The organism is Sinorhizobium fredii NGR234 (assembly GCF_000018545.1).
GTDB classification, from domain to species: domain Bacteria; phylum Pseudomonadota; class Alphaproteobacteria; order Rhizobiales; family Rhizobiaceae; genus Sinorhizobium; species Sinorhizobium fredii_A.
Genome location: NC_012587.1, coordinates 1,236,712 through 1,289,865 on the forward strand (window position 1 = coordinate 1,236,712; position 53,154 = coordinate 1,289,865).

The 53,154-nt window shown below is 61.6% G+C and carries 66 protein-coding genes, 1 tRNA gene and 1 pseudogene (2 of these 68 cut by a window edge); 45 read left to right on the forward strand and 23 right to left on the reverse strand.

Annotated elements, in window-relative coordinates:
* Positions 1–340 carry the 3' portion of a DNA-directed RNA polymerase subunit beta' gene (gene rpoC, locus NGR_RS17170; RefSeq protein ID WP_012707749.1) on the forward strand. Its footprint begins 3,866 nt before the window's first position, so 340 of the gene's 4,206 nt are visible here — the last part of the coding sequence; its start codon lies beyond the left edge, outside the window; the stop codon is at positions 338–340.
* 88 nt (positions 341–428) lie between these two features.
* Here rpoC and NGR_RS17175 read toward each other — a convergent pair whose 3' ends face one another.
* Positions 429–725: a transcriptional regulator gene (locus NGR_RS17175; RefSeq protein WP_012707750.1), complete on the reverse strand. Its 297-nt coding sequence runs from the start codon at positions 723–725 to the stop codon at positions 429–431.
* A gap of 590 nt (positions 726–1,315) precedes the next feature.
* On the opposite strand from NGR_RS17175, the gene rpsL reads away from it, so the two are divergent.
* From rpsL to rplQ, 31 genes are all read left to right on the forward strand, one after another.
* The gene (gene rpsL, locus NGR_RS17180; RefSeq protein ID WP_010969193.1) at positions 1,316–1,687 is read left to right on the forward strand and encodes a 30S ribosomal protein S12; all 372 of its coding nucleotides are present in this window, start codon (positions 1,316–1,318) and stop codon (positions 1,685–1,687) included.
* A gap of 58 nt (positions 1,688–1,745) precedes the next feature.
* Complete coding sequence (rpsG, locus tag NGR_RS17185) at positions 1,746–2,216, forward strand: 30S ribosomal protein S7 (RefSeq protein WP_012707751.1); 471 nt, start codon at positions 1,746–1,748, stop codon at positions 2,214–2,216.
* 29 nt (positions 2,217–2,245) lie between these two features.
* Positions 2,246–4,345 (forward strand): elongation factor G, encoded by a 2,100-nt coding sequence (gene fusA, locus NGR_RS17190; protein ID WP_012707752.1) that lies wholly within the window; start codon positions 2,246–2,248, stop codon positions 4,343–4,345.
* Positions 4,346–4,416: 71 nt separating this feature from the next.
* Positions 4,417–5,592: an elongation factor Tu gene (gene tuf, locus NGR_RS17195; RefSeq protein WP_012707753.1), complete on the forward strand. Its 1,176-nt coding sequence runs from the start codon at positions 4,417–4,419 to the stop codon at positions 5,590–5,592.
* Positions 5,593–5,739: 147 nt separating this feature from the next.
* Entirely contained in the window at positions 5,740–6,048 is a 309-nt protein-coding gene (rpsJ, locus tag NGR_RS17200) for a 30S ribosomal protein S10 (protein WP_003507767.1), read from the forward strand.
* Positions 6,049–6,171: 123 nt separating this feature from the next.
* Positions 6,172–6,858, forward strand: a complete 687-nt coding sequence (gene rplC / locus NGR_RS17205; RefSeq protein ID WP_164924277.1) for a 50S ribosomal protein L3 — start codon at positions 6,172–6,174, stop codon at positions 6,856–6,858.
* A 12-nt stretch (positions 6,859–6,870) separates the two neighbouring features.
* Positions 6,871–7,491: a 50S ribosomal protein L4 gene (gene rplD / locus NGR_RS17210; protein ID WP_012707755.1), complete on the forward strand. Its 621-nt coding sequence runs from the start codon at positions 6,871–6,873 to the stop codon at positions 7,489–7,491.
* Entirely contained in the window at positions 7,488–7,781 is a 294-nt protein-coding gene (locus tag NGR_RS17215) for a 50S ribosomal protein L23 (protein ID WP_012707756.1), read from the forward strand. Before rplD ends, NGR_RS17215 begins: the two co-directional genes overlap by 4 nt.
* Positions 7,782–7,824: 43 nt before the next feature.
* Positions 7,825–8,661 carry a 50S ribosomal protein L2 gene (rplB, locus tag NGR_RS17220; RefSeq protein WP_012707757.1) on the forward strand — a complete coding sequence of 279 codons (837 nt, stop codon included), beginning with the start codon at positions 7,825–7,827 and terminating at the stop codon, positions 8,659–8,661.
* 15 nt (positions 8,662–8,676) lie between these two features.
* Entirely contained in the window at positions 8,677–8,955 is a 279-nt protein-coding gene (rpsS, locus tag NGR_RS17225; RefSeq protein ID WP_002964358.1) for a 30S ribosomal protein S19, read from the forward strand.
* A gap of 2 nt (positions 8,956–8,957) precedes the next feature.
* A complete protein-coding gene (gene rplV, locus NGR_RS17230; RefSeq protein ID WP_012707758.1) occupies positions 8,958–9,347 on the forward strand; it encodes a 50S ribosomal protein L22 in 390 nt (129 codons plus the stop codon).
* Positions 9,347–10,060, forward strand: coding sequence for a 30S ribosomal protein S3 (rpsC, locus tag NGR_RS17235; RefSeq protein ID WP_012707759.1), 714 nt, complete (start codon positions 9,347–9,349; stop codon positions 10,058–10,060). The genes rplV and rpsC overlap by 1 nt, the downstream gene beginning before the upstream one ends.
* Positions 10,061–10,098: 38 nt before the next feature.
* Positions 10,099–10,512: a 50S ribosomal protein L16 gene (rplP, locus tag NGR_RS17240; protein ID WP_003536531.1), complete on the forward strand. Its 414-nt coding sequence runs from the start codon at positions 10,099–10,101 to the stop codon at positions 10,510–10,512.
* A gap of 12 nt (positions 10,513–10,524) precedes the next feature.
* The gene (gene rpmC, locus NGR_RS17245; protein WP_011975176.1) at positions 10,525–10,725 is read left to right on the forward strand and encodes a 50S ribosomal protein L29; all 201 of its coding nucleotides are present in this window, start codon (positions 10,525–10,527) and stop codon (positions 10,723–10,725) included.
* Between the two features lie 12 nt (positions 10,726–10,737).
* Positions 10,738–10,974 (forward strand): 30S ribosomal protein S17, encoded by a 237-nt coding sequence (gene rpsQ, locus NGR_RS17250; protein WP_012707760.1) that lies wholly within the window; start codon positions 10,738–10,740, stop codon positions 10,972–10,974.
* Positions 10,975–11,152: 178 nt separating this feature from the next.
* Positions 11,153–11,521 carry a 50S ribosomal protein L14 gene (rplN, locus tag NGR_RS17255; protein WP_012707761.1) on the forward strand — a complete coding sequence of 123 codons (369 nt, stop codon included), beginning with the start codon at positions 11,153–11,155 and terminating at the stop codon, positions 11,519–11,521.
* Positions 11,522–11,535: 14 nt separating this feature from the next.
* The gene (gene rplX / locus NGR_RS17260; RefSeq protein WP_012707762.1) at positions 11,536–11,847 is read left to right on the forward strand and encodes a 50S ribosomal protein L24; all 312 of its coding nucleotides are present in this window, start codon (positions 11,536–11,538) and stop codon (positions 11,845–11,847) included.
* Positions 11,840–12,397 (forward strand): 50S ribosomal protein L5, encoded by a 558-nt coding sequence (gene rplE, locus NGR_RS17265; protein ID WP_012707763.1) that lies wholly within the window; start codon positions 11,840–11,842, stop codon positions 12,395–12,397. Before rplX ends, rplE begins: the two co-directional genes overlap by 8 nt.
* Before the next feature lie 34 nt (positions 12,398–12,431).
* Positions 12,432–12,737: a 30S ribosomal protein S14 gene (gene rpsN, locus NGR_RS17270; RefSeq protein ID WP_012707764.1), complete on the forward strand. Its 306-nt coding sequence runs from the start codon at positions 12,432–12,434 to the stop codon at positions 12,735–12,737.
* 12 nt (positions 12,738–12,749) lie between these two features.
* The gene (rpsH, locus tag NGR_RS17275; RefSeq protein WP_012707765.1) at positions 12,750–13,148 is read left to right on the forward strand and encodes a 30S ribosomal protein S8; all 399 of its coding nucleotides are present in this window, start codon (positions 12,750–12,752) and stop codon (positions 13,146–13,148) included.
* A 40-nt stretch (positions 13,149–13,188) separates the two neighbouring features.
* A complete protein-coding gene (gene rplF, locus NGR_RS17280) occupies positions 13,189–13,722 on the forward strand; it encodes a 50S ribosomal protein L6 (protein ID WP_012707766.1) in 534 nt (177 codons plus the stop codon).
* Positions 13,723–13,734: 12 nt separating this feature from the next.
* Positions 13,735–14,097, forward strand: coding sequence for a 50S ribosomal protein L18 (gene rplR, locus NGR_RS17285; RefSeq protein WP_012707767.1), 363 nt, complete (start codon positions 13,735–13,737; stop codon positions 14,095–14,097).
* 127 nt (positions 14,098–14,224) lie between these two features.
* Positions 14,225–14,794, forward strand: a complete 570-nt coding sequence (gene rpsE, locus NGR_RS17290) for a 30S ribosomal protein S5 (RefSeq protein ID WP_012707768.1) — start codon at positions 14,225–14,227, stop codon at positions 14,792–14,794.
* Between the two features lie 12 nt (positions 14,795–14,806).
* Positions 14,807–15,010: a 50S ribosomal protein L30 gene (gene rpmD, locus NGR_RS17295; protein ID WP_003536508.1), complete on the forward strand. Its 204-nt coding sequence runs from the start codon at positions 14,807–14,809 to the stop codon at positions 15,008–15,010.
* A gap of 13 nt (positions 15,011–15,023) precedes the next feature.
* Complete coding sequence (gene rplO, locus NGR_RS17300) at positions 15,024–15,497, forward strand: 50S ribosomal protein L15 (RefSeq protein ID WP_012707769.1); 474 nt, start codon at positions 15,024–15,026, stop codon at positions 15,495–15,497.
* 237 nt (positions 15,498–15,734) lie between these two features.
* Positions 15,735–17,075, forward strand: coding sequence for a preprotein translocase subunit SecY (gene secY / locus NGR_RS17305; protein ID WP_012707770.1), 1,341 nt, complete (start codon positions 15,735–15,737; stop codon positions 17,073–17,075).
* Positions 17,072–17,650, forward strand: a complete 579-nt coding sequence (locus NGR_RS17310) for an adenylate kinase (RefSeq protein WP_012707771.1) — start codon at positions 17,072–17,074, stop codon at positions 17,648–17,650. Before secY ends, NGR_RS17310 begins: the two co-directional genes overlap by 4 nt.
* A gap of 232 nt (positions 17,651–17,882) precedes the next feature.
* Entirely contained in the window at positions 17,883–18,251 is a 369-nt protein-coding gene (gene rpsM / locus NGR_RS17315; protein ID WP_012707772.1) for a 30S ribosomal protein S13, read from the forward strand.
* Positions 18,252–18,479: 228 nt separating this feature from the next.
* A complete protein-coding gene (gene rpsK, locus NGR_RS17320; RefSeq protein ID WP_003536496.1) occupies positions 18,480–18,869 on the forward strand; it encodes a 30S ribosomal protein S11 in 390 nt (129 codons plus the stop codon).
* A 103-nt stretch (positions 18,870–18,972) separates the two neighbouring features.
* Positions 18,973–19,983 carry a DNA-directed RNA polymerase subunit alpha gene (locus NGR_RS17325; RefSeq protein ID WP_012707773.1) on the forward strand — a complete coding sequence of 337 codons (1,011 nt, stop codon included), beginning with the start codon at positions 18,973–18,975 and terminating at the stop codon, positions 19,981–19,983.
* 45 nt (positions 19,984–20,028) lie between these two features.
* On the forward strand, positions 20,029–20,454 hold the full coding sequence (gene rplQ, locus NGR_RS17330) for a 50S ribosomal protein L17 (protein WP_012707774.1): 426 nt from the start codon (positions 20,029–20,031) through the stop codon (positions 20,452–20,454).
* A 42-nt stretch (positions 20,455–20,496) separates the two neighbouring features.
* On the opposite strand, the gene msrQ is transcribed toward rplQ, so the two are convergent.
* Both msrQ and msrP read right to left on the reverse strand, forming a co-directional pair.
* On the reverse strand, positions 20,497–21,159 hold the full coding sequence (gene msrQ / locus NGR_RS17335) for a protein-methionine-sulfoxide reductase heme-binding subunit MsrQ (RefSeq protein WP_012707775.1): 663 nt from the start codon (positions 21,157–21,159) through the stop codon (positions 20,497–20,499).
* A gap of 2 nt (positions 21,160–21,161) precedes the next feature.
* Positions 21,162–22,100 carry a protein-methionine-sulfoxide reductase catalytic subunit MsrP gene (gene msrP, locus NGR_RS17340; RefSeq protein ID WP_012707776.1) on the reverse strand — a complete coding sequence of 313 codons (939 nt, stop codon included), beginning with the start codon at positions 22,098–22,100 and terminating at the stop codon, positions 21,162–21,164.
* A gap of 375 nt (positions 22,101–22,475) precedes the next feature.
* Between msrP and NGR_RS17345 the strand changes: the two genes are divergently transcribed.
* The 3 genes from NGR_RS17345 to sugE all read left to right on the forward strand — a co-directional run bounded on the left by NGR_RS17345 (position 22,476) and on the right by sugE (position 25,640).
* Positions 22,476–23,864: a DegQ family serine endoprotease gene (locus tag NGR_RS17345; protein WP_012707777.1), complete on the forward strand. Its 1,389-nt coding sequence runs from the start codon at positions 22,476–22,478 to the stop codon at positions 23,862–23,864.
* Entirely contained in the window at positions 23,861–25,171 is a 1,311-nt protein-coding gene (locus NGR_RS17350; RefSeq protein ID WP_012707778.1) for a replication-associated recombination protein A, read from the forward strand. The genes NGR_RS17345 and NGR_RS17350 overlap by 4 nt, the downstream gene beginning before the upstream one ends.
* 154 nt (positions 25,172–25,325) lie before the next feature.
* Positions 25,326–25,640, forward strand: a complete 315-nt coding sequence (sugE, locus tag NGR_RS17355; RefSeq protein WP_012707779.1) for a quaternary ammonium compound efflux SMR transporter SugE — start codon at positions 25,326–25,328, stop codon at positions 25,638–25,640.
* A gap of 36 nt (positions 25,641–25,676) precedes the next feature.
* Here the strand turns inward: sugE and NGR_RS17360 are convergent, their stop codons facing one another.
* The 3 genes from NGR_RS17360 to NGR_RS17370 are packed head-to-tail and all read right to left on the reverse strand — an operon-like array spanning position 25,677 to position 28,109.
* On the reverse strand, positions 25,677–26,459 hold the full coding sequence (locus NGR_RS17360) for an ATP12 family chaperone protein (RefSeq protein ID WP_012707780.1): 783 nt from the start codon (positions 26,457–26,459) through the stop codon (positions 25,677–25,679).
* A complete protein-coding gene (locus tag NGR_RS17365; RefSeq protein WP_012707781.1) occupies positions 26,452–27,117 on the reverse strand; it encodes an HAD-IA family hydrolase in 666 nt (221 codons plus the stop codon). The genes NGR_RS17360 and NGR_RS17365 overlap by 8 nt, the downstream gene beginning before the upstream one ends.
* Positions 27,117–28,109, reverse strand: a complete 993-nt coding sequence (locus NGR_RS17370; protein ID WP_012707782.1) for an RluA family pseudouridine synthase — start codon at positions 28,107–28,109, stop codon at positions 27,117–27,119. The genes NGR_RS17365 and NGR_RS17370 overlap by 1 nt, the downstream gene beginning before the upstream one ends.
* 452 nt (positions 28,110–28,561) lie before the next feature.
* On the opposite strand from NGR_RS17370, the gene NGR_RS17380 reads away from it, so the two are divergent.
* Complete coding sequence (locus NGR_RS17380) at positions 28,562–28,873, forward strand: DUF1883 domain-containing protein (protein WP_012707783.1); 312 nt, start codon at positions 28,562–28,564, stop codon at positions 28,871–28,873.
* A gap of 13 nt (positions 28,874–28,886) precedes the next feature.
* Here the strand turns inward: NGR_RS17380 and fghA are convergent, their stop codons facing one another.
* From fghA to NGR_RS17405, 5 genes are all read right to left on the reverse strand, one after another.
* Positions 28,887–29,720 (reverse strand): S-formylglutathione hydrolase, encoded by an 834-nt coding sequence (gene fghA / locus NGR_RS17385; RefSeq protein ID WP_012707784.1) that lies wholly within the window; start codon positions 29,718–29,720, stop codon positions 28,887–28,889.
* Positions 29,717–30,397: a DUF1345 domain-containing protein gene (locus NGR_RS17390; protein ID WP_012707785.1), complete on the reverse strand. Its 681-nt coding sequence runs from the start codon at positions 30,395–30,397 to the stop codon at positions 29,717–29,719. The genes fghA and NGR_RS17390 overlap by 4 nt, the downstream gene beginning before the upstream one ends.
* A 28-nt stretch (positions 30,398–30,425) precedes the next feature.
* Positions 30,426–30,866, reverse strand: a complete 441-nt coding sequence (locus NGR_RS17395) for a YaiI/YqxD family protein (protein ID WP_164924278.1) — start codon at positions 30,864–30,866, stop codon at positions 30,426–30,428.
* A gap of 66 nt (positions 30,867–30,932) precedes the next feature.
* Positions 30,933–32,060, reverse strand: a complete 1,128-nt coding sequence (locus NGR_RS17400; protein ID WP_012707787.1) for an S-(hydroxymethyl)glutathione dehydrogenase/class III alcohol dehydrogenase — start codon at positions 32,058–32,060, stop codon at positions 30,933–30,935.
* Positions 32,061–32,154: 94 nt separating this feature from the next.
* Positions 32,155–32,550 carry a helix-turn-helix domain-containing protein gene (locus tag NGR_RS17405; protein ID WP_012707788.1) on the reverse strand — a complete coding sequence of 132 codons (396 nt, stop codon included), beginning with the start codon at positions 32,548–32,550 and terminating at the stop codon, positions 32,155–32,157.
* A gap of 301 nt (positions 32,551–32,851) precedes the next feature.
* On the opposite strand from NGR_RS17405, the pseudogene NGR_RS17410 reads away from it, so the two are divergent.
* Positions 32,852–33,738, forward strand: a pseudogene (locus NGR_RS17410) (DMT family transporter).
* 11 nt (positions 33,739–33,749) lie between these two features.
* Here the strand turns inward: NGR_RS17410 and lipB are convergent.
* Positions 33,750–34,475 (reverse strand): lipoyl(octanoyl) transferase LipB, encoded by a 726-nt coding sequence (gene lipB / locus NGR_RS17415; RefSeq protein ID WP_012707791.1) that lies wholly within the window; start codon positions 34,473–34,475, stop codon positions 33,750–33,752.
* Between the two features lie 196 nt (positions 34,476–34,671).
* Here lipB and NGR_RS17420 point away from each other — a divergent pair.
* From NGR_RS17420 to NGR_RS17435, 4 genes are all read left to right on the forward strand, one after another.
* Positions 34,672–34,756, forward strand: a tRNA-Leu gene (locus tag NGR_RS17420).
* 533 nt (positions 34,757–35,289) lie between these two features.
* On the forward strand, positions 35,290–37,239 hold the full coding sequence (locus NGR_RS17425; protein WP_012707792.1) for a PrkA family serine protein kinase: 1,950 nt from the start codon (positions 35,290–35,292) through the stop codon (positions 37,237–37,239).
* A 25-nt stretch (positions 37,240–37,264) separates the two neighbouring features.
* On the forward strand, positions 37,265–38,581 hold the full coding sequence (locus tag NGR_RS17430; protein ID WP_012707793.1) for a YeaH/YhbH family protein: 1,317 nt from the start codon (positions 37,265–37,267) through the stop codon (positions 38,579–38,581).
* A gap of 12 nt (positions 38,582–38,593) precedes the next feature.
* Entirely contained in the window at positions 38,594–40,144 is a 1,551-nt protein-coding gene (locus NGR_RS17435; protein ID WP_012707794.1) for a SpoVR family protein, read from the forward strand.
* 96 nt (positions 40,145–40,240) lie between these two features.
* On the opposite strand, the gene NGR_RS17440 is transcribed toward NGR_RS17435, so the two are convergent.
* The 3 genes from NGR_RS17440 to NGR_RS17450 form a co-directional block, all read right to left on the reverse strand.
* Positions 40,241–40,609 carry a hypothetical protein gene (locus NGR_RS17440; RefSeq protein WP_012707795.1) on the reverse strand — a complete coding sequence of 123 codons (369 nt, stop codon included), beginning with the start codon at positions 40,607–40,609 and terminating at the stop codon, positions 40,241–40,243.
* Positions 40,610–40,769: 160 nt separating this feature from the next.
* Positions 40,770–41,027 (reverse strand): hypothetical protein, encoded by a 258-nt coding sequence (locus NGR_RS17445; protein WP_164924279.1) that lies wholly within the window; start codon positions 41,025–41,027, stop codon positions 40,770–40,772.
* A gap of 129 nt (positions 41,028–41,156) precedes the next feature.
* Positions 41,157–41,648, reverse strand: a complete 492-nt coding sequence (locus NGR_RS17450; protein ID WP_012707796.1) for a peptide deformylase — start codon at positions 41,646–41,648, stop codon at positions 41,157–41,159.
* Positions 41,649–41,863: 215 nt separating this feature from the next.
* Between NGR_RS17450 and mgtE the strand changes: the two genes are divergently transcribed.
* On the forward strand, positions 41,864–43,285 hold the full coding sequence (gene mgtE, locus NGR_RS17455) for a magnesium transporter (RefSeq protein ID WP_012707797.1): 1,422 nt from the start codon (positions 41,864–41,866) through the stop codon (positions 43,283–43,285).
* Between the two features lie 53 nt (positions 43,286–43,338).
* On the forward strand, positions 43,339–43,734 hold the full coding sequence (locus NGR_RS17460) for a MerR family transcriptional regulator (RefSeq protein ID WP_014328101.1): 396 nt from the start codon (positions 43,339–43,341) through the stop codon (positions 43,732–43,734).
* A 66-nt stretch (positions 43,735–43,800) separates the two neighbouring features.
* Here NGR_RS17460 and NGR_RS17465 read toward each other — a convergent pair whose 3' ends face one another.
* The 3 genes from NGR_RS17465 to NGR_RS17475 all read right to left on the reverse strand — a co-directional run bounded on the left by NGR_RS17465 (position 43,801) and on the right by NGR_RS17475 (position 46,074).
* Entirely contained in the window at positions 43,801–44,274 is a 474-nt protein-coding gene (locus NGR_RS17465; protein ID WP_012707799.1) for a methyltransferase family protein, read from the reverse strand.
* Positions 44,275–44,277: 3 nt separating this feature from the next.
* Positions 44,278–45,294, reverse strand: a complete 1,017-nt coding sequence (locus NGR_RS17470) for a heparan-alpha-glucosaminide N-acetyltransferase (RefSeq protein ID WP_012707800.1) — start codon at positions 45,292–45,294, stop codon at positions 44,278–44,280.
* 90 nt (positions 45,295–45,384) lie between these two features.
* Positions 45,385–46,074, reverse strand: coding sequence for a DUF599 domain-containing protein (locus NGR_RS17475; RefSeq protein ID WP_012707801.1), 690 nt, complete (start codon positions 46,072–46,074; stop codon positions 45,385–45,387).
* A 273-nt stretch (positions 46,075–46,347) separates the two neighbouring features.
* On the opposite strand from NGR_RS17475, the gene NGR_RS17480 reads away from it, so the two are divergent.
* Entirely contained in the window at positions 46,348–47,748 is a 1,401-nt protein-coding gene (locus tag NGR_RS17480; RefSeq protein WP_012707802.1) for an L-serine ammonia-lyase, read from the forward strand.
* Between the two features lie 76 nt (positions 47,749–47,824).
* On the forward strand, positions 47,825–48,262 hold the full coding sequence (locus NGR_RS17485) for a DUF1489 family protein (RefSeq protein WP_012707803.1): 438 nt from the start codon (positions 47,825–47,827) through the stop codon (positions 48,260–48,262).
* Positions 48,263–48,299: 37 nt separating this feature from the next.
* On the opposite strand, the gene NGR_RS17490 is transcribed toward NGR_RS17485, so the two are convergent.
* The 5 genes from NGR_RS17490 to NGR_RS17510 form a co-directional block, all read right to left on the reverse strand.
* Positions 48,300–48,569, reverse strand: coding sequence for a hypothetical protein (locus NGR_RS17490; RefSeq protein ID WP_164924280.1), 270 nt, complete (start codon positions 48,567–48,569; stop codon positions 48,300–48,302).
* A gap of 77 nt (positions 48,570–48,646) precedes the next feature.
* Positions 48,647–50,164, reverse strand: a complete 1,518-nt coding sequence (locus NGR_RS17495; RefSeq protein WP_164924609.1) for a serine hydrolase — start codon at positions 50,162–50,164, stop codon at positions 48,647–48,649.
* Positions 50,165–50,343: 179 nt separating this feature from the next.
* Complete coding sequence (locus NGR_RS17500; protein ID WP_012707806.1) at positions 50,344–51,072, reverse strand: membrane protein; 729 nt, start codon at positions 51,070–51,072, stop codon at positions 50,344–50,346.
* Between the two features lie 263 nt (positions 51,073–51,335).
* Positions 51,336–51,944, reverse strand: coding sequence for a transglutaminase-like cysteine peptidase (locus NGR_RS17505; protein WP_012707807.1), 609 nt, complete (start codon positions 51,942–51,944; stop codon positions 51,336–51,338).
* 646 nt (positions 51,945–52,590) lie between these two features.
* Positions 52,591–53,154 carry the 3' portion of a PilZ domain-containing protein gene (locus NGR_RS17510; protein ID WP_012707808.1) on the reverse strand. It continues 48 nt past the right edge of the window, so only the last 564 of its 612 coding nucleotides appear in the window; its start codon lies off the right edge, out of view; the stop codon is at positions 52,591–52,593.

The following is a 53,154-nucleotide window of genomic DNA, read 5'->3' on the forward strand; positions in this document are numbered from 1 at the left end:
AGGCAAGAAGCCGGCCTTCGGCGATCCTGTGCTGCTCGGCATTACCAAGGCATCGCTGCAGACGCCGTCCTTCATCTCGGCCGCATCGTTCCAGGAGACCACGAAGGTGCTGACGGAAGCCGCGGTCGCCGGCAAGACGGACGGCCTGCAGGGTCTGAAGGAAAACGTCATCGTCGGACGCCTCATCCCGGCCGGTACCGGCGGCACGATGACGCAGATCCGCCGCATCGCCACGGCGCGCGACGAGTTGATCCTCGAAGAGCGCCGCAAGGGCACGGGTGCCGATGCCGCAACGCCGATGCTCGCCGACATGGCGAACGAGAACGCCGCGGCCGAGTGATCGGAAAGGAGAGGGTGGTCTCCACCCTCTTGAAAATCAAAAGCCGCCCGGAGCGATCCGGGCGGCTTTCTCAATTTTCATCCAACGGTCAGCCGAAGCGGATGATCGAGACCTCGCCCTCCAGCGCGCCCTGGTAGGCCGACGCGTGCGGCTCCTCGTCCGGGATATCGGTCAGCGTCCCGATCTGATCGAGATCCGCTTGGAAGAAGCCTTCTTCCGCCAGCGCATTGAGCGCCTCCCGCACGGCGGTGTCGTCATCCGGCGCGCGGAGCATCACGTGGATCTCCACACCCTCGTCGTCGCTGTCGTTCTCGTAGGCTTTGCCAATGATGACGAAGACCAGCGGCTCTTCGGGTGAATTGTCGTTGTCGGGCATGATGGGCATCGGAAGGTCCTCGTTCGGATTGCCGGACACCTTAACCCGGTTTCGGCTTGCCGCGAAGGCGGTAGGAGCCTGCTATCCCGGGAAAGGAGAAAATCTCCGGGCGGCGGCGGGTCCGTCGAATCGTGCCGCCTCACGATTCTCAGAACCCAGAATGGCGTTGCTGATTCCTTAACAGGAGAAGGCAATGCAGCGGCTGGTACGACAGGTTTCTTCGGGAGGAGCGGCTACGCCGCCGCAAAGCCTTGTTTTTCAGGCATATCAGGGCTGCAAGACCGAGATTATTTGTTAATTGCCCTTGACGGATCGACCTGAAATCAGTACACCCCGCCGCATCAGAGCCCATGTGAGGCTGGCTGGTTCGGAACGTCGCGTTCTGGAGTTCGCCTCAAACAAGGTTCAAAACGCACGCTGAAGACACAATGCTGCACGCAAGACGCGCGAGATAGTGCGTCCTCTGCTTTTGTTGGGGCCATCTGCGAAAAGGCGGATCGGCCCTCGTTTTGCGCATTTCATAGGCGTGCGGTACCGCCGGCGACGGCAACGATCCGCCCGAAAGGGTAACGAGACAAGATTTTGCAAGGGATGGTTACATGCCTACCGTAAACCAGCTGATCCGCAAGCCGCGTCAGGCACAGGTAAAGCGCAACAAGGTTCCTGCTCTGCAGGAAAACCCGCAGAAGCGCGGCGTTTGCACCCGCGTCTACACGACGACCCCGAGGAAGCCGAACTCGGCTCTGCGTAAGGTTGCAAAGATCCGCCTGACGAACGGCTTCGAAGTGATCGGCTACATTCCCGGTGAAGGCCACAACCTTCAGGAGCACTCCGTGGTGATGATCCGCGGCGGCCGCGTCAAGGACCTTCCGGGTGTTCGTTACCACATCATCCGCGGCGTTCTCGATACGCAGGGTGTGAAGAACCGCAAGCAGCGTCGTTCGAAGTACGGCGCGAAGCGTCCGAAATAACATCGCAACCGGCGCCATTTCGCTGGTCACCAGATTAAGAAGTTGAGAGACGAAAAGAATGTCCCGACGTCATAGAGCAGAAAAGCGTGAGATCAACCCGGATCCGAAGTTCGGTGATCTGGTCGTCACGAAGTTTATGAACGCCATCATGCTGGACGGTAAGAAGTCCGTTGCAGAAAGCATCGTCTATGGTGCCTTCGAAGCGGTTCAGTCGAAGCTGAAGCAGGAGCCGGTCGCCGTGTTCCATTCCGCTCTCGACAACATTGCTCCGCATGTCGAAGTGCGTTCGCGCCGCGTCGGTGGTGCCACCTACCAGGTTCCGGTCGATGTTCGTCCGGAGCGGCGCCAGGCTCTCGCCATCCGCTGGCTGATTGCGGCGGCTCGCAAGCGTAACGAAACGACCATGGTCGATCGCCTCTGCGGCGAACTCATGGACGCAGCAAACAACCGTGGCAGCGCCGTCAAGAAGCGCGAAGACACGCACAAGATGGCCGATGCCAACCGTGCGTTCTCGCACTATCGCTGGTAACGGCAACACGTCTCGAAAGGCAGTCACCCATGGCTCGCGAATATAAAATCGAAGATTACCGAAATTTCGGTATCATGGCGCATATCGACGCCGGCAAGACGACGACGACCGAGCGCATCCTTTACTACACCGGCAAGTCCCACAAGATCGGCGAAGTCCACGACGGCGCCGCGACGATGGACTGGATGGAGCAGGAGCAGGAGCGCGGCATCACGATCACGTCTGCAGCCACCACGACCTTCTGGAAGGGCCGTGACGGCAAGATGCGCCGCTTCAACATCATCGACACCCCCGGCCACGTGGACTTCACCATCGAAGTCGAGCGTTCGCTGCGCGTTCTCGACGGCGCGATTGCGCTTCTCGATGCGAATGCCGGCGTCGAGCCGCAGACGGAAACCGTCTGGCGCCAGGCCGAGAAGTACAATGTTCCGCGGATGATCTTCTGCAACAAGATGGACAAGACCGGCGCGGACTTCTACCGCTCGGTCGAGATGATCAAGACGCGTCTCGGCGCGACCGCCGTCGTCATGCAGCTGCCGATCGGCGCTGAAAGCGAATTCAAGGGCGTTGTCGACCTGATCGAGATGAATGCCCTCGTCTGGCGCGACGAATCGCTCGGCGCCCAGTGGGATGTCGTCGAAATCCCGGCGGACATGAAGGACAAGGCTGAAGAATACCGCGAAAAGCTGATCGAGACGGTTGTCGAGATCGACGAAGCGGCAATGGAAGCCTATCTCGAAGGCACCTATCCGGACAACGACAAGATCCGTGAACTGGTTCGTCGCGGCACGATCGACGTCAAGTTCCATCCGATGTTCTGCGGCACGGCCTTCAAGAACAAGGGCGTTCAGCCGCTGCTCGACGCCGTTGTCGACTACCTGCCGTCGCCGATCGATATCCCGGCGATCAAGGGCATCGACGTCAAGACCGAGGGTGAAATCACCCGTAAGGCCGACGACAACGAGCCGCTGTCGATGCTGGCGTTCAAGATCATGAACGACCCCTTCGTCGGTTCGCTGACCTTCGCCCGCATCTATTCCGGCAAGCTCGAAAAGGGCACGTCGGTGATGAATACGGTCAAGGAAAAGCGCGAGCGCGTCGGCCGCATGCTGCAGATGCACTCCAATTCGCGTGAAGACATCGAGGAAGCCTTCGCCGGCGACATCGTTGCTCTCGCGGGCCTCAAGGAAACCACCACGGGCGATACGCTCTGCGATCCGCTGAAGCCGGTTATCCTCGAGCGGATGGAATTCCCGGAGCCGGTCATCCAGATCGCCATCGAACCGAAGACCAAGGGCGACCAGGAAAAGATGGGCCTCGCGCTCAACCGCCTGGCTGCAGAAGATCCGTCCTTCCGCGTCAAGACCGACGAAGAGTCCGGCCAGACGATCATCGCCGGCATGGGCGAACTTCACCTCGACATCATCGTCGACCGCATGCGTCGCGAGTTCAAGGTCGAAGCATCCGTCGGCGCTCCGCAGGTTGCTTACCGTGAGACGATCACGCGTCAGCACGAAGAGGACTACACGCACAAGAAGCAGTCCGGTGGTACCGGTCAGTTCGCGCGCGTCAAGATCGTCTTCGAACCGAACCCGGAAGGCGAGGACTTCGCATTCGAATCCAAGATCGTCGGCGGTGCGGTTCCGAAGGAATACATTCCGGGCGTTCAGAAGGGCATCGAAAGCGTCCTGTCGTCGGGTCCGCTCGCGGGCTTCCCGATGCTGGGGGTCAAGGCGACGCTCATCGACGGTGCGTTCCACGATGTCGACTCGTCGGTCCTGGCGTTCGAAATCGCTTCGCGTGCCTGCTTCCGTGAAGCCGCGAAGAAGGCCGGTGCTCAGCTCCTCGAGCCGATCATGAAGGTCGAGGTCGTGACGCCGGAAGATTACGTCGGTGACGTGATCGGCGATCTGAACTCTCGCCGTGGCCAGATCCAGGGCCAGGAATCGCGCGGCGTTGCCGTGGTGATCAATGCCCACGTGCCGCTCGCGAACATGTTCAAGTACGTCGACAACCTGCGCTCCATGTCGCAGGGCCGCGCTCAGTACACGATGCTGTTCGATCACTACGCGCCGGTTCCGTCGAACGTCGCGCAGGAAATCCAGGCGAAGTATTCCGGTCAGAAGTGACCGGAATACCCCCGCGCTGAAACAGAATGAAAAGATTTCCCCTCTAAGGGACAGGAAACGGAGAGCCGAAAATGGCAAAGAGCAAATTCGAGCGCAACAAGCCGCACGTCAACATCGGCACGATTGGCCACGTTGACCATGGCAAGACGTCGCTGACGGCAGCGATCACCAAGTACTTCGGCGAATTCAAGGCGTATGACCAGATCGACGCTGCGCCGGAAGAAAAGGCCCGTGGCATCACCATTTCGACGGCGCACGTCGAATACGAGACGCCGGCCCGCCACTATGCGCACGTCGACTGCCCCGGCCACGCCGACTACGTCAAGAACATGATCACCGGTGCGGCGCAGATGGACGGCGCGATCCTGGTGGTTTCGGCCGCCGACGGCCCGATGCCGCAGACCCGCGAGCACATCCTGCTGGCCCGCCAGGTCGGCGTTCCGGCGATCGTCGTGTTCCTGAACAAGGTCGACCAGGTTGACGACGCCGAGCTTCTCGAGCTCGTCGAGCTGGAAGTGCGCGAACTCTTGTCGTCCTATGAATTCCCGGGCGACGACATTCCGATCATCAAGGGCTCGGCGCTGGCCGCTCTCGAAGATTCCGACAAGAAGATCGGCGAAGACGCGATCCGCGAGCTGATGGCTGCGGTTGACGCCTACATCCCGACGCCGGAGCGTCCGATCGACCTGCCGTTCCTGATGCCGATCGAAGACGTGTTCTCGATCTCCGGCCGCGGCACGGTCGTCACCGGCCGCGTCGAGCGCGGCATCGTCAAGGTCGGCGAGGAAATCGAGATCGTCGGCATCCGTCCGACGACCAAGACGACCTGCACCGGCGTTGAAATGTTCCGCAAGCTGCTCGACCAGGGCCAAGCCGGCGACAACATCGGCGCGCTGCTGCGCGGTGTCGACCGCAACGGCGTCGAGCGTGGCCAGGTTCTGTGCAAGCCGGGTTCGGTCAAGCCGCACCGCAAGTTCAAGGCCGAAGCCTACATCCTGACGAAGGAAGAGGGTGGCCGTCACACGCCGTTCTTCACCAACTACCGTCCGCAGTTCTACTTCCGCACGACGGACGTGACCGGCATCGTGACGCTGCCGGAAGGCACCGAAATGGTGATGCCGGGCGACAACGTGACGGTCGACGTCGAGCTGATCGTGCCGATCGCCATGGAAGAGAAGCTGCGCTTCGCGATCCGTGAAGGCGGCCGCACCGTCGGCGCCGGCATCGTCGCCTCGATCGTCGAGTAACAACAAAACGGCTTGAGCCGTTTCGGCAGGGACATGGTTGCCCATGTCCCTGCGATTTTTGAAAGAAGCGGCTAGGCAAACGAATTCAGAAGTTTTGAGCGTGTGCCATCGAAGAGCACACCGGAAACACGAGCAAGGACAAGTCGAATGAACGGCCAGAATATCCGCATCCGCCTCAAGGCGTTTGATCACCGGATCCTCGATGCCTCCACGCGCGAAATCGTGTCGACGGCCAAGCGCACCGGTGCGAGTGTGCGCGGGCCCGTGCCGCTTCCGACCCGGATTGAAAAATTCACGGTCAACCGGTCGCCCCACGTCGACAAGAAGAGCCGCGAACAGTTCGAGATGCGCACCCACAAGCGCCTTCTCGATATTGTTGATCCGACCCCGCAGACGGTTGATGCGCTGATGAAGCTCGATCTGGCCGCCGGCGTCGACGTCGAGATCAAGCTGTAAGAATCCCGGCGCAAGCCGAAATAACAAGGAAGGTACGTGGAGTTTCTCCAACGGCTTCCAGGAACAGGAAACCGGAAGGTGCGGATGCACCGGACGGGAACCCTTAACAAGAGGCGTGAACCGATGCGTTCAGGTGTGATTGCACAGAAAGTGGGAATGACCCGCGTCTACAACGACGCCGGTGAGCATATCCCGGTAACAGTTTTGCGGCTGGAGAACTGCCAGGTAGTGGCCCAGCGCACGGAAGAAAAGAACGGCTATACCGCAGTTCAGCTGGGTGCTGGCCGTTCCAAGGTGAAGAACACGACGAAGGCTCTGCGCGGCCATTTCGCCGCTGCGAGCGTCGAGCCGAAGGCGAAGGTCGTCGAGTTCCGCGTCACCGCTGACAACCTGATCGACATCGGCGCCGAACTGACGGCCAGCCATTTCGTCGCCGGCCAGCTGGTTGACGTCACCGGCACGACGATCGGTAAGGGTTTTGCCGGCGCCATCAAGCGCCATAACTTCGGCGGTCTGCGCGCCACGCACGGTGTGTCGGTATCGCACCGCTCGCATGGTTCGACCGGTTCCAACCAGGATCCGGGCCGCGTCTGGAAGGGCAAGCGCATGGCTGGTCACATGGGCCAGACCCGCGTCACCACGCAGAACCTCGAAGTCGTATCGACCGACGAAGACCGTGGTCTGATCCTGGTCAAGGGCGCCGTTCCCGGCTCCAAGGGCGCATGGATCGTTGTCCGCGACGCAATCAAGTCGGGCACTCCGGAAGGCGCACCGCGCCCGGCCGCTGTGCGCGCCGCAGAACAGAAGTAAGGGAGCCGAATAATGGATCTCACCGTCAAAACCCTCGAGGGCAAGGACGCGGGAAAGGTTTCCCTTTCTGACGCCATTTTCGGCCTCGAACCCCGTGAAGACATCATCGCCCGTGTCGTCCGCTGGCAGCTTGCCAAGCGCCAGCAGGGCACGCACAAGGCCAAGGGCCGCGCTGAAGTCGCCCGCACCGGCGCCAAGATGTACAAGCAGAAGGGTACGGGCCGCGCCCGCCACCACTCCGCTCGTGCTCCGCAGTTCCGCGGCGGCGGCAAGGCCCATGGCCCGGTCGTCCGCAGCCATGCGCACGATCTGCCGAAGAAGGTCCGTGCGCTCGGCTTGCGCCACGCGCTGTCGGCCAAGCTGAAGGCTGAAGAGATCATCGTCCTCGACGATCTCGTCGCCAATGAAGCAAAGACGAAGGCGCTCGCCGGTGCGTTCGCCTCGCTCGGCCTCACCAACGCTCTGATCATCGGCGGCGCCGAGATCGAGAACAACTTCAAGCTCGCAGCCCAGAACATCCCGAACGTGGACGTTCTGCCGGTCCAGGGCATCAACGTTTACGACATTCTGCGCCGTGGCAAGCTCGTGCTTTCCAAGGCTGCCGTGGAAGCTCTGGAGGAGCGGTTCAAATGACGGATCTTCGCCACTACGACGTGATCGTGTCTCCCTCGATCACCGAAAAGTCGACGCTGGTTTCCGAACAGAACCAGGTCGTCTTCAACGTCGCCAAGGGCGCTTCGAAGCCTGAGATCAAGGCTGCAGTCGAAGCCCTGTTCGGCGTCAAGGTAACGGCCGTGAACACGCTCGTCCGCAAGGGTAAGCTGAAGCGCTTCCGCGGCTTCGCCGGAAAGCAGAAGGACGTCAAGAAGGCGATCATCACGCTCGCCGAAGGTCAGTCCATCGACGTCTCGACCGGTCTCTAACGGATAGGCCCATTAGGGTAAAAACCCAAAAGGGAACAAGAAAATGGCATTGAAAAGTTTCAATCCGACGACGCCGAGCCAGCGCCAGCTGGTCATCGTGGACCGGGCCGGCCTCTACAAGGGCAAGCCGGTCAAGACGCTGACCGAGGGCCTGTCCTCCAAGGGCGGTCGCAACAACCTGGGCCGCATCACCGTTCGCTTCCAGGGCGGCGGTCACAAGCGGACCTACCGTCTGGTCGACTTCAAGCGTCGCAAGTTCGACGTCGAAGGCACGGTCGAGCGTCTGGAATATGACCCGAACCGCACCGCCTTCATCGCGCTCGTCAACTACGCCGACGGCGAACAGGCCTATATCCTGGCGCCGCAGCGTCTTGCCGCCGGCGACAAGGTCATCGCTTCGGACAAGGCTGTCGACGTCAAGCCCGGCAACACCATGCCGCTGCAGTTCATCCCGGTCGGCTCCATCATCCACAACGTGGAAATGAAGCCGGGCAAGGGCGGCCAGATCGCCCGCTCCGCCGGGACCTACGCGCAGCTCGTCGGTCGCGACCAGGGCATGGCGATCCTTCGCCTGAACTCGGGCGAACAGCGCCTCGTGCACGGCTCTTGCCTTGCATCGATCGGTGCTGTATCGAACCCCGATCACGGCAACATCAATGACGGTAAGGCTGGCCGTTCGCGTTGGCGCGGCAAGCGTCCGCACGTACGCGGCGTCGTCATGAACCCGGTTGACCATCCGCACGGCGGTGGTGAAGGCCGCACGTCCGGTGGCCGCCACCCGGTAACCCCGTGGGGCAAGCCGACGAAGGGCAAGCGCACGCGCTCCAACAAGTCGACCGACAAGTTCATCATGCGCTCGCGTCATCAGCGCAAGAAGTAAGAGAGGAAGTCTCAAGTGGCTCGTTCAGTTTGGAAAGGTCCGTTTGTTGACGGCTATCTTCTCAAGAAGGCTGAGAAGGTCCGCGAAGGCGGTCGCAACGAAGTGATCAAGATGTGGAGCCGGCGCTCCACGATCCTTCCGCAGTTCGTTGGTCTGACCTTCGGCGTCTACAACGGCAACAAGCATGTTCCCGTCTCCGTGTCCGAGGAAATGGTCGGTCACAAGTTCGGTGAATTCGCTCCGACCCGGACCTACTATGGTCATGGCGCGGACAAGAAGGCGAAGAGGAAATAACAATGGGCAAGGCAAAAGCCGAACGCCGGCTGAAGGATAATGAGGCGCAGGCCATTGCGCGCACGATCCGCGTCAGCCCCCAGAAGCTCAACCTCGTTGCTGCGCTGATCCGCGGCAAGAAGGTCGACCGCGCTCTGGCCGAACTCGAGTTCTCCCGCAAGCGCATTGCAGGCACCGTCAAGAAGACGCTTGAATCTGCAATCGCAAATGCCGAGAACAACCACGACCTCGACGTTGATTCGCTCATCGTCGCGGAAGCTTACGTTGGCAAGTCGATCGTCATGAAGCGCTTCCACGCCCGTGGTCGCGGCCGTGCATCGCGCGTCGAAAAGCCGTTCTCGCACTTGACGATCGTTGTTCGTGAAGTGGAAGCCAAAGGGGAGGCCGCATAATGGGCCAGAAGATTAATCCGATCGGTTTCCGTCTCGGCATCAACCGGACCTGGGACAGCCGTTGGTTCGCGGACAACGCCGAATACGGCCAGCTGCTGCACGAAGACCTGAAGATCCGTGCCTACCTGATGGAAGAGCTGAAGGCCGCCGGCATTGCCAAGGTCGTGATCGAGCGTCCGCACAAGAAGTGCCGCGTGACGATCCACTCGGCTCGTCCGGGTCTGATCATCGGCAAGAAGGGCGCCGACATCGAAAAGCTGCGCAAGAAGCTTTCCGAAATGACCAACTCGGAAACGCACCTCAACATCGTTGAAGTGCGCAAGCCGGAAGTCGACGCAACGCTCGTTGCCCAGTCGATCGCCCAGCAGCTCGAGCGCCGTGTGGCTTTCCGCCGTGCGATGAAGCGCGCTGTTCAGTCGGCGATGCGTCTTGGCGCCGAAGGCATCAAGATCACCTGCGCCGGCCGCCTCGGTGGCGCGGAAATCGCCCGTACCGAATGGTATCGCGAAGGCCGCGTTCCGCTGCACACGCTGCGTGCGGACATCGACTACGGCACGGCCGAAGCCGAAACCGCTTTCGGCATCTGCGGCGTCAAGGTCTGGATCTTCAAGGGTGAAATCCTCGAGCACGATCCGATGGCTTCCGAGCGCCGCGCGACCGAGAGTGACAACCAGGGCGGTGGCGGTCGCGACCGTCGTCGTGAAAACGCGTAACATTCGCGCGTGGCAGCCAATATCGGAGAAGTAAAAAAATGTTGCAGCCAAAGCGTACGAAGTATCGCAAGCAATTCAAGGGCCGCATCAAGGGCGTTGCCAAGGGCGGTTCTGATCTCGCCTTCGGCGAATTCGGCCTGAAGGCTCAGGAACCGAACCGCGTCAATGCCCGCGAGATCGAAGCGGCCCGCCGCGCGATCACCCGCCACATGAAGCGCGCCGGTCGCGTCTGGATCCGCGTGTTCCCGGACGTCCCGGTCACCGCCAAGCCGACCGAAGTCCGCATGGGTAAGGGTAAGGGTTCGGTGGAATACTGGGCATGCAAGGTCAAGCCCGGCCGTATGATGTTCGAGATCGATGGTGTCAACGAAGAACTTGCTCGTGAGGCACTTCGTCTTGGCGCTGCCAAGCTCTCTGTCAAGACGCGCTTCGTGCAGCGTATCGCAGAGTAAGGAGTGAAGCTCATGAAAGCCGCAGATGTTCGCGCTCTGAGCGCCGACCAACTCAAGGAAGAGCTCGCCAAGCTGAAGAAGGAGCAGTTCAACCTGCGCTTCCAGAAGGCTACCGGCCAGCTCGAAAAGTCTTCGCGTATCGACGAAGTCCGCAAGGACATCGCACGCATCAAAACCATTGCCCGCCAGAAGGCGGCAGAAGCCAAGGCCTAAGGACCAGAATAAATGCCGAAACGCATTCTGCAGGGCACCGTCGTCAGCGACAAGAACGACAAGACCGTCGTCGTCAAGGTCGAGCGCCGCTTTGCGCACCCGATCCTCCAGAAGACCGTCCGTCGTTCCAAGAAGTACAAGGCTCACGACGAGAACAACCAGTATAAGGTCGGTGATGTCGTTTCCATCGAGGAATGTGCACCGATCTCCAAGGACAAGCGCTGGACGGTAATCGCCGCCCAGGCTTGATTTGTGCAGGTTTTGCCCGCCGGACCCTTGCGTCTTGGGCAAATATCTGTATGAAGCACGCAATTAAAGCTGGGGAACGCTCGAGTCCGGGCGTTCTTTTGCTTTGAGATGAGCACAATAAGCCGGGCGAGGGGGTTTCGACCCAACCGGCCTGGTAACAACAAGAAGGCGACCTGACATGATTCAGATGCAAACAAACCTCGACGTGGCGGATAATTCCGGCGCACGTCGTGTCATGTGCATCAAGGTGCTGGGCGGCTCCAAGCGCAAGTATGCGTCGATCGGCGACATCATCGTCGTTTCGATCAAGGAAGCCATTCCGCGCGGCCGCGTGAAGAAGGGTGATGTCATGAAGGCCGTTGTCGTTCGCACCGCGAAGGACATCCGCCGTCCGGATGGCAGTGTCATCCGTTTCGACACCAACGCAGCCGTTCTTATCGACAACAAGAAAGAGCCGATCGGCACCCGTATCTTCGGACCGGTTCCGCGCGAACTTCGCGCCAAGAACCACATGAAGATTATCTCGCTGGCTCCGGAAGTACTCTAAGGGAGCGTTGAGAGATGCAGAAGATTCGCAAGGGCGACAAGGTCGTCGTACTCACCGGTAAGGACAAGGGCCGCACCGGCGAAGTCATCCAGGTCATGCCGAAGGAAGACCGGGCTGTGGTGCGCGGCGTCAACGTGGTGAAGCGCCACCAGCGCCAGACCCAGAACCAGGAAGCCGGCATTATCAGCAAGGAAGCCCCGATCCACCTTTCGAACATCGCGATCGCCGATCCGAAGGACGGCAAGCCGACCCGCGTTGGCTTCAAGATCGACGGTGAAAAGAAGGTCCGCGTGGCCAAGCGTTCGGGAGAAGTGATCGATGGCTAAGACCGCTTATGAGCCGCGGCTCAAGAAGGAATATGTAGAGCGCATCCGCAAGGCGATGCAGGAGAAGTTCTCCTACGCCAACGAAATGCAGATCCCGCGCCTCGACAAGATCGTCATCAACATGGGTGTTGGCGAAGCGACCGGCGATTCCAAGAAGCCGTCCGTTGCTGCTGCCGACCTCGCAGCGATTGCCGGCCAGAAGCCGGTGATCACCCGCGCTCGCAACTCCATCGCCGGCTTCAAGCTGCGCGAAGGCATGCCGATTGGTGCCAAGGTTACCCTGCGCGGCGTTCGGATGTATGAGTTCCTGGATCGCCTCGTGAACATCGCTCTGCCGCGTGTTCGCGACTTCCGCGGCCTCAACCCGAAGTCCTTCGATGGACGTGGCAACTTCGCCATGGGCATCAAGGAGCACATTGTGTTCCCTGAGATCAACTACGACAAGGTTGATCAGATGTGGGGCATGGACATCATCGTTTGCACGACGGCAACTAACGACGACGAAGCGCGCGCTCTGCTTGCAGAGTTCAACTTCCCGTTCCGTCAGTAATCCGTAACGACAAGCGTAAAGAAGGATAACTGTTATGGCGAAAACGAGCGCAGTTGAAAAGAACAAGCGCCGCCGCAAACTGGTTGCCGGACAAGCCGCTAAGCGTGCTGCCCTCAAGGCAATCATCATGAACCAGTCTTTGTCGATCGAAGAGCGGTTCAAGGCCACCCTCAAGCTGGCAGAACTGCCGCGCGATGGATCGAAGACCCGCATCCGCAACCGTTGCGAAGTCACCGGCCGTCCGCGCGCCTACTATCGCAAGCTTCGCATGTCGCGTATCGCGCTTCGCGAACTCGGCAATCTCGGCAAGGTGCCGGGCATCGTCAAGTCGAGCTGGTAAGGAGACGGGTACATGGCAATGACTGATCCTTTGGGCGATATGCTCACCCGTATCCGCAACGGTGCTGCTCGCCGCAAGTCCAGCGTTTCGACGCCGGCCTCGAAGCTGCGCGCACGCGTTCTGGATGTCCTTCAGGCCGAAGGCTATATCCGTGGATACTCCGAAGTCGAATTCGGCAACGGCAAGGCCGAGCTGAACATCGAACTGAAATACTACGAAGGCGCTTCCGTGATCCGTGAGATCGCGCGCGTCTCAAAGCCGGGCCGCCGGGTCTATGTCTCGGTCAAGTCCATTCCGCAGGTCGCGAACGGCCTCGGCATCACCATCCTTTCGACCCCGAAGGGCGTGATGGCCGATCACCAGGCACGCGAACAGAATGTTGGTGGCGAGCTTCTTTGCTCGGTCTTCTAAGACCGGGCAGGATCTCCATGGCGAACAGACAGGTATAAAAATGTCTCGTATCGGTAAGAAACCCGTTCAGGTTCCGGCAGGCGTCACGGCTAGCGTTGATGGCCAGAAGGTAACGGCGAAGGGTCCGAAGGGCGAACTGTTCTTCGTCGCAAACGACGAAGTTTCGGTGAAGCTCGAAAACAATGCGGTTGTTGTTCAGCCGCTCAATGAAAGCAAGGATGCTCGTGCCAAGTGGGGCATGTCCCGCACGATGGTCGAGAACATCTTCAAGGGCGTCAAGGACGGCTACGAGCGCAAGCTCGAGATCAACGGCGTCGGCTACCGTGCTTCTATGCAGGGCAAGAACCTGCAGCTGGCGCTCGGTTTCAGCCATGACGTCGTCTATCAGACGCCGGAAGGCATCACGATCGCTGTGCCGAAGCCGACGGAAATCGTCGTTTCGGGCATCAACAAGCAGCAGGTCGGCCAGGTTGCCGCGGAAATCCGCGAATACCGCGGCCCCGAGCCCTACAAGGGCAAGGGCGTCAAGTATGCCGGCGAGCGGATTGTCCGCAAAGAAGGCAAGAAGAAGTAAGGATCACGCGAAATGGCTAGCAGGAAAGATACTCTTGTGCGTCGCGCCAGCCGCGTGCGCCGTCAAATCAAGGCGGTCGCCAATGGCCGCCCGCGCCTGTCGGTTCATCGCTCGTCGAAGAACATCTATGCGCAGATCATCGATGACGTTGCCGGCAAGACGATTGCCGCTGCCTCGACCCTCGAGGCAGATCTCAAGTCTGCGCTGAAGACCGGCGCCGACACTGCCGCAGCTACTGCCGTCGGCAAGCTCCTCGCCGAGCGCGCTTCCAAGGCAGGCGTCAAGGACGTCGTCTTCGATCGCGGCGCCTTCATCTACCACGGCCGCGTCAAGGCGCTGGCCGAGGCAGCTCGCGAAGGCGGCCTGAACTTCTAATGTTCACCGCCCGGGCAGAGATGTCCGGGCGGATTCTGCCTCGCATTACCCCCGGTCGCTTCGGCTTGTTCGAGGCGACTTTCGTCAATCTGCCGATTGCACCCGGAAAAGAAAAAGGAAGAGGACAATGGCACAAGAAAGAAGAGGTTCTCGCGAAGATCGCCAGAACCGTGAAGAGCGCGACAGCGAATTTGTCGATAAGCTCGTCGCAATCAACCGCGTCGCCAAGGTGGTGAAGGGCGGTCGTCGTTTCGGTTTCGCCGCTCTCGTCGTCGTCGGCGACCAGAAGGGCCGCGTTGGCTTCGGCCATGGTAAGGCACGCGAAGTGCCGGAAGCCATCCGCAAGGCAACGGAAGCTGCCAAGCGCGACCTGATCTTCGTGCCGCTTCGCGGCGGTCGCACGCTGCATCACGACGTCAATGGCCGTCACGGCGCCGGCAAGGTGCTGCTGCGTTCGGCCAAGGCCGGTACCGGTATCATCGCCGGTGGTCCGATGCGCGCCGTCTTTGAGACGCTCGGCGTTCACGACGTCGTTGCCAAGTCGACCGGTTCGTCGAACCCCTACAACATGGTTCGCGCCACCTTCGACGCGCTCAAGAACCAGATGCACCCGAAGGACATCGCGGCACAGCGCGGCATGAAATACGCCACGCTCCAGGCTCGTCGCGTTGCCGCCGGCGCTGCTTCCGAAGAATAAGGGAGCTGACAGATGGCTAAGAAAGAAGTTGCCAAGAAGACGGTTACCGTCGAGCAGATTGGTAGCCCCATCCGCCGTCCGGCCGTACAGCGTCAGACGCTTGTCGGTCTGGGCCTCAACAAGATGCACCGGGTTCGCACGCTGGAAGACACTCCGGCCGTTCGCGGCATGATCCGGGCCGTCCAGCACCTCGTTCGCGTCGTCGACGAGAAGTGAGGGGGATCCTGATATGAAACTGAATGAAATCAAGGACAACGAAGGCGCGACCAAGAGCCGCAAGCGTCTTGGCCGCGGTATCGGCTCCGGCTCCGGCAAAACCGCCGGTCGCGGCGTGAAGGGTCAGAAGGCCCGTTCGGGCGTTGCGATCAACGGCTTCGAAGGCGGCCAGATGCCCATCTACCGTCGTCTGCCGAAGCGCGGCTTCAACAACATCTTCGCGTCGGAGTTTGTTGTCGTGTCGCTCGGCCGTATCCAGACGGCAATCGATGCCAAGAAGCTCGACGCTTCGAAGACCGTCGATGCGGCTGCCCTGAAGGCCGCCGGCGTCATCCGTCGCGAGAAGGACGGCGTCCGCGTTCTCGCCGACGGCGAGCTGAAGGCGAAGATTTCGCTCGAAGTCGCCGGCGCTTCCAAGCCGGCCGTCGAGAAGATCGAAAAGGCTGGCGGCTCGATAAAGCTGCTCGCCGCCGCCGCTGCGGAATAATATGACTGATGAACTGCCCGGGGTGCTTCACGCCGGGCGGTTTTGCTCCCATATGTGAGCCTCACGTCCGAGGGTGGCGAATCACTTGCCGCGACTGGACACAACGGAAACCACGGTGAGGCATCCGATTGCAGCGACAATCGCCTCGCGCCCGGTTTTCAACGACGAAGACTTACTCTTGCCGGAACTGACCGGGTTTCTCCCGCTGTTTCCGAGACTTGGTACGCGGAGAATTGCATGGCTTCTGCAGCGGAACAGCTCGCCTCGAACCTGAATTTTTCGACTTTCGCGAAAGCGGAGGATCTGAAGAAAAGGCTCTGGTTCACCCTTGGTGCGCTTCTGGTTTACCGTCTTGGCACCTACATCCCGCTGCCCGGCCTCAACCCGGCCGCGTTCGCCCAGGCCTTCCAGGGCCAGGCCGGCGGCATCCTCGGCCTGTTCAACATGTTTTCGGGCGGTGCAGTGGAGCGCATGGCGATCTTCGCGCTCGGCATCATGCCCTATATTTCCGCTTCGATTATCGTGCAGCTGATGACCTCGGTCGTCCCGGCGCTCGAGCAGTTGAAGAAGGAAGGCGAGCAGGGCCGCAAGGTCATCAACCAGTATACGCGCTACGGCACGGTGCTGCTCGGCGCGCTTCAGGCCTATGGCATCGCAGTGGGTCTCGAAAGCGGCAACGGCCTCGTCAACGATCCGGGCTGGTTCTTCCGGATTTCGACGGTCATTTCGCTGCTCGGCGGCACGATGTTCCTGATGTGGCTCGGTGAGCAGATCACGTCGCGCGGCATCGGCAACGGTATTTCGCTGATCATCTTCGCCGGTATCGTCGCGCATCTCCCGACCGCGCTTGCTGGAACCCTGGAGCTCGGCCGTACCGGCGCCCTGTCGACGCCGCTCATCCTAGCGATCATCATCATGGTGGTCGCGGTCATCGCGCTGATCGTCTTCGTCGAGCGCGCCCAGCGCCGCCTGCTGATCCAGTATCCGAAGCGCCAGGTCGGCAACCGCATGTTCCAGGGCGATACGTCGCACCTGCCGCTGAAGCTCAATACCTCGGGCGTGATCCCGGCGATCTTCGCGTCGTCGCTGCTGTTGCTGCCCGCGACGCTTGCCGGTTTCGCCAATGCGGCGACGCTGCCCGGCTGGGCGACGACGATCGTCGGGGCGCTCGCGCATGGCCAGCCGCTCTACATGCTCTTCTATGGGGCGATGATCGCCTTCTTCGCCTTCTTCTACACGGCAATCGTCTTCAACCCGAAGGATACGGCCGACAATCTGAAGAAGCACGGCGGCTTCATTCCGGGGATTCGCCCGGGCGAGCGCACCGCCGAATACATCGACTACGTGCTGACCCGCATCACCGTCATCGGTGCCATCTACCTGATTTTCGTCTGCATCCTGCCGGAAATTCTCATCTCTCAGACAGGCGTGCCGTTCTACCTTGGTGGTACGTCGCTTTTGATTGTTGTCAGCGTCACCCTTGATACGGTAGCACAGATCCAGGGTCACCTCATTGCCCAGCAATATGAGGGACTGATCAAGAAGTCGAAGCTGCGCGGAGGAAAGAGGGGACGATGAGACTTATTTTTTTGGGACCGCCGGGCGCTGGCAAGGGCACGCAGGCCAAGCTTCTGACGGAGAGATACGGCATTCCGCAGCTTTCCACAGGGGACATGCTCCGGGCCGCCGTTGCCCAGGCGACCGAGGTCGGCAAGCGCGCCAAGGCGGTGATGGACGCCGGTCAGCTGGTCTCCGACGAAATCGTCAATGAAATCGTCTCCGACCGCATCGACGCGCAGGACTGCGCGAAGGGCTTCATTCTCGACGGCTATCCGCGCACGGTTCCGCAGGCCATTGCGCTTGACCGGATGCTCGACAGCAAGGGCCTGAAGCTGGATGCGGTCGTCGAACTGAAGGTCGATGAGGCCGCTCTTGTCCGGCGCATGGAGAATCGCGTAGCGGAAACCGTCGCTGCCGGCGGTACGGTGCGCTCCGACGACAATCCCGAGGCCTTCAAGCGCCGCTTGACGGAATACCGGGAAAAGACTGCTCCGCTGTCGGAGCATTATGCCCAGACCGGTCAGTTGAAGACCGTGGACGGGATGGCGGACGTGGAAGCGGTCACCGCCGAGATCGACAAGATTCTGGCATAGGCTGTCGTCTTTGCCAAAATGGAAGCGCCGGGGAGTTGACTTTTCCAGGTGATTCCTCCAAAGACAGCGTCAACTCGCGACATGAGAAGCGATCGGCGCGGTCTTCGAAACAATGAAGTCCGGGTACGGTCGTTTTTGACGTGTCTCGAACCTCAATCAACGGGCGGCTCTTCGAGGCCGCGTAACGAAGCACCTATTGCCGGATGGCAACTGGAACGCAAGGAGAATAGACGTGGCACGTATCGCTGGCGTCAACATCCCGACGGCAAAGCGCGTCGTCATCGCGCTGACCTACATTCACGGGATCGGCACGAAATTTGCTCATGAAATCGTCGAGAAGGTCGGCATTCCGACTGACCGTCGCGTGCACCAGCTGACGGACGCCGAAGTCCTTCAGATTCGTGAGACGATCGACCGCGACTACCAGGTCGAGGGCGATCTGCGCCGCGAAACGTCGATGAACATCAAGCGCCTGATGGACCTCGGCTGCTACCGTGGCCTGCGTCATCGTCGCGGCCTGCCGGTGCGCGGTCAGCGTACCCACACCAATGCCCGCACCCGCAAGGGTCCGGCAAAGGCGATCGCCGGCAAGAAGAAGTAATTTCCCGAAAAGGGAAAACGGGAGGCTGGCGTCCGCGCCGGTCTCCTTTTGCAGTTTGGGAAGGGTGAATGCCCTCCCGTGCGGAACCGCATGCGGTTCGGCGAAACGAATGCGGAGCCGGCGTGCCGGTTTCGCGAAATTTGAAGATGCAGGGTAGGGGACGACCAATCCTTTTCCCGGTGGAGCCGCTGGAATTACGGCGGTGCAGAGATCTAAGAAAGGGATCCTATGGCCAAGGAAGCCACCCGCGTTCGCCGCCGCGAGCGCAAGAACATCACGTCTGGCGTCGCGCACGTCAATTCGTCGTTCAACAACACGATGATCACCATCACCGACGCGCAGGGCAATGCGATTGCCTGGTCGTCCGCCGGTGCGAAGGGCTTCAAGGGTTCGCGCAAGTCGACCCCGTTCGCCGCTCAGATCGCCGCCGAAGACTGCGCCAAGAAGGCTCAGGAACACGGCATGAAGTCGCTGGAAGTGGAAGTTTGCGGACCGGGTTCGGGCCGTGAATCCGCACTTCGCGCGCTGCAGGCTGCGGGCTTCATGATCACGTCGATCCGCGACGTGACGCCGATCCCGCACAACGGCTGCCGCCCGCGCAAGAAGCGCCGCGTCTGATCATTTGTATTCAAGATTCCGGTGAGAGCGCGGGTGCGTTCTCCCGGACTTCGGGGCTCGGTTGCCACGATTGGATGGTGGCAACGAACGGAAGGCAGAAAACATGATCCAGAAAAATTGGCAGGAATTGATCAAGCCGAACAAGGTGGATTTCACCTCCTCCGGCCGCACCAAGGCAACGCTGGTGGCGGAACCGCTTGAGCGCGGCTTTGGTCTGACCCTCGGCAACGCGCTTCGTCGCGTGCTGCTGTCGTCGCTGCGCGGTGCTGCCGTAACCGCGGTGCAGATCGACGGCGTATTGCACGAGTTCTCCTCGATCCCGGGTGTGCGGGAAGATGTGACGGACATCGTGCTCAACATCAAGGAAATCGCCATCAAGATGGATGGCGACGATTCCAAGCGCATGGTCGTGCGCAAGCAGGGCCCGGGCGTCGTGACGGCCGGTGACATCCAGACGGTTGGCGATATCGAGATCCTCAACCCGAACCACGTGATCTGCACGCTCGACGAGGGCGCCGAGATTCGCATGGAGTTCACCGTCAACAACGGCAAGGGCTATGTGCCGGCCGAGCGCAACCGTTCGGAAGATGCGCCGATCGGCCTCATCCCGGTCGACAGCCTCTATTCGCCGGTCAAGAAGGTGTCCTACAAGGTCGAAAACACCCGCGAAGGTCAGGTTCTCGACTACGACAAGCTGACGATGTCGATCGAAACCGACGGCTCCGTCACGGGTGAAGACGCGATCGCGTTTGCCGCCCGCATCCTTCAGGACCAGCTGTCGGTATTCGTCAATTTCGACGAGCCGCAGAAGGAAGCCGAGGAAGAGGCAGTCACCGAGCTCGCCTTCAACCCGGCGCTTCTCAAGAAGGTCGACGAGCTGGAACTCTCCGTCCGTTCGGCCAACTGCCTGAAGAACGACAACATCGTCTATATCGGCGACCTCATTCAGAAGACCGAAGCGGAAATGCTCCGGACGCCGAATTTTGGTCGCAAGTCGCTCAACGAGATCAAGGAAGTTCTCGCTTCCATGGGCCTGCACCTCGGCATGGAAGTGCCGTCCTGGCCGCCGGAGAACATCGAAGATCTCGCCAAGCGTTACGAAGACCAATACTAACCCATTAGACTGCGGGCGGATGCCTGCAAGTAAAGGAGAATAGCCATGCGCCACGGTAAAGCCGGCCGCAAGCTGAATAGAACCGCCAGCCACCGCAAGGCGATGTTTGCCAACATGGCAGCGTCGCTGATCGAGCACGAGCAGATCGTCACGACCCTGCCGAAGGCCAAGGAAATCCGTCCGATCGTCGAGAAGCTCGTCACGCTCGGCAAGCGTGGCGACCTGCATGCCCGCCGCCAGGCGATCTCGCAGATCCGCGACGTTGCCGTCGTCTCGAAGCTGTTCGACGCGATCGCATCGCGCTACGCCACCCGCAACGGCGGCTACCTGCGCATCATGAAGGCGGGCTTCCGCCAGGGCGACAACGCCCCGCTCGCCGTCATCGAATTCGTTGACCGCGACGTCGATGCCAAGGGTGCAAAGGATCGCGCTCGCGTTGCCGCTGAAGCGGAAGCAGCCGAAGCCGCCTGATCAGGGCAGCCTCGCAACTGGGTTGAAGCGGCCGGGTGAGTTTCACCCGGCCGCTTTTTGCGTTGCAGGATGGGATCGCGCCAAAGCTGTCCTTTGCCGCTTCCAGCGCAGGAAGGGCGTCCGCACCGCGCGCCATGCGAGCAGCAGTGCGACGAGGACGATGTAGAGCATCTGCTCGGGCCCCACGACCTTGACGGCCATCGCGAAGTGCAAAGCCCCGGCGGCGGCGATCACATAGGCGAGGCGGTGCAGCTTGTTCCACCGCTGGCCAAGCTTGCGGATCGACCAATTGTTCGAGGTAAGCGCCAGCGGAATCAGCATGACGAGGGCTGCCATGCCGATCGTGATGAAAGGCCGGCGGGCGATGTCGGCGAGAATTGCCTGGACGCGCAGCATCTGGTCGAGCAGCATGTAGGAAAAGAAGTGCATCAGCACGTAATAGAAGGCGAGCAGGCCGAGGGCGCGACGGTATCGCAGCCAGTTCAGGCCAAAGAGATCGCGAAGCGGCGTTATCGTCAGCGTCGCCACCAGGAAGCGCAGCGCCCAGAGGCCAAGCAGGTGCTCGAATTCCTTGACCGCATTGCCCGGCAATCGGCCGGTTGCGCCGAGATAGAACGCCCATGCCGCAGGGATGAAGCCGAGGGCGTAGAGCGCCCACACCGAGGGACCGTGATAGCGTTTCGGTAAAGCGGGTACGAGGGCCATGGTCAGAAGTTTACCCTGAGGTCCATGCCGGCATATAGCCCCGCGACCTCGTCGGCGTAGCCGTTGAAGGGAAGCGTGTCGCGGCGGTTGGAGCCGAAGAAGCCGCCTTCGCCGATGCGGTTTTCGGTTGCCTGGCTCCAGCGCGGGTGATCGACCGCCGGGTTCACATTGGCATAGAAGCCGTATTCATCCGGTGCGGCGAGGTTCCAGGTGCAGGGCGGGGCGGTTTCGGTGAGCGAGATGCGCACGATCGATTTGATTCCCTTGAAGCCGTATTTCCAGGGGACGACCAACCGTAGCGGTGCGCCGTTCTGGTTCGGCAAGGTCTTGCCGTAGAGGCCGACGGCGAGGATCGTCAGGGGATGGCGCGCTTCGTCGAGCCGCAAGCCTTCCTGATACGGCCAGGGCAGCGGCTGGAAGTAGCCGGCTTGGCCAGGCATTTCCTCAGGGCGGACGACGGTTTCGAAGGCGACATATTTGGCGCTGCCGAGCGGCTCGACCTTGTCGAGAAGGCTCGCCAGCGGAAAGCCGACCCAGGGGATCACCATCGACCAGGCTTCGACGCAGCGCATCCGGTAGATCCGCTCTTCGAGCGGTAAGGCGAGCAGTTCGTCGAGGCCGAACTGCCGCGGCTTGCCGACGAGGCCGTCCACCTTCACGGTCCAGGGCGTCGGCTTGAAGCTTGCCGAATTGGTGGCCGGATCGGCCTTTCCGGTGCCGAACTCGTAGAAATTATTGTAGCTCGTGACGTCCTTTTCGGGCGTCAGGGTCTCGTCGACCTTGTACGGGCTGGCGGAAGTTTTGAGCGCGGCCGCATGAGCCATACCGGTCCCACCGAGAACGAGGCCGCCCGCGGCGGCGAGAAAACTGCGGCGATCGAGGAAGAAACGCTCCGGGGTGATTTCGGATGCGGCGATCCGCGGTGGGCGGTAGACGGGCATGGTGCTTCCTCAAGAAAGGTTGAAAGCGGATTGAGCCAAGATGACCAGAGATTCGATCACTGCGAAAGATGGAGGAGACCACGTTTTCGTGCGCGGCGCGTGAGCGGGGCCGTATTGGCGTACAGCCGCCGCTGATCCTCGACGAATGCCGCAAAAGCCTGAAAAGGCGCAGGAATCTCCGGCGCATTTGATCTCCGAGCGACAGCCTTGCGTTTGCCTTTTTTCTTGCGAAATCCTATCTGAACCTACAGCGCCGCGCGTCTTATCAGACGCGCAAAGGTCGCTGTAGTACTTTGAATTGCTGCATGTTTTTATCCTTAAATCGGCTAGGATTTAAGGAAACATGCAGGCCGGCAACGAAAGGGAGAATGCTTCATGAATTTTGGCCGCCGAGCCTTGCCGGCTCTTGTTCTTGCGATTGCCATGTCCGCCCCGGCCACAGCGCAAGAGAACAAGACCGTCCCGCAATCCCACACGGAAATGCAGCTGTCTTTCGCGCCGCTGGTCAAGCAGACGGCGAATGCCGTGGTGAATGTCTATGCCGAGCGGGTCGTCGAGCGGCGATCGGTCGATCCCTTCTTCGAGGAGTTCTTTGGCCAGCGCATGCCGAACCGCACGGAGAAGCAGTCGTCGCTCGGATCCGGGGTGATCGTTCGCAGTGACGGCATCGTGGTGACCAACAATCACGTCATCGAGGGGGCAGACGACATCAAGGTGGCACTTGCCGACGGGCGGGAGTATCCCTGCAAGATCATCCTCAAGGACGATCGCCTCGACCTCGCGGTCATGAAGATCGAGGCGGATGGGCCGTTCGGCATCATCCCGATCGGCGACTCGGATGCCGTCGAAGTCGGCGATCTCGTCCTGGCGATGGGCAACCCGTTCGGGGTCGGGCAGACGGTGACCAGCGGCATCGTTTCGGCGCTCGCCCGCAACCAGGTTTCTTCCGGCGATTTCGGCTTCTTCATCCAGACCGACGCGGCGATCAACCCCGGCAATTCCGGCGGCGGCTTGATCAACGTGAAGGGTGAACTGATCGGCATCAACACCGCGATCTTCTCGCGGGGCGGTGGCTCGAACGGCGTCGGCTTCGCAATCCCGGCAAACCTTGTGAAGGTCTTCGTGGCCTCAGCGGAGGGCGGTGGCGGCTCCTTCATCCGTCCCTTCGTCGGCGCGACCTTCGAGCCGGTCACGTCAGATGTCGCCGAAGCGCTGGGCCTCGATCGGGCCCGCGGCGCCCTCGTGTCGGCCGTTCAGCCGGATGGACCGGCGGCGAATGCCGGCATGAAGCCGGGGCAGGTGGTGACGGCCGTCAACGGCATTTCGGTGGAGCACCCGGATGCTCTCGGCTACCGGCTGACGACCGTCGGGATCGGCCATGAAGCACGGGTCACGGTTACCGAACATGGTGAGGCGCACGACATCACCCTGAAGCTCGAGCAGGCACCGGAAACCGCGCCGCGCGACGAACGGCTGATCGAGGGGAGGAACCCCTTTGCCGGCGCCGTCGTCGCCAATCTTTCGCCGCGGCTTGCCGATGAACTGCGCATGCCGACGTCGCTCACGGGAGTCGTCGTCACCGAGGTCAATCGCGGCTCGCCCGCAGCGCGCATTGGCCTTGAGCCGAAAGATATCGTACGCTCCGTCAATGGAACGCCGATCGACAATTCGAAGACGCTGGAAAGCATCGTTGCCGAAGACGCCTCGTTCTGGCGGGTCGAGATCGAGCGCGACGGCCAGCTAATCCGACAATTCTTCCGATGAGCGATCTCTTCTCCCCCGTTGAACCGCCTGAGATGGCCTCGGCAAGGCCGCTTGCCGACCGGCTGCGGCCGCGCACGCTCGCCGAGGTGACCGGGCAGGAACATTTGACCGGCGCGGACGGCGCCCTGACGCGGATGATCGCCTCGGGCTCGCTCGGCTCGATGATCTTTTGGGGGCCGCCGGGCACCGGCAAGACCACCGTCGCCCGCCTGCTTTCCGGGGAGGCGGGCCTGGCCTTCGAGCAGATCTCGGCGATCTTCTCCGGCGTCGCCGACCTCAAGAAGGTTTTCGAATCCGCCCGTGCCCGGCGCATGTCGGGACGTCAGACATTGCTCTTCGTCGATGAGATTCATCGCTTCAACCGCGCCCAGCAGGACAGTTTCCTGCCCGTCATGGAAAACGGGACCGTGATCCTCGTCGGTGCCACCACCGAGAATCCTTCTTTCGAGCTCAACGCCGCGCTGCTCTCGCGGGCGCGGGTGCTGACCTTCAAGGCGCATGACGAGGCGAGCCTCGAAGAACTCCTGACGCGTGCCGAGCAGGCCGAGGGCAAGCCGCTGCCGCTCGACGCGGACGCCCGCGGCAGCCTGATCCGCATGGCCGATGGCGATGGCCGGGCGGTGCTGACGCTAGCCGAAGAGGTCTGGCGGGCGGCGCGCCAGGACGAGATTTTCGACACCGAGGCGCTGCGGGACATCGTCCAGCGCCGTGCGCCGGTTTACGACAAGGGCCAGGACGGTCACTACAATCTGATCTCGGCGCTGCACAAGTCGGTTCGCGGATCCGACCCGGACGCGGCGCTCTACTATCTCTGCCGGATGTTCGATGCAGGCGAGGATCCATTGTATATCGGCAGGCGGCTGGTGCGGATGGCGATCGAGGATATCGGCCTTGCCGATCCGCAGGCGCTGGTGATCTGCAACGCCGCCAAGGATGCCTATGACTATCTCGGTTCGCCGGAAGGCGAACTGGCGCTGGCGCAGGCCTGCGTCTATGTCGCCACGGCGCCGAAATCGAACGCGCTCTATACGGCCTACAAGGGGGCTATGCGCGCCGCCAAGGAAAACGGCTCGCTGCTGCCGCCGAAGCATATCCTCAATGCGCCGACCAAGCTCATGAAGGGGGAGGGCTACGGCGAGGGCTACCGCTACGATCATGACGAACCGGATGCTTTTTCCGGCCAGGATTACTTCCCCGAGAAGATGGGTCGGAAGACCTTCTACGATCCTCCGGAGCGCGGCTTCGAGCGGGACATCCGCAAGCGGCTCGAGTGGTGGGCGAAACTGCGCCGCGAGCGGAATTCCTGACGAGCGGTGCCGGCGATGCAAGGCTGGTTTGCCGGCGGGGCGTCTTGCTGCCTGCGCCGCCTTGTGGCAGTGAAAGCATGATGCAGACGGCTGCACGGATCTACAGATCCGAACACCCGCGGGGACGGCCTCGCTCCAGTTGAAGGAGCCTGACATGGCCTGGTTCACTCTGCTTCTCGCCGGACTTCTCGAAATCGGCTGGGCAATCGGCCTCAAATATACCGACGGATTTACGCGGCTGACGCCGACCGTGCTCACGGTCGGATCGATGATCCTGAGCGTGGTCCTGCTTGGAATCGCAGTGCGTTCGCTGCCGCTCGGCACGGCCTATGCCGTCTGGACCGGCATCGGCACGATCGGCACCGTCATCCTCGGCATTGTTCTCTTCGCCGAGCCCGCGACAGCCGTTCGGCTCGGCTGCATCGGCCTGATCGTCGCCGGCATTGCCGGTCTCAAGCTCGCCGCCTGACGCATAGTAAGGCGCCTGCCGCTACGGCAGGCGCTCTTATCTCAGTGCGTCGAGCACGGCGGTGGCCGCCTGCATTTCCTGCCAGCGCTTCTCGCGCCGTTGGAAGGCCTCCTCGTCGGTGCCCCAATGGTCGATCTGCCAGTCCTCGTCGACATGGGCGGCCGACCATGCGTCTTCCGCCGAGAGCCGGCCCATGCCGAAGGCCAACGCGAGCAGGGCCGATCCAGTCAGTGTGGTGATCGTGTGCAGGCAGGCGAGGCCGAGCGGCGTTGCAAAGGCGCGCAGGCCTTCGGCATAGGCGGAAATCGCCTCGCGCGGCTGTTCCTGGTGAATGACACCCTCGACAAGGATGAATCGGGCGCCAAGCGATTGGGCCGCCCAATCGATAACCGGATTCCAGATGGCGTTCTGCCGTTCCACCAGCCCGGCCGGGCTGTCGGCGCGATAGCAGAGTAGGTCGCTGCCGGTGAAACGCAGGATGTCGTCGAAGACGGCGCGCTGGTCGAGCGCCACGCCGTCAAGGGCGGTGTTGACGAGGCGGGTCAGCGGCATGGCCGATGGATCGATGATCTCGGCCTGTGCATCCCACTCGGCGGCCAGCAGCTCTGCAAGCTTGCGTGTGGGGACGGCGAGCGGCCGTTTTGCGGGCGTGCGGACGGACCGGCCGTCGAGAAGGACGGCGTGGCCGCCGCCTTCTGCCGGGGCGACGCCGACAGTCTTGTAGAAACGTTTCGCCAACGGCTTCTGCATCTGGATCTGCGCTCGGCGCACCGGATCTTCGTGGCTGAGGTTGCTCAAGTCGTCGCGAATATCAGGCATGGTTCGCTTCCATCCATTCGATGATGTCTGCCGGCACCCGGGCAATGTGATCGGCGCCGGCCTCGACCAGTTCCGGAACGCTGGCATAACCCCAGGCGACCCCGAGGGCACCGGCGCCAGCCGCCTTTGCCATCTGCATATCGTAAATCGCGTCGCCGATCACAATGGTGTCCTTCGGGTCGACGCCTGCCTCGACGCAGCACTCCATCACCATGGCCGGATGCGGCTTCGAGGGACAGTCGTCCGCAGTCCGCGAGACGAAGAACAGCTTGTCGAAACCGTGGGTCGCGGCGATGTGCCGGAGGCCCTGCCTCGACTTTCCGGTCACCGCGCCGATCAACACTTCGTCGCGGGCGGCCAAGACTTGCATCATCTCGGCAATGCCCGGAAACAGCGCTTCCTGGAAGACCCGTTCACCGCGAACCGTGCTGAAGATCGACTTGTAATGTGTCGTCATCGCCGTGGCGCGGTCGTCGACGTGAAGCTGGCCCAGCAACCGGGCAATCGCGATGTCGAGCGTCAGCCCGATGATCGACCTCGTCGCCCCCGCCTCGGGCCGGCGAAGCTCGAAAGCATCGAAGGTGCGGCTCATCACCTCATGGATGAGGCCGGCGCTGTCGACCAGCGTTCCGTCGCAATCGAAGAGCACCAGCTTCATCAATCGTCCTCGCCGGCGGCGCTCTCGTCCAGGCCGAGCAGGTTCCAGCTCTGCACCATATGCGGGGGAAGGGGCGCCGTGACCTTCAGCCGGCCACCGTTCGGATGCGGAATATCGATACAGCGGGCATGCAGGTGCAGCCGGTTCTGGATGCCGCCGGGAAAGGTCCAGTTGACGTCCGCCTCGAAATATTTCGGGTCGCCGATGATCGGATGGCCGATATGGGCGGCGTGGACGCGCAGTTGATGGGTGCGGCCGGTATAGGGTTCCATTTCCAGCCAGGCGAGGTTCTGGCCGGCCTGCTCGACGATCCGGTAATAGGAGATGGCGTGGTCGGCGCCGTCGTCGCCGTGCTTGGCGATCCGCATCCGGTCGCCGTCCGGCGTCTGCTCCTTGACCAGCCAGGTAGAGATACGGTCCTCGCGTTTGCGCGGCACGCCCTTGACCAGCGACCAGTAAATCTTCCTCGTATCGCGTTCGCGAAAGGCGGCCGTCAATTGCTGAGCCGCGCCGCGCGTCCGCGCGATGACCAGCACGCCGGACGTATCGCGGTCCAGCCGATGCACGAGGCGCGGCTTCTCGCCCTTCTGGCTCGTCCAGGCCTCGAGCATCTTGTCGATGTGCCGGCTGACGCCGGAGCCGCCCTGCACGGCGAGGCCGGCAGGCTTGTTGAGCACGATGACCTTGGCGTCTTCATGCAGCACCATGCGCGACAGGAGATCTCCATCGGAGGAATGGCGGAGATCCCGCCCGCCGATCGGGCCGGTTTTCGTGTCTTTCGCGTCGACGCCAAGCGGCGGTACGCGGATCGTCTGGCCGGGCTGCACGCGCGTGTCGGATTTCGCCCGCGCGCCGTCGACGCGGATCTGGCCGGAACGCAACAGCTTCTGCAGCGGGCCGAATCCCAAGCCTGGATAATGCACCTTGAACCAGCGGTCGAGGCGCATGCCCGCCTCGTCGCCATCCACCTGCCTGTGTTCTATGCCTGCCATCTGCCGCGATCCGCTTCGAGTTCTTCAATGGGTGGCTTTAGAGCCTTTCCTGGTTAAATTGAACCATTCTGTTGGCTCAAGCGGAGTGGAATGTTTGCTCGGCTGGCGCGCGGCGTAGCCAACGCATACGGCCAAGCCAGCCGAGCAAACAGGCCGCCCGCTTCAGCCAACCCGAAGGGCCGGGCATCTTTCCGCCAGGTTCAGAGGTGATCGCCTCGGCCGTACCTTCGGGTACGACCTTCGACAATCGCCTCTGCCCTGGCGAAAACCTGCTCCGGCAGAATGGTTCAATTTATCCAGGAAAGGCTCTAAACCATTGCGGCCATCAGGACCAGTCCGGCGAAGACTGCGGGGCTCAAAAGAACGACGAAGTGGGAAAGGCCAACACTTTTCGTTAAGCGCCCACCGCTACTGTCGTAGCGATGTCTTATATATGGCCCGGTCGGACGGCGATGGCGAAGCAAGCCCTGAACTACACGCATTACGATCTGAAGGCCCAAAGGGCCGGCACACGGATCGAGATCACGCTATCGGCCGTTGCCAATGTTCGCCTGATGACCGATGTCAACTTCACGCGCTACACGGAAACGCTGAAGCACCAGTTCTTCGGCGGCGTGGCGCGGAAGTCGCCACTGCGGATGACGATCCCCGAGACGGCGCACTGGCATCTGGTAATCGACACCGAAGGCCATCACGGCCTCGCGGATTCGAGCGTGCGTGTGATCGAGTCTGCCGGCCAGCCACGGTTCCAGCCGGCCTCCTGACGGGAAGGCAGGCTCAGCCGAGCCTCTCGGCGTGCCACTTCAGGTGATCGTCCATGAAGGTCGAGATGAAATAGTAGGAATGGTCGTAGCGCTCGTGCATGCGAAGCGTCAGGCCGATGCCGGTGTCCTTCACCGCCTCTTCGAAGAGCCACGGCCGCAATCCGTTCTCAAGGAAGCCGTCCGCCTTGCCCTGGTCGATCAGGAATTCCGGAAAGCGGGCGCCGTCCTCGACGAGCGCACAGGCGTCGTATTTTCGCCAGGCGGCCTTGTCGACGCCGAGATATTTCTCGAAGGCGCCGACCGACCAGTCGGCGGACGAGGGGGCGACGATCGGCGCAAAGGCCGAGCAACTCCTGAAGCGCTCAGGGTTCTTGAGCGCGACGGTCATGGCGCCATGGCCGCCCATCGAATGGCCGAAGATGCCCTGCCGGTCCATGTCGACGCGGAAATGCTCGCGGACAAGCGCAGGCAGTTCCTCGGTGATGTAGCTGTACATCCGATAGTGTTCCGCCCAGGGTTCCTGCGTCGCATCGAGGTAGAAGCCGGCGCCCTTGCCCATCTGCCAGTTGGCCAGCTCGTCCGCCACATCCGCCCCGCGCGGACTGGTGTCAGGGCAGACGACGATCAGGCCGAGCTCGGCGGCCATGCGGCGATATTCGCCCTTTTCCATGACGTTCGCGTGGGTGCAGGTGAGGCCGGAGAGATACCAGACCACCGGGCGAGGCTCGCGGGTCGCCTGCGGCGGCACATAGACGGCGAAAGTCATTTCGCCCTTGCAGGCCTTGGAGTCATGCGCGAAGACGCCCTGCATGCCGCCAAAGGCGGTGTTCTGCGAGATGACTTTCATTGAATGCTCCCTGGAAGTGACGGAGTGCCGCCGGCAAGCTGGACCGCGGCATTGACCGCGGCTGCGACGAGCACCGTGTTGAAGAAGAACGAGACGACCGCATGCATCAAGTTGACGCGCCGCATCGCCGTTGTGGTGATGGCAACGTCGGAGGTCTGCGCGGTCATGCCGATGACGAAGGCGAAATAGAGAAAATCATAGCCGCCGGGTGCTTCCGTCTCAGGAAAGGCCAGCCCACGCGAGGCGGGATCGCTGCCGTCGGCGCGGCGGTTCGCGAGCCAGTAGAGATGCGCATAGTGCAGCGCCGCCATCGTATGGACGGTTGCCCATCCGAGCGTGACCGAGGCGAAGGCGAGGGTCAATTCGACCGCACTGCCGTCGCCGGCGCGATTGAGCGCTGCGAACAGCGCCACCAGCGATACGGCGGCCGCCAAAAGCGTCACCAGAAAGATGATCGGCTCCGGTTCACCCGTATCGCGCGCATTTGCCTCGAGATAATGTCCGGTGAGTTTCGGCAGCCGGAAGGCCGTGATTGTCAGGTATATGCAAAAGAAGACGATGGCGGCGATCTCTATCGCCTCCTCGCGAAACAATACATGCCCGACCGGCGCACTGAGAAGGGCACCGGCAAGCGCCAGGTAGAATGGCCAATGCCTCAGCCGGGTCTTCGATGTCATTCGCCGCTCACGCCGTTGTTCCCGCGCTTCACCTTTTGACCTGACGGCAGAGCCGGTCAAGCGTTTCGAGGAAAGCGGAGCGGTCTCGTCCGGTAAAGGAGGCGTTGTAGCCCTTGCTTTCGCCCGTCTCCCGCAACTGCGCGCCGAGATCCCGCATCGCCGAAGCGAGCCCGATATTCGCCTTGTCGAAGACCCGGCCGGTCGGCCCGGTGACGAGTGCACCCGTGGCGACGCAGCGCCCGGCAAGCGGGACGTCGGCGGTGACGACGATATCGCCTTCGCGGGCATGCTCGGCGATCCAATTGTCCGCGGCGTCGAAGCCCGCCGAGACGATGACATTGTGGACCATCGGGTCACGCGACGGCCGCAGCCCCGAATTGGCGACGAAGGTGACTTCGAAGCCGTGGCGTTCGGCCACCTTGAGGATTTCCGCCTTCACCGGGCAGGCATCGGCATCGACATAGATCATCGGCAATTCCCGGCAGAACGGAAAGCGCCGGAACTGATCCGGCACCCCGATACTTTCGTTGTGATTTCAGTAGACGACGACCGAGCGGATGCTTTCGCCTGAATGCATCAGCTCGAAGCCCCTGTTGATGTCGTCGAGGGCCATGGTGTGGGTGATCATCGGATCGATCTCGATCTTGCCCTCCATGTACCAGTCGACGATCTTCGGCACGTCGGTGCGGCCGCGCGCGCCGCCGAAGGCGGTGCCCATCCAGGTGCGGCCGGTGACCAGCTGGAACGGCCGCGTCGCGATCTCCTGGCCGGCGCCGGCCACGCCGATCACCACCGACTTGCCCCAGCCGCGATGCGAGGCCTCGAGCGCCTGGCGCATCACCTTGGTATTGCCGGTGCAGTCGAAGGTGTAGTCGGCGCCGCCGATCTGGTCGGCGCCGCGCTTCGTCATGTTGACGAGATAGGCGACGATGTCCTCGCCGACCTCTGTCGGGTTGACGAAGTGGGTCATGCCGAACTTCTCGCCCCAGGCCTTCTTGTCGTTGTTCAGGTCGACGCCGATGATCATGTCGGCGCCGGCAAGCCGAAGCCCCTGGATGACGTTGAGGCCGATGCCGCCGAGACCGAAGACGATCGCCGTGGCGCCCATCTCCACCTTGGCCGTGTTGATCACCGCGCCGATGCCGGTGGTCACCCCGCAGCCGATGTAGCAGATCTTGTCGAAGGGCGCGTCCGGGTTGACCTTGGCGACGGCGATCTCCGGCAGCACGGTGAAATTGGCGAAGGTCGAGCAGCCCATATAGTGGTGGATCTTGTCCTTGCCGATCGAGAAGCGGCTCGTGCCGTCCGGCATCAGGCCTTGCCCCTGGGTGGCGCGGATCGCGGTGCAGAGGTTGGTCTTGCGCGATAGGCAGGAGGGGCAGGCGCGGCATTCCGGCGTATAGAGCGGAATGACATGGTCGCCCTTCTTCACGCTAGTGACGCCGGGGCCGACATCGACGACGATGCCGGCGCCCTCATGGCCGAGGATCGCCGGGAACAGGCCTTCCGGGTCGGCGCCCGACAGGGTGAAATCGTCGGTGTGGCAGATGCCGGTCGCCTTGACCTCGATGAGCACCTCGCCGGCCCGCGGGCCCTCGAGCTGAACCGTCATCACTTCCAGCGGCTTGCCGGCCTGCGTGGCCACGGCGGCACGTACGTCCATTGTTCTTCTCCCTCGAAAATCGCAACTGTTCGGCGATCGCACTGCATTCGTCAATACAACGACATGCGACGCGCGTAAGCTGAAAATACATGACTTATCGGATATTTTCCTCGATCCGTTCCAACTCGCTCTCAAGCGCCGCGATCGCTTCTCCGGTTTGTTCGTGCAGTCTTTTGACGAGTTCGAGTTGCTCGCGAAGCGCGGTATGCGAATGGGATGGCCCTTCGTCGGGGGCACGGCCGATTCCGGTAATCAGCCAGGCTGGCGTGACACCGAGCACGCTGGCGAGCATGAAGAGCCTGTTCGTGCGCGGCTCGGCACGGTCGCGCTCCCAGGCGGATATGGTCTCGCCGCGCACGCCGACCCTGACCGCCAGTTCCTTGATCGATAGTTTTGCCGCGTCGCGCGCTCTCCAGATACGGCCGCCCAGCGTGTCGCCGTCTCCCGTCTGACGCAGGCGCGCGATCACGGTTTCGGTGGATAAGCGCATGGCTCGCTCTCCTCTTCACCTGACATCTTCGATGGCCCGCACGGTGCCGGCCCGCACGGTGCCGGAATGCCCTTGCGGGGCGAAGGTGAGCCGAGCTTATCGGCATTCGCACTCGGGCGGAGCACTCCGAAGCGTCATAAACGCAGCCAAAAGCGGCTCGTTCGCTTCATTGACGATTGTGCTCGGCCCGGCGTTGAAACGGCGATGAAACAGGCTAGGTTCAGGACCGAACTCCAGCTTCGGATTGGGAATGACCGTGAACGGAATAGTACAGACGGCTGCCGTCCAGCGTAGCGCAGTGATGCAGGGCGTGACGATCATGCTGTTCGCCATGATCATCCTGCCCTGCATGGATGCGATCGCGAAATACATGGCGGTCCAGAGGGCATGTCGCCCGGCCAGGTGACCTTCTACCGCTTCTTCTTTCAGCTCGTCTCGATCGTTCCGTTGCTGCTGACGGCGGGCGGATTGCGGGCGATCTATCCGAAGCGGCTTTGGCCGAACCTGCTGCGCGGCGTGCTGCTTGCCGCGGCCGCCCTGCTGTTCTTCGTTTCCGTAAAATACATGCCGCTCGCCGACGCATTCGCGATCTATTTCGTCGAGCCTTTCATCCTGACATGCCTTTCGGCACTGATCCTGCGCGAAAAAGTCGGCTGGCGTCGGTGGACCGCCATTGCCGTTGGATTTGGCGGTGCAATGATCGTCATTCAGCCGAGCTTTGCCATATTCGGCCTGACGGCACTGCTGCCGATGGCCTGCGCTTTCCTATTCGCCTGCTATCTCTTCCTCAACCGCGCGGTGGGCAGCGCCGATTCGCCGCTTGCCATGCAGACGATCGCCGGAATTGGCGGCACGCTCTTCATGGTGGGCGTCATCGCGATCGGCAACGGGTTCGGAGCCGTCGATTTCGAGCCGTCGTTGCCGCGATCGCCGCTGGGCTGGATCCTCGTGATCGCCTTAGGGACGATATCGAGCTACGGCCATCTCCTCGTCGTCAAGGCCTTCCGCCTGGCGCCTTTGTCGCTGCTGGCGCCGTTCCATTATTTCGAGATCGTTTCCGCGACGGCGCTCGGCTACCTGGTTTTCGGTGACTTTCCGACACCCTCCAGATGGCTCGGCATCGCCGTCATCGTCGGCTCCGGATTGTTCATCATCTGGCGAGAGCGAGGAAAGCGGAGGCCGGATTAGCGCGCTTCCCGTTATTCCCGCAGGCTCTCGGTGCGCGTCGGCCCGAAAACCGTCTCGAACGCATCCCTGATCCGGATATCGACGTCGGACATCATTACCGGCAGGCCCAGGTCGACGAGGCTGGTCACGCCATAGTCCCGGATGCCGCAGGGAACGATGCCCTCGAAATGATCGAGATCCGGATCGACATTCAGCGAGAAGCCGTGGAAGCTGACCCATCTGCGCAGCCGGATGCCGATGGCGGCGACCTTGTCCTCGGCCATTGATCCATCGATGAGCGGCGGCTTTTCCGGGCGGCGCACCCAGACGCCGACCCGGTCCTCGCGGCGCTCGCCCTTGATGTTCATCGAATCAAGCGTTGCGATGACAACACTTTCGAGGGCGGCGACGAAGCCGCGAACGTCTTGGCGGCGGCGCTTCAGGTCGAGCATGACATAGACGACCCGCTGTCCGGGACCGTGATAGGTGTATTCGCCGCCACGGCCGGTGGCAAACACCGGAAAGCGTCCGGGCATCACCAGGTCGGTCTCGTTCGCGCTCGTCCCGGCCGTGTAGAGGGGCGGGTGCTCGACCAGCCAGACCAGCTCGTCCGCGGTGCCGTCCGCAATAGCGGCGGCCTCCCGCTCCATCGTCTCGACCGCCTGTGGATAATCGACGAGGGAAGGGGCGATGCGCCAGCGCACCGGCGACGACCCCGGTGCTGCAAACATGGTCTGGCTGAGGTTCTCACGCTGCATGAAAAGCCTGCATTGATGATTTTTCCCGGCCCGTACATGGGGCCGCGCGCGGCAAGAGTCCAGCGTTTCCAGCACCTCGCGAAAGGGGCGTGGAAATAGTTCCGTTTCCCGTCAAATTTCTGTCGTCATACCCTTGTGCACCCCGAATCCTTTTGCTACATGCAGCCCCGCCGACGCAATCGGCACCTACCACGATGCGGTCGTGGCGGAATTGGTAGACGCGCAGCGTTGAGGTCGCTGTGGGGCAACCCGTGGAAGTTCGAGTCTTCTCGACCGCACCATCAAGTTTAAAAGGACCCCGTAACCTGATGGTTGAACGGGGTTTTTATTTATCAGGCGTCGGCGCGTCGGCGTTCCGGTAAGCTTGGCCCTTCAGGTCGTCGCGGCTCTCTCTCGTCCATATGGGCGTCGCTTCCCCCCCGGACTCGTTAGAGAGTGCCCGGCTAGGCTACTCACGATGTCACCGTCTCTACACAACATTGTTTACCGCTAAATTCGTGAAATCGTAAAAAAAAAGTCGGCGAAAGGCCGGCTTTTGGTTATGCTCTTATTGTCATGACGGATTCGCGAGAAGCGCCGGCATGACGGGGTGACAGAGCGACGAGTCTTGCGGAATGGCGTTCTCAATCCTTGATGAGGCGCCGATCGATCGGTCCCGAACTGATGTGCGGATGTCGTCGTGAGCTGCTGCTTCGGCATCCGCTTGCAGTGCCGGTTAAGAAGGAACTTTGAAGTCAGCAAACCGTTCACTTGAAGCAATGCCCGACTGGCAGCGATCCCGGTTCAACCAAGCGGCTTGCCGCGGGAGAGCACGATGCAAAGGAGTGAATCTGACGTCTTCGACCTCTTTTCGGAGATCTATTCGAGTGCAGCGCAAGAAGAGATAAGTCTGCAGGAATATCTCCTCGCATGTCGCGACGACAAGAGTATGTATGCCACCGCGCAGGAGCGGATGGTGGATGCCATCGGCGAACCGGTCCTCGTCGATACCAGCGCTGACGAGCGCCTCGGCCGAATCTTCTCCAACAGAACCATCAAGATCTATCCGGCCTTTTCCGATTTCTTCGGCATGGAGGACACGATCGAGCGGATCGTCGGCTACTTCCGCTATGCTGCCCAAGGTCTCGAGGAGCGCAAGCAGGTTCTCTACCTCCTTGGCCCGGTCGGCGGCGGCAAGTCTTCGCTTGCGGAGCGGCTGAAGAAGCTCATGGAGCAGCGGCCGATCTATACGCTGATGGTCGACGGCAAGATCAGCCCGGTCTTCGAATCTCCCTTGGGCCTGTTTCATCCCGAGCGCATGGCCGACCTCCTCGAGGACAAATACGGCATCGCTCGGCGGAGGCTTACCGGCCTGATTTCCCCCTGGGCGGCAAAGCGGCTCGACGAGGTCGGCGGCGACATATCGAAATTCAGCGTCGTCAAGCTTACGCCGTCGCGCCTGCGTCAGATCGCCATCGCCAAGACAGAGCCTGGGGACGAAAACAACCAGGATGTCTCCTCGCTGGTCGGCAAGGTCGACATCCGCCAACTCGAGAACTACAGCCAGGCGGATCCGGATGCCTATTCCTATAGTGGCGGCCTGAACCGCACGACGCAAGGGCTGCTGGAATTCGTCGAGATGTTCAAGGCGCCGATCAAGGTGCTGCACCCGCTTCTGACGGCGACCCAGGAGGGCAGCTACAACGGGACGGAGAATTTCGGTGCCTTCCCTTATCAGGGAACGATCCTGGCGCACTCGAACGAATCGGAATGGCTCCAGTTCAAGAACAACCGCAACAACGAGGCGTTCCTCGACCGCATCCTGGTGGTCAAGGTTCCCTATTGCCTGCGCGTCACCGAAGAGAAGATGATCTATGAGAAGCTTCTTCGTGAGAGCGAGTTGTTCAACAATCGCTGCGCTCCGGAGGTACTGGAGATCCTGAGCCGCTTTACCGTCTCGACGCGGCTGGTGCCGCATGAGAACTCGTCGCTTTACACGAAGATGCGCGTCTATGACGGCGAGAACCTCAAGGATGTCGATCCGAAGGCGCGCTCGGTCCAGGAATATCGCGACGCCGCGGGCGTCGACGAAGGCATGACCGGCGTCAGCACGCGCTTCGCCTTCAAGGTTCTGTCGGAGACCTTCAACTACGATACGAAGGAGGTCGCCGCCGATCCTGTTCACCTGATGTACATCATGGAACAGGCGATCAAGCGCGAGCAGTTCGCGAAGGAAACCGAAGCGGCCTATCTCGACTTCATCAAGTCGGAGCTTGCCAGCCGCTATGCCGAATTCATCGGCCATGAAATCCAGAAAGCCTATCTGGAATCCTACAGCGAATACGGCCAGAACCTCTTCGACCGCTACATCGCCTATGCCGACGCATGGCTCGAGGATCAGGACTTCAAGGATCCCGATACGGGCCAGATCCTCAACCGCAAGATCCTCGACAGCGAACTGTCGCAGATCGAAAAGCCGGCCGGCATTGCCAACCCGAAGGACTTCCGCAACGAGGTCGTCAAGTTCACGCTGCGCGCCCGTGCCAAGAACCACGGCCGCAACCCGTCCTGGACGAGCTACGAGAAACTCAGGGAAGTCATCGAGAAACGGATGTTCGGTCAGGTCGAGGACCTGCTGCCGGTTATCAGCTTCGGCTCCAAGAAAGACAGCGCGACCGAGAAGCAACATTTCGAATTCGTCCAGCGCATGGCGGAGCGTGGCTACACCGAACGGCAGGTGCGTCGACTGGTCGACTGGTACATGCGCGTCAACAAGGCAGGCTAAGGGTGCGGTTTCCAGGGGGCAGCATATGCCGAACTTTATCGACCGCCGCCTTAACCCGAAGGACAAGAGTCTCGGTAACAGGCAGCGCTTCCTGAAGCGCGCGCGCGAGGAACTGAAGCGAGCGATCAAGGAACAGGTCAAGTCGGGAAAGATCACCGACGTCGACGCCGAACACAACGTGTCGATGCCGGCGCGGGGCGTTAGTGAACCGACGTTCCAGCCGGCCGGCGATTCCGGCGAAAGGCAATATGTCTTGCCCGGCAATCGCGAGTTCGCTGCCGGCGATCGTCTTCCGAAGAGGTCTTCCGGCGGGGGCGCCACGGGCGCGGGTGCCGGAACCGGACAGAGCCAGGACGAATTTCAATTCGTCCTTTCGCGAGAGGAAGTACTCGATCTCTTCTTCGAGGACCTCGAACTCCCCGATATGGTGAAGCTCAACCTGAAGGAGTCCGTCGCCTTCAAACGGCGCCGCGCCGGCTTTGCCGCAACCGGATCGCCGATGAACATCAATGTCGGCCGCACGATGCGCAACAGCTTCGGTCGCCGTATCGCCCTGCACCGGCCGGGGCGGAAGGAAATGGAGGCGATTGCCGAGGAGATCGCCAGGCTGGAGGTGGAGCCGAACGCCGGCGCAAAACACCTGCAGCATCTCGAGGAACTGCGCCAGAAGCTGGAAAAGCTGGAACGGCGGCGTCGGCGCATTCCTTACGTCGATCCGGTCGACATCCGCTTCAACCGCTTCGAGCAGCAGCCGCTGCCGAATGCCAGTGCCGTGATGTTCTGCCTGATGGATGTTTCCGCTTCCATGGGCGAGCGCGAGAAGGACCTTGCCAAGCGCTTCTTCGTGCTGCTGCACCTCTTTCTGAAGCGACGCTACGACAGGATCGATATCGTCTTCATTCGCCACACCGACGAGGCCGGCGAGGTGGACGAGAATACCTTCTTCTACAGCAAGCAGAGCGGCGGCACGATCGTCTCGACGGCGCTCGAGGAGATGCTCCGCGTCATTCGGGAACGCTATCCGGCCCGCGAATGGAACATCTATGCTGCCCAGGCCTCGGATGGCGAGAACATCTCCGGCGACTCGGAGCGTTGCGCGTCGCTCTTGCACGACGACCTGATGCGGCTTTGCCAGTATTACGCTTATGTCGAGATCATCGACGAGCGCGAAACCGAGATTTTCGGCACCACCGACAACGGGACCTCGCTCTGGCGCGCCTATCGGACGGTCGATGGCGAGTGGCCGAATTTCCAGATGACCCGTATCGCCAAACCGGCCGACATCTACCCCGTCTTCCGGAAACTCTTCGGCAAACAGCCGGCTGTGCAAGTGCGTAAGTGAGAGGCGACCGGAATGCCAAAAAAGGGTGCGGCTTCAAACCTCCTGTTCCAGGGCTCTGACTGGAATTTCGAAACGCTCTCGCGCGCCTATGACGCGATCGAGACGGTTGCGCTCGAGGACCTCGGGCTCGACGTCTATCCCAATCAGCTTGAGATCATCTCTTCCGAACAGATGCTCGACGCCTATTCCTCCGTCGGCATGCCGCTGATGTACCAGCACTGGTCCTTCGGCAAGCGCTTCGTCTTCGAGGACAATCTCTATCGCAGGGGCAGGCGCGGACTGGCCTACGAGCTGGTGATCAACTCCAATCCCTGCATCACCTACCTGATGGAGGAGAATACCATGGCCATGCAGGCCCTGGTGACGGCGCACGCGGCCTTCGGCCACAATCATTTCTTCAAGAACAATTACCTGTTTCGCCAATGGACAGATGCCAGCGCCATCCTGAGTTACATGGAGTTTGCCAAGAAATACATCATCAAATGCGAGGAGCGCTACGGGACCACGGCCGTGGAGGCCATTCTCGATTCCGCCCATGCCCTCATGGATCAGGGTGTCTTCCGCTACCGCCGGCCGCCGCGGCTGTCGTCGGAAAAGGAACGGGAACGGATGCGCGAGAGGCTCGAATACGAGGAGCAGACTTTTAGCGACTTGTGGCGGACGCTTCCAACGACGAGCGAGAGCAGCGACCCGGACGCGGTCGAACGCGACGTGATGGAGCGCAAGAAGGCGCTTAACCTGCCGGACGAAAACCTTCTCTATTTCCTGGAGAAGACCAGCCTGATCCTTGAGCCCTGGCAGCGGGAAATCCTCAGGATCGTCCGGGTCATCGCCCAGTACTTCTATCCGCAGCGGCAGACCAAGGTGATGAACGAGGGATGCGCGACCTTCGTTCACTACACCATCATGAACACTCTCTTCGATCAGGGGAGAGTAACCGAAGGGGCGATGCTGGAGATTCTCCAGAGCCATACCAACGTCGTCTTTCAGCCGTCGTTCGACGATCCGCGCTTTCCCGGCATCAACCCTTATGCGCTCGGCTTCGCCATGATGCAGGACATCGAGCGGATCTGCGTCGATCCCACTTCCGAAGACCGCGACTGGTTCCCCGAAATCGCCGGCAGCGGCAATTGGCGCGAGACGTTGCTGGATGCCTGGGCGAACCACCGCGACGAGTCCTTCATCCTGCAGTATTTGAGCCCGTCGCTGATACGCAAGTTCCGGCTGTTCCTGTTGTCGGACGAGGCGGACGAGAAATACTGTGAGGTCGCCTCGATCCATAACGAACGCGGCTATGAGGCCATCCGCGCGGCCCTCGCGCGCAGCTATGATATCGGCGCGAACCAGCCGGACATCCAGGTCATGGATGTCGACCTCCTGGGCGATCGCCACCTGCGGCTGCAGCACAATATCAAGAATGGCGTTCTCCTCGAGGAGACCAGCCGCGACGCCACGCTCCGGCATGTCCGCCATCTGTGGGGCTATGAAGTCAGCTTGGCCGGTGTCGAGGCCGAAACGGGCGAGACGCTCTACGAGTGCTCGACGGCCGATATAGAGGAATAGAAAAGTGGCCCGCATTCGGCGACGCGGGCCATTGCAGAACAATTCGCTTCAGGATCTACAGCGCCGCGCGTCTGATAAGGCGCGCGGCGCTGTAGGTCACTTCTCCGTACCGTCGGGCGTAACTTGCTGTACGTCTCCGCCGGTTCCGGTTTGGGCGGTCGGATCCCGATCCGTCGGCGCGGGTATTGCCGGAGCGGATTGATCTTGATTGACACTACCCGTTTGTTCGGTCGAGGGGGCGGGCTGAACCTGCTCGGTTTCCGTCGTTCGGTCGCTGTCCGTGCTTTCGCCCCAAATTGCGACCCCGCCCCAAACGACGAAGGCCAGAAGCAGCCCGCCGAGGAGTACGGCCAGTATGGCCGTGCCGCTGCGGCCCTGCTTCGCCTCCTCGGCGGAAAACGTCTCCCGGTCGGCGTCGTGCGTCGCGGTTGCCGGATCGCCGCGTTCATCGAGATATTTGGCCATCGCATCGTCTCCTTAGAGCATTTTGCAGTCAGGTGGAATCACCTGACGTCGCACAAATGCGGCAAAAACAAAGGTTTAGAGCGGCGGCGCGAACGTATGTGAGCCCCTCCCGCTCTAGATTTCTCCTTGGAGAACGGGCTTGGCATTGCAATGTTCCGATTTAGTCGCCGAGGGAATCGACCATGCTGCGGCGAATGAGCTTGTAGGTGTGGTCGGGCTGAACCTCGTAGGTCTCGTAAACGGTTCTGCCCTCATGCAGGAAACGGTTCTGTATCTTCGTGCCCGGCGCGGCCTGGGTTTTTCGGGTGGAGGCCGTTTCCCCGTAGGTGAGACTTCCGGGCAGCGGCTCGAGATCTGGCGTGGCCGTGCATCCCGTGAGGACCAGGGCGCAGAGGAGGGTGAGGCGCAAAAATTTCATCGCATGTCCTTCGGCTTTACTCCGGCACTGCCGCGGGCAGCTCTGCGTCCGATTCGAGACCGCTTCCGGAAATGCCGCGACCCTATTGAACTGGACGCTGTCGTGCAACCTTGGCACGTTGATCAGACGTCAGCTCAGCTTTTCAAACCGTTTCACCGCCCGCTCACGCTTCAGCCTCGACAATCGGCGGATCCAGAAAATGCCGTCGAGTTGGTCGATTTCGTGCTGAAGGCAGACGGCCATCAGTCCACTTGCCTCCTCCTCGAGCGTCTCGCCCGAGATCGTCTGATAGCGGACACGAATGCTGGTCGGACGCTCCACCTCTTCGGAAATGCCGGGCATCGACACGCTGCCCTCGCTGTGGCGCTCTGTCTCCTCAGAGCACCAGATCATCTGCGGATTGACGAAGGTCCGCGGACCTGCCTGGCGCTCCAGCTCGATCACGGTCACCCGCTGCAGCACGCCGATATGCGGCGCGGTGATGCCGATTCCGGGGGCCGCACGCATCGTATCCGTGAGGTCATCGACGAGACTGCGAAGGCTGCTGTCGAAGCGGGTGACCATTTCGGCGCTCATGCCGAGCGCCGGGTTGGGGAACCGGATGATGGGTCGAAGGGCCATGCGGGTCTCTCATGCGTGGATGCCGACCTGTCGTTTTCGAGCGGAGCCGGCAAGCCTTACTCCTTTCACTTTTTTCATGTGCATTTGCAACAGCTTGGAGAAAAGGTCCAGGGCCCGTTGCCGATGTATGGACCTTGACGGAGCTTTGCGCTAGCAGGGCAATGGGCTGGTTATAGCGCAAGTTCGGGCAGCGTATACTTTTGGAGGGCGGGTCCATGAGCGATACAGGCGACGACGACCGCGGTTCCGAAGAAATCGCTGCCTTTGAAGGCTCGGACATCTATGCCGACGACGGCTCGGTACGCTCGGATTTCCTGATGCATGTCGGTGCCGCGATCGCCGATCGCGATACGATCTATCTCCGCAAACACGTTGCCGGACTCCATTCGTCCGAACTGGGCGACCTGCTCGAGTCGATCCAACCGGAGCAGCGCCTGGCGCTGGTTCTGTTGCTCGGAAAGGAGTTCGACCTTGCGGCCTTGACCGAGGTCGACGAGGCGATCCGCCTCGATATCGTCGAGCATTTGCCGAACGAGCAGATTGCCGAGGCGATCGGCGAGATGGATTCCGACGATGCGGTCTACATTCTCGAGGACCTCGATCAGGAGGATCAGGAAGAGATCCTCGCCAAGCTGCCCTTCACCGAGCGCGTCCGCCTGCGCCGTTCGCTCGACTATCCGGAAAGCACCGCCGGCCGGCGCATGCAGACCGAGTTCGTGGCCGTGCCGCCCTTCTGGACCGTCGGCCAGACGATCGACTACATGCGCGAGGACGACGATCTCCCGGACAGCTTCACGCAGATCTTCGTGATCGACCCAACCTTCAAACTGCTCGGCACCGTCGATCTGGACCGCGTGCTGCGCGCCAAGCGATCGGTGAAGATCGATGCGATCATGCGCGACACGAGTCACGCGATCCCGGCCGAAATGGACCAGGAGGAAGCGGCTCAGCTGTTCGAGCAGTACGACCTCCTGTCGGCGGCGGTCGTCGACGACAACGGGCGCCTGGTCGGGGTGCTGACGATCGACGACGTCGTCGACGTCATCCAGGAGGAAGCCGAAGAGGACCTGCTGCGTTTGAGCGGCGTCGGCGACGAGGAACTGTCGGACTCTGTCGCCGAGGCGTCCCGCTCGCGCGTTCCCTGGCTGTTCGTCAATTCGATGACGGCCTGCATCTCCGCCTCCGTCATTGGCCTCTTCGATGCGACGATCCAGCAGATCGTCGCGCTTGCTATCCTCATGCCGATCGTTGCCGGCATGGGCGGCAATGCCGGCTCCCAGACAATGACGGTGACGGTGCGGGCGCTCGCGACGCGCGGCCTCGATATCCACAATGCATCGCGGATCATCCGCCGCGAGGCTGGCGTCGGCCTCCTGAACGGCATGATCTTCGGCAGCCTCATCGGTCTTGTGGCAGGCCTCTGGTTTCAGGACCCGGATATTGGCGGCATCATCGCAACGGCCATGCTGATCAACATGATGGCGGCGGCGCTCGCCGGCATCCTGATCCCTCTTCTCCTGGATAAGTCCGGCGCCGACCCGGCCGTTTCCTCCGCGGTCTTCGTGACGGCGATTACGGATGTCACCGGCTTCTTCAGCTTCCTCGGCATTGCCACGTGGTGGTTCCACGTCACATGAGCTGTTTGACTTTTACGTCAAAGTCAATGATAGTGAGCGTGTGATTTGATGGAATGGCGGGCGTGAACAAGTACTATAGCATCACGGAACTGACGCGGGAATTCGGTATCTCCACCCGAACATTGCGCTTCTACGAGGATGAAGGGCTGATCCACCCGGAGCGCCGCGGACGCACGCGCCTGTTTCGGCCAGCCGATCGGCATCTGATCAAGGAAATCCTGCGGGGCCGGCGCATCGGCTTCACCATCGCCGAAATCCGCGAGATTATTGCGGTCTACAAGGACCCTCCGGGCGAAATGGGCCAATTGCAGCTTCTCATGAAGCGCGTCGAGGAGAAGCGCGAGGATCTGCGGCAGAAGCGCAAGGACATCGACGATACGCTTGCCGAGCTCGACAATGTCGAAGAAGCCTGCCTGACGCGCCTCGCCGAGATCGGCGTCGGGACGTAACGTAACGCGCAAATTGTCTGTGTTTCGTCGAAAGGTGGCCGCGCGCCGCCTTTTTTCGTGCGCCGCTCAGATCCATCGCGTCGTGTAACGGCAATAGCGTTCGAATTCGAAACCGAAACGCGACAGCAGGTGACGCTCCTCGTTGCGGACGGCGATCATCGTCGTCAGCGCGACGGCGAAGATTCCCATGACGAAGAACCAGGGATTGAGGGTGATCAGCCCCACGCCGACCATCACGAAGGTATAGCCGAGATAGATCGGATTGCGGGTGAAGCGAAACGGCCCGCCGGTGACGAGGCAGGTTGCGCAACGGTGGGGAAGTACCGCCGTATGGCGATCGAGGAGGGTCTTGACGGCCCAGAGATCAAGTGAAACCGCCATGAGGATCAAGGCGCATCCCGCCAGCCACGGAACCCAGCCATGTCCGTGGGCGACGGGGATGGGAGCAACGCGGCCAAGTACCAAGGCCGCCAGGGCCGCCGCGCCATAGATCAGCGGAGGCCACGGAAAACTCAGCGGCTTGGCACGATAGGCATTCATGTCCTAGTCCCCCGACTGTGCTTCCATTGTGCACTGCGTGGCGATTCGCGCAATGCGTTCATCCGTTCTCAAGTCGATCTTCCCCTGGTTTAGGTCCTCGAACAGGTTCTGCGCCTTCAGGCGGTCGAGCGTGCAACCGCAAAAGGTGCTGCACGAGATGGCCGGGTCCTGGCTGTTGCAGGCCCGTTCGCAGTTCTGGCGATAGGCCTGCGCCGGATCGGGAACGGGGGCGGGGACGACGAGAGAAAAGGCATAAACAAGCCCGATGAGCAGCGGCTGGTGTATGAGGTATATGGCCAGACTGTGGCGCCCACCGAAGGCGAGCGGCCTGATCCACAGCTTGCGATTCCCTTCGTCGCCTTGCGCGGGTCGCCACCGGGCGACGAGCATCGGGTGGAACAGCTTCGCCGCACCGAGCCCGAGGAGGAACGGCGCCAGCCATGGCAGCAGCGGCACGTAATCGTTCGAGCGCGGGATCGTTTCGGAGAGCCCGACCCACCAGAATGCCGGCGTGTCGAAAAAAGCCGAGCGCAGATAGAGCGGCGCGGCGAACGCCGCAGCGGCGGCCAGGAAGGTGACCAGCGGCGGGAGTCGCAGGAAGACAAGCCCGACGAGGCTTGCCGCCGCGATTGCATGGAGAATGCCGAAAAAGATGAAGGAGTCGGGAAAGGCGAACCAGGTGGCAATGCTGATGAGCGCTGCCGCCCCGGCGATTTTGGCGAAACGCCACAGGAATGGGCGCGCCCGGAACTTCGGACTATGGCCGAGCACCAGGCTGTAGCCGGCGAGAAACAGGAAGCTGCTGGCGATCAGCCTGGCGAAGAGCCTCCAGCCGCCCGTTCCCGCCGTGCCCGCGGCCACATAGCCGAAGAGTTCGAGGTCCCAGGTGAAATGGTAGATCGCCATGGCGACCAGGGCGAGCCCGCGCAGCGCATCGAGGAGATCAATTCGGCCGGACCGCCTCATACTCGGCTGCGGAGCCAGTGCTTCGTCGATCGTCGTCGCAGGAGTGTCAGGCATGGCGTCGCCTTCCTGTTGGGAGAAGGGGAGTGCGTTCGGCATTTCGCAGTCGCATCGCGATGATCGACTATCCGGAGAGCGTTGCGCGATCTATTGCGCGTCTGCAAGCAGCGCGTCGCGTGCTTCGGAAAAGAATTGCCTGCGCAGCAGTACGAAAATCACCAGGCCCGTCAGCACGATGAAGACATAGGGGCTGATGAACCAGCCGAGATAGCCGATCGACAGGAAGATCGCCCTGAGCCCGGCATTGAAATGCTTGGCGGCAAGGATGTTCATTCGGATCGCACGCTCTGCGGCGCGTTCGGCGGCCTGGCGATCACGCGACATGTCGGCCGTCATCGGAATGCCGCCCATCAGGATGGAGCAGTAGTTGAACAGCCGATAGGACCAGCCGAACTTGAAGAAGGAATAGCCGAAAAGGCAGGTAAGTCCGCCGACCTTCAGTTCAAAACCCGCCCGGCCGCCGCGAAATACCTGCGGCAGATCGTTGAAGATCATCTGCACCTGCTCGGTCGCGCCGAGCAGTGCAAAGCAGCCGCCGAGCGCGAAAATGGTCGTCGAGGCAAAGAAGGCGGTGCCGGCCTGCAGGCCCGCGATGATCTGGGTGTCGATCATCTTCAGGTCGCGGTTGAGGGAGTTGCGAATCCACCGCGCCCTGTATTCGTTCATCAAACGGGTCAGGTTGACGCGCTTGAAATTGCGCCGGGCATCGGTCGCCCAGTTGAAGCTGCCCCACAGCAGGATGAAGATGCAGAGGGCGATGTAATCTTCGATTGTCATGCACGTCTTTTGGCATGGCCGTTCGAAAATGCAAGATCGCTGCGGGACGTGCGGACCCGTCGAAGCGACGCAACCGAGTCGCCGATGTCGCACGAACAAAATCGAATGTCGGTCGGTCGCCTGATCGATCGGCATAGGATCGCATAGGGTTTCACCCTATATAAGGGACGATCGGACCATCTTCGAAGGATTCGGGGCAGGTTCGATTTTCCATAGACAGGGCTCTGGTCCGCTCGGGCGGGGTGCTCTGTCAGGCGCTGGGGCAGGCAATTCATGTTTCTTTCCGTCTTCGACGTTTTCAAGATCGGCATCGGTCCTTCGAGTTCGCACACGATGGGGCCCATGTCGGCAGCGAACCGGTTCCTCGATCTCATCCTGTCGGACGAGTGGCCGCGGCCGTCGCACGCCGCCGTTGGCGCTATCAAGGTGAGCCTGCACGGTTCCCTGGCCCATACGGGCATCGGCCACGGGTCGGGCAGGGCGGTGATTCTGGGGCTGATGGGCGAGCGGCCCGATCTGGTCGATCCGGACCGGATGGACGCCATAATCGACGAGGTCGAACGAACCGGGCGCGTCACGCCACCCGGGCATCCCTCCTATTCGTTCCAGCCGAAGGCGGATCTCGTCTTCGACAAGAAGGTGCCGCTGCCGGGCCACGCCAACGGCATGTCCTTTTCGGCCTTCGACCGCGACGGCCGGCTGCTGCTGAAGCGGATCTACTATTCGATCGGCGGCGGCTTCGTGGTCACCGACACGGAGCTCGAAGCGATGCGGGCGTCGAAGGACAAGCCGGCCGGCGTCAAAATTCCCTATCCCTTCGCCACCGCTCAGCAGATGCTCGACATGGCGGCCCGCTCCGGACTGACGATCGCCCAGATGAAACGGGCGAACGAGGAATGTTCGATGTCGAGGGAGGAACTCGACGCCGGCCTCGACCGCATCTGGTCGGCGATGACCGCCTGCATCGATCGCGGCCTCAGCCAGGACGGGATCATGCCGGGCGGCTTGAAGGTGCGCCGGCGGGCTCGCGCAATTCATGACAAGTTGCAGGAGGAGTGGCGCTCCAACAAGACCAATCCGTTGCTCGCCAACGATTGGCTGAGCGTCTATGCGATGGCCGTCAACGAGGAAAACGCCGCCGGCGGCCGGGTGGTCACGTCGCCGACGAATGGTGCGGCCGGCGTGGTGCCGGCGACGATCCGCTATTACCTGCATTTCCATGAGGATGCCGACCAGGACGGCATTCGCGACTATCTTCTGACGGCCGCCGCGGTCGGCGGCATCATCAAGCACAACGCCTCGATCTCCGGCGCGGAGGTCGGCTGTCAGGGCGAGGTGGGGTCGGCCTCCGCGATGGCGGCGGCGGGCCTCGCAGCCGTGATGGGCGGCACGCCCGAGCAGGTCGAGAATGCGGCCGAGATCGCGCTGGAACATCATCTCGGCATGACCTGCGATCCGGTCGCCGGCCTCGTTCAGGTGCCTTGCATCGAACGCAATGCGCTCGGTGCCGTCAAAGCGGTTACCGCCGCGTCGCTTGCGCTCAAGGGCGACGGCAAGCATTTTGTGCCGCTCGATGCTTGCATCGAGACGATGCGACAGACCGGCGTCGACATGAACGAGAAGTACAAGGAAACCTCAACCGGCGGACTTGCCGTCAACGTCGTCGAGTGCTGAAGCCGAAGCGGCTTTTGTGGACGAGGCTGCGTAATCCGCTTGACCGTGACCGGTGGTCGGGTGTTCAAGCATTGCCATGGCTTTGCATCTCATAAAGCTCTGCGTCGGCGCGGAATCCGTCGAAGACTTGCGCGAATGGGTTTCACGCAAGGCCCTGGCGGCGATCGCGGCCGGGCTGGAGCCGCATTCCTTCCATACGACCCGGATGGTACCGAAACGCACGGACGACCTCCTGGGGGGCGGATCGCTCTACTGGGTGATCAAGGGTTATGTACAGGCACGCCAGCCGTTGATCGGCATCGAGACCTTCACCGACGGTGAGGGCATCGGCCGGTGCAATCTTATCCTCGGGCCGCAAGTGGTGGAAACGGAACTCCAGCCGCGCCGCGCCTTCCAGGGCTGGCGGTATCTGGAAGAAAAGGAGGCGCCGCGCGATCTTGCATCGCTGTCCTCCGACGGTGGCGAAATGCCACTCGAATTGCGGCGTGAGCTTGCCGAACTCGGTCTACTTTAGGAAACGTTTGCGGCGATCAAATCGCTGCGCCTGAGTTTCAGCCGAGCCGGACTCGCAATGGATGCCGACGCCCGGCTGCCGTGACATGCAGATGTATCCCTGCACGCGGCTGCGTCGAGCGCCAGGCGCGGGCACCGTGCGTCAGCAGCATCGCCACCAGATCGCGCGTCTTGCCTTTGGAGCGGTTAAGGCCGGCATCGGCTATGCGCATGGCCGCTTCATGGAGCGGATGCAACCCGATGCGCGACGGCTTTCCCTTTTTTCCCCGTATCTCGGCGATACCGGGGATATTCTCGTTCACTGCCATGACAAACCTCGTTACGCTGTACAAATTCCGAGGAGGACGGCCGGAAAAACGCATCCGGCCGCCAGCTGTCGTGTCGTTCACTGCTGGCTGGCCCAGCAGGCAAATCCCTTCTTCTTCAAGACCTTGCAGGCGCTGACGGCCTTGCTCTGATCGTCGAATCCGCCGAAGCGCGCACGATAGACCTGGGCCGCACCGTCACCGAACGCGACGGTAAACGGCGTGGCATTGCGCAGCGCCTTGCCACCTTTTTCCTTGGCATTGCCGAGGAGCGTCATTGCCTGTGCCTTGTCGGCCGTGGCGCCGATCTGGATGACCCAGCCCTGTGGCTGTACGTCGGCCTGCTGCTTTGCCTCCGCACCGGCCGACGCTTCCGCCTTGGCGACCGAATTGGTGATCTGCGTATCCACGTCGGCAGCGACGTTGGCCTGCCGGGCGAGCTTGGCGCTTTGGGCATCGAGCGTGTTCGGCGCCGCCTTGGCGGTGAGTACCGGGTTGTCCGAGGCGGGTTTCGCGGCCGCATAGGCCATCTCGACGTTCGCCACGCTCTCGCCGCTGTAACGGAAATCCGGTACCGGACCGGTATTCGGCAGGTTGGAAGCGGGCGAGGCGGCAGGCGCCGCTGCAGCGACGGCTTGCGCTTCGGTCGCGGCGATGGCCGGTTCCGTGACGGTCTCGACCGGTGTCGCCGGCGCTTCGGCGATCAGGTTGCCGTTGCCGCGACGAGAGGCGGCCGGCATGTACTTGGCCACCAGCTTGCGCATCTGCGCATCGCGGGCACCGCCGGACGTCCCGCCCATCACCACGGCGACGATGCTGCGGCCGTCGAGTTGAGCGGAGGTCACCAGGTTGAAGCCGGAAGCGCGCGTATAGCCGGTCTTGATGCCGTCGACGCCGCGCACGTTGCCGAGGAGGCGGTTGTGGTTGCCGATCGTCTGCTTGCCGAACCGGAAGCTGCGCGTCGAGAAATAGTCGTAATATTGCGGGAAATGCTGTCGCAGGGCCAGACCCAATCGGGCCTGATCACGCGCGGTCGTCTTCTGCTCGGTATTCGGCAGGCCATTGGCGTTGCGATAGGTCGTGCGCGTCATGCCGAGGGCGCGCGCCTTGTTCGTCATCATGCGGGCGAAGCGCTGCTCGGAGCCTCCGAGCAGTTCACCAAGCGCCGTCGCCGCGTCGTTGGCCGAGCGAGTGACGAGCGAAAGAACTGCCTGTTCGACGGTGATCGCCTTGCCAGCCCGGACGCCGAGCTTCGAAGGGGGCTCCGCTGCCGCCTTCTTGGAGAAGGGAACCGGTGTGGACTTGCTGATCCGGCCGGCCTCGAGCGCCTCGAAGGTCAGATACAGGGTCATCATCTTGGTGAGCGAGGCCGGATAGCGCAGCTGGTCCGCATCCTCGCCGTAAAGCACCTTGCCGGTTTTCGCATCGACGACGATGCCGGCATATTTCGAATTGGCCAATGCCGGCGCCGAGTAGACCAGGCCGGCGACGACGCCGGCAAGGACAACGCGTCCCACCGCCTTTGCAATGCCGCCAAGCGGACGTTTCGCGAGATCAAAAAAAACGGATCGAGACACTGCGTTGCTCTTCATTCTTATGTCGTGGGTGTCGTCCGGACAAAGTCCCGGATACGACCGTTCCCGAGACAGTATCGGGATAGCGTTACCAATCGGTTTATGATGAATGATTGGTTTCCGGGGCAGGTTGTCTGTTCGGGTATGGCACCCGCTGGCCGCATCGGCGAGCAGGCAGCGTCCACCACGACTCTTTGACAAATTCACGGCACGAGTCGCTCTCGAACGAATCTTTCCATCGAGGCATCGATTGCCTGCCATTCCGGCAGCAACTTCGCCGAGAAGCGGTAGAGGATGCTGAGATCCTTGCCGGCATGAAAGTCTCGCTGACAATCGGCGCTTGTCGACGTCGCAGGGCTTTCGGGCAGCAGGCAGCGCAGGACGAAAGGCGGACCTTCAGACCGAGGCGCGGTGAAGAAGACCTCACCGGCATAGCTGGAACTCCGCTTGGCGTCGTATCTGGTCAGCCCCGCCGGAGCGGGTTGCGCGTTGGGTTCCAGGACGTGGCGATAGATCGGCTCGAGCCTCCCCGACATGTCGCGCGACATGGTGCTTTGCGCGATTTGGACGAAGATCAGCTTTTCCGGTTGATCGACATCGTTGAACACATGGCGGGTCTCGTCGCTATAGCCGCCGAGTGCCGGCCAGGTGAGGTAGAGATCGACGCGCTCGACGATACCCGTGGCGCGCTGGCTCTCGAAGCGAATGACGTTGGCCGGCAGGCGCAGGTGATCCTGGCCGATGAAGATGTCGAAGCTCTCGCGGCTGGATGTGTGCCCGGCGCGCGCCAGGTTCTCGCCGAGCCACTGACTGGACAGGGAGACGGCCATCACCAGGATCGCCAAAAGCCCCAGGATCGCAGTGAGCTTGTAGGTGAAGCGTGGCGAAAGAAGGGGGGCAAGATCCGGTTCGGGAATGAGGGGCTTGTTCACGAAAGGCGCCGTCCGTGGCGATGGCGTGGCAGACTGAGGATGACATGTTCATCCGCACAGCACAGGGGAACGATTCCGGCGGAGGACGTTCCCTGACGCTCGCTCAGCATGGTTAATTTTCGATGAAGCCCATGCCGCGCCCGCCACCATGAAGTAGGGGCCGGCTCCGGGGACAAACGGAACCGGCCCAAGGGCTCGATCTTAACGGGGATAGACTGACCGAAGCCCGAAGACTAAAGGGCCATCGCGGATCTGCGATCGCCTTACTCGGTGCGGACCGTACCGACGGCAACGGCGCGGCCATCCTGCAGTTTCACCCACCGTCCGGCATTTTCCGACGATTGACGCTTCAGGAAGGTGTATTCGGTCTCCGACCACAGCAAAACCTTGCTGCGCATATTGTCGAGGATGAAATCGCCGCGATCGGTGCGCACCGTCAGCACGGCATGGCCGTCGCCGTTCGGCTGCAGCACGACGGTGATCAGGAGATCGGTGGCGGAGAAGCCGCTCTCGATCAACTTGCGGCGCTTCAGGAGAACATAGTCCTCGCAATCACCGACGACGTCCGGATAGGACCACTTTTCTTCCACGCCGTGGATTTCCATGTCGGTCATCGGCGTGATGGTCTGGTTGACCTCGTAGTTGACCTCGAGAATTTTCTTCCATCCGTCGCGTGTCAGCACGGCCGGGCCGCGATCCGGACTTGTCAGCGAACATTCGGACGAATGGCTTTTGCAGAATTCGTAATGGCCGACCGGTGGGTTTGTCGAGCCGCCCACGGTCATGTTCGCGGGAAGGGCGAGGGCAGGGCCTGCCAGAAGACCCGTGATCAGAGCGACAGCGGCGGCCGTCTTGGCGATTGTCTTGTGCATGTTTGTCTCCCCGTTATGGTTCGACAATGGCACAGAGATTTTTATCGCCGGCGAAGATGCGAGGTAAAAACAAGTACAAATGAGAATAGCATAAGAATAAAACTAGAATAGAATTTAAGACGAATAAGAATAAAATTCGATTCAAATTTTAGAGATTGAAATCGGCTGTGAACGGAGCCTGCGGGTATGGCATTGAAAACGCGAAGCTTTTCGTGTCCGCTGCCTCGGTCAGGCGGTGCGGCGCAGCGGCGCCACCGCAGCGGCCTACGCGGGAACTGGTTTAGATGGTGGAGATAAAGTTAATCAGCGGCGATCTTGTCGTAACCGTTGATTTACCAAAGAATATTTCCGCTCCAAGCACGGGTGCGTCGACGCAATGTGAAGCGATGCCAAGCACGACAGGGCGATTTCCGCGTGCAACTCACAATGACGGCGCGCGAAAGCGCCGGTCGAGAAAGACGAGGCTCAAAATAAGCGGGAAGCGGCTTCAAGCCGCAACGATCGTGGCGATGGTGAATCTGAAGGTACCGTCCACGTCCTCAAGGCCGCTGCCACGAAATGGCTTGGCGATAAGTCGTCGGCAGAAGAACGATACCGCCGCTGCACCCGGACAGAGTTGCTTCAACGGTTGGCGTATCGTTCTGCTTTAGAGGAATTCGGTCAGCGCCTCGCGCGCCTGGATGCCGGAAAACTCGATCGCGACGCCCTCTTGGAAATGGCGGACGATCCTGCCCTTCATGCCGTTGCCGAGCCTGACGGCCGTGCCGATCGCCGGGCGAACGTCGATATCGACCGCCGCACCCGAGAGCGAAAGGTCGATGATGCGGCAGATATATTTCTCGCCGGTGTCGACGGTGAGCTCGGTGACCGTCTTGCGTGGCGCCAGTCGGTCATGGCGCCGATCTTCCGGCAACCCCAGTTCGTGCTTGTTGGCGATCCAGGTGAGCTGCGCCGCAAGCTTCTCGCGTTTGCGGTCGGTGGCGTTCAGTTGAATGACGAAGGCATCCTCGGCGAGCCTCGAGACGGTACCTTCGAGGCGACCGACATGATCGATATAGGCGATGATGCGCTCGCCGGCGCGCGGGCGGGCGGCCGTCGAGAAAAGGACGTCGCCCGGCGACATGTCGACGGCGGTGCATTCATATTCGTCGCGATTGGCAAGCATCAGCCGTCCCGAGAGATTAACCGAGACGCGCTGAAAGGCGTTCTC

Bases quoted from the DNA above. Each gene is read 5' to 3' on its own strand.
- msrQ (WP_012707775.1), bottom strand. From the start codon at position 21,159: ATGGCCCTCGTACCCGCTTTACCGAAACGCTATCACGGTCCCTCGGTG.
- rplD (WP_012707755.1), top strand. From the start codon at position 6,871: ATGGATCTCACCGTCAAAACCCTCGAGGGCAAGGACGCGGGAAAGGTT.
- NGR_RS17460 (WP_014328101.1), top strand. From the start codon at position 43,339: ATGGCGGGCGTGAACAAGTACTATAGCATCACGGAACTGACGCGGGAA.
- rpsE (WP_012707768.1), top strand. From the start codon at position 14,225: ATGGCACAAGAAAGAAGAGGTTCTCGCGAAGATCGCCAGAACCGTGAA.
- mgtE (WP_012707797.1), top strand. From the start codon at position 41,864: ATGAGCGATACAGGCGACGACGACCGCGGTTCCGAAGAAATCGCTGCC.
- rplF (WP_012707766.1), top strand. From the start codon at position 13,189: ATGTCTCGTATCGGTAAGAAACCCGTTCAGGTTCCGGCAGGCGTCACG.
- NGR_RS17360 (WP_012707780.1), bottom strand. From the start codon at position 26,459: ATGCCTGATATTCGCGACGACTTGAGCAACCTCAGCCACGAAGATCCG.
- rplQ (WP_012707774.1), top strand. From the start codon at position 20,029: ATGCGCCACGGTAAAGCCGGCCGCAAGCTGAATAGAACCGCCAGCCAC.
- NGR_RS17390 (WP_012707785.1), bottom strand. From the start codon at position 30,397: ATGACATCGAAGACCCGGCTGAGGCATTGGCCATTCTACCTGGCGCTT.
- rplO (WP_012707769.1), top strand. From the start codon at position 15,024: ATGAAACTGAATGAAATCAAGGACAACGAAGGCGCGACCAAGAGCCGC.
- NGR_RS17435 (WP_012707794.1), top strand. From the start codon at position 38,594: ATGCCAAAAAAGGGTGCGGCTTCAAACCTCCTGTTCCAGGGCTCTGAC.
- NGR_RS17440 (WP_012707795.1), bottom strand. From the start codon at position 40,609: ATGGCCAAATATCTCGATGAACGCGGCGATCCGGCAACCGCGACGCAC.
- NGR_RS17400 (WP_012707787.1), bottom strand. From the start codon at position 32,060: ATGGACGTACGTGCCGCCGTGGCCACGCAGGCCGGCAAGCCGCTGGAA.
- NGR_RS17480 (WP_012707802.1), top strand. From the start codon at position 46,348: ATGTTTCTTTCCGTCTTCGACGTTTTCAAGATCGGCATCGGTCCTTCG.
- NGR_RS17380 (WP_012707783.1), top strand. From the start codon at position 28,562: ATGGCGAAGCAAGCCCTGAACTACACGCATTACGATCTGAAGGCCCAA.
- NGR_RS17370 (WP_012707782.1), bottom strand. From the start codon at position 28,109: ATGGCAGGCATAGAACACAGGCAGGTGGATGGCGACGAGGCGGGCATG.
- NGR_RS17350 (WP_012707778.1), top strand. From the start codon at position 23,861: ATGAGCGATCTCTTCTCCCCCGTTGAACCGCCTGAGATGGCCTCGGCA.
- rpmD (WP_003536508.1), top strand. From the start codon at position 14,807: ATGGCTAAGAAAGAAGTTGCCAAGAAGACGGTTACCGTCGAGCAGATT.
- fghA (WP_012707784.1), bottom strand. From the start codon at position 29,720: ATGAAAGTCATCTCGCAGAACACCGCCTTTGGCGGCATGCAGGGCGTC.
- NGR_RS17425 (WP_012707792.1), top strand. From the start codon at position 35,290: ATGCAAAGGAGTGAATCTGACGTCTTCGACCTCTTTTCGGAGATCTAT.
- NGR_RS17450 (WP_012707796.1), bottom strand. From the start codon at position 41,648: ATGGCCCTTCGACCCATCATCCGGTTCCCCAACCCGGCGCTCGGCATG.
- NGR_RS17325 (WP_012707773.1), top strand. From the start codon at position 18,973: ATGATCCAGAAAAATTGGCAGGAATTGATCAAGCCGAACAAGGTGGAT.
- NGR_RS17445 (WP_164924279.1), bottom strand. From the start codon at position 41,027: ATGAAATTTTTGCGCCTCACCCTCCTCTGCGCCCTGGTCCTCACGGGA.
- rpsL (WP_010969193.1), top strand. From the start codon at position 1,316: ATGCCTACCGTAAACCAGCTGATCCGCAAGCCGCGTCAGGCACAGGTA.
- rplX (WP_012707762.1), top strand. From the start codon at position 11,536: ATGCAGAAGATTCGCAAGGGCGACAAGGTCGTCGTACTCACCGGTAAG.
- msrP (WP_012707776.1), bottom strand. From the start codon at position 22,100: ATGCCCGTCTACCGCCCACCGCGGATCGCCGCATCCGAAATCACCCCG.
- rpsK (WP_003536496.1), top strand. From the start codon at position 18,480: ATGGCCAAGGAAGCCACCCGCGTTCGCCGCCGCGAGCGCAAGAACATC.
- lipB (WP_012707791.1), bottom strand. From the start codon at position 34,475: ATGCAGCGTGAGAACCTCAGCCAGACCATGTTTGCAGCACCGGGGTCG.
- NGR_RS17470 (WP_012707800.1), bottom strand. From the start codon at position 45,294: ATGCCTGACACTCCTGCGACGACGATCGACGAAGCACTGGCTCCGCAG.
- NGR_RS17465 (WP_012707799.1), bottom strand. From the start codon at position 44,274: ATGAATGCCTATCGTGCCAAGCCGCTGAGTTTTCCGTGGCCTCCGCTG.
- NGR_RS17505 (WP_012707807.1), bottom strand. From the start codon at position 51,944: ATGCACAAGACAATCGCCAAGACGGCCGCCGCTGTCGCTCTGATCACG.
- secY (WP_012707770.1), top strand. From the start codon at position 15,735: ATGGCTTCTGCAGCGGAACAGCTCGCCTCGAACCTGAATTTTTCGACT.
- NGR_RS17490 (WP_164924280.1), bottom strand. From the start codon at position 48,569: ATGGCAGTGAACGAGAATATCCCCGGTATCGCCGAGATACGGGGAAAA.
- rplC (WP_164924277.1), top strand. From the start codon at position 6,172: ATGCGTTCAGGTGTGATTGCACAGAAAGTGGGAATGACCCGCGTCTAC.
- rpsH (WP_012707765.1), top strand. From the start codon at position 12,750: ATGGCAATGACTGATCCTTTGGGCGATATGCTCACCCGTATCCGCAAC.
- NGR_RS17430 (WP_012707793.1), top strand. From the start codon at position 37,265: ATGCCGAACTTTATCGACCGCCGCCTTAACCCGAAGGACAAGAGTCTC.
- rplV (WP_012707758.1), top strand. From the start codon at position 8,958: ATGGGCAAGGCAAAAGCCGAACGCCGGCTGAAGGATAATGAGGCGCAG.
- NGR_RS17365 (WP_012707781.1), bottom strand. From the start codon at position 27,117: ATGAAGCTGGTGCTCTTCGATTGCGACGGAACGCTGGTCGACAGCGCC.
- rplN (WP_012707761.1), top strand. From the start codon at position 11,153: ATGATTCAGATGCAAACAAACCTCGACGTGGCGGATAATTCCGGCGCA.
- rplR (WP_012707767.1), top strand. From the start codon at position 13,735: ATGGCTAGCAGGAAAGATACTCTTGTGCGTCGCGCCAGCCGCGTGCGC.
- NGR_RS17345 (WP_012707777.1), top strand. From the start codon at position 22,476: ATGAATTTTGGCCGCCGAGCCTTGCCGGCTCTTGTTCTTGCGATTGCC.
- rpsQ (WP_012707760.1), top strand. From the start codon at position 10,738: ATGCCGAAACGCATTCTGCAGGGCACCGTCGTCAGCGACAAGAACGAC.
- NGR_RS17310 (WP_012707771.1), top strand. From the start codon at position 17,072: ATGAGACTTATTTTTTTGGGACCGCCGGGCGCTGGCAAGGGCACGCAG.
- NGR_RS17475 (WP_012707801.1), bottom strand. From the start codon at position 46,074: ATGACAATCGAAGATTACATCGCCCTCTGCATCTTCATCCTGCTGTGG.
- rplE (WP_012707763.1), top strand. From the start codon at position 11,840: ATGGCTAAGACCGCTTATGAGCCGCGGCTCAAGAAGGAATATGTAGAG.
- fusA (WP_012707752.1), top strand. From the start codon at position 2,246: ATGGCTCGCGAATATAAAATCGAAGATTACCGAAATTTCGGTATCATG.
- rpsC (WP_012707759.1), top strand. From the start codon at position 9,347: ATGGGCCAGAAGATTAATCCGATCGGTTTCCGTCTCGGCATCAACCGG.
- NGR_RS17215 (WP_012707756.1), top strand. From the start codon at position 7,488: ATGACGGATCTTCGCCACTACGACGTGATCGTGTCTCCCTCGATCACC.
- NGR_RS17175 (WP_012707750.1), bottom strand. From the start codon at position 725: ATGCCCATCATGCCCGACAACGACAATTCACCCGAAGAGCCGCTGGTC.
- rpmC (WP_011975176.1), top strand. From the start codon at position 10,525: ATGAAAGCCGCAGATGTTCGCGCTCTGAGCGCCGACCAACTCAAGGAA.
- NGR_RS17485 (WP_012707803.1), top strand. From the start codon at position 47,825: ATGGCTTTGCATCTCATAAAGCTCTGCGTCGGCGCGGAATCCGTCGAA.
- rplB (WP_012707757.1), top strand. From the start codon at position 7,825: ATGGCATTGAAAAGTTTCAATCCGACGACGCCGAGCCAGCGCCAGCTG.
- NGR_RS17395 (WP_164924278.1), bottom strand. From the start codon at position 30,866: ATGATCTATGTCGATGCCGATGCCTGCCCGGTGAAGGCGGAAATCCTC.
- rpsG (WP_012707751.1), top strand. From the start codon at position 1,746: ATGTCCCGACGTCATAGAGCAGAAAAGCGTGAGATCAACCCGGATCCG.
- rpsN (WP_012707764.1), top strand. From the start codon at position 12,432: ATGGCGAAAACGAGCGCAGTTGAAAAGAACAAGCGCCGCCGCAAACTG.
- rpsJ (WP_003507767.1), top strand. From the start codon at position 5,740: ATGAACGGCCAGAATATCCGCATCCGCCTCAAGGCGTTTGATCACCGG.
- tuf (WP_012707753.1), top strand. From the start codon at position 4,417: ATGGCAAAGAGCAAATTCGAGCGCAACAAGCCGCACGTCAACATCGGC.
- sugE (WP_012707779.1), top strand. From the start codon at position 25,326: ATGGCCTGGTTCACTCTGCTTCTCGCCGGACTTCTCGAAATCGGCTGG.
- rplP (WP_003536531.1), top strand. From the start codon at position 10,099: ATGTTGCAGCCAAAGCGTACGAAGTATCGCAAGCAATTCAAGGGCCGC.
- NGR_RS17405 (WP_012707788.1), bottom strand. From the start codon at position 32,550: ATGCGCTTATCCACCGAAACCGTGATCGCGCGCCTGCGTCAGACGGGA.